This is a genomic window from Marinitoga sp. 1154, assembly GCF_013363285.1.
Lineage (GTDB): Bacteria > Thermotogota > Thermotogae > Petrotogales > Petrotogaceae > Marinitoga.
Window position 1 is genome coordinate 1 of sequence record NZ_LBFB01000005.1, and the last position, 57,671, is coordinate 57,671.

57 protein-coding genes, 5 tRNA genes, 1 other RNA gene and 1 pseudogene (1 of these 64 running past the window's edge) are annotated in these 57,671 nt (G+C 28.1%); 34 read left to right on the forward strand and 30 right to left on the reverse strand.

The window, feature by feature from the left end:
• The 22 genes and pseudogenes from XO12_RS03410 to metG form a co-directional block, all read right to left on the reverse strand.
• Positions 1–580, reverse strand: a pseudogene (locus tag XO12_RS03410) (hypothetical protein); the annotation flags it as partial.
• A 10-nt stretch (positions 581–590) separates the two neighbouring features.
• The gene (locus XO12_RS03415) at positions 591–1,256 is read right to left on the reverse strand and encodes a hypothetical protein (protein WP_047266940.1); all 666 of its coding nucleotides are present in this window, start codon (positions 1,254–1,256) and stop codon (positions 591–593) included.
• A gap of 143 nt (positions 1,257–1,399) precedes the next feature.
• The gene (locus tag XO12_RS03420; RefSeq protein WP_047266939.1) at positions 1,400–3,679 is read right to left on the reverse strand and encodes an outer membrane protein assembly factor; all 2,280 of its coding nucleotides are present in this window, start codon (positions 3,677–3,679) and stop codon (positions 1,400–1,402) included.
• Positions 3,676–4,227, reverse strand: a complete 552-nt coding sequence (locus XO12_RS03425; RefSeq protein WP_052913319.1) for an ATP-binding protein — start codon at positions 4,225–4,227, stop codon at positions 3,676–3,678. Before XO12_RS03425 ends, XO12_RS03420 begins: the two co-directional genes overlap by 4 nt.
• Positions 4,215–4,934, reverse strand: a complete 720-nt coding sequence (locus tag XO12_RS03430) for a PHP domain-containing protein (protein WP_047266938.1) — start codon at positions 4,932–4,934, stop codon at positions 4,215–4,217. The genes XO12_RS03425 and XO12_RS03430 overlap by 13 nt, the downstream gene beginning before the upstream one ends.
• Before the next feature lies 1 nt (position 4,935).
• Positions 4,936–5,271 (reverse strand): iron-sulfur binding hydrogenase, encoded by a 336-nt coding sequence (locus XO12_RS03435; protein ID WP_047266937.1) that lies wholly within the window; start codon positions 5,269–5,271, stop codon positions 4,936–4,938.
• Positions 5,272–5,288: 17 nt separating this feature from the next.
• Complete coding sequence (locus tag XO12_RS03440) at positions 5,289–6,230, reverse strand: CBS domain-containing protein (RefSeq protein WP_047266936.1); 942 nt, start codon at positions 6,228–6,230, stop codon at positions 5,289–5,291.
• Positions 6,220–6,597 (reverse strand): DRTGG domain-containing protein, encoded by a 378-nt coding sequence (locus XO12_RS03445; RefSeq protein ID WP_047266935.1) that lies wholly within the window; start codon positions 6,595–6,597, stop codon positions 6,220–6,222. The genes XO12_RS03440 and XO12_RS03445 overlap by 11 nt, the downstream gene beginning before the upstream one ends.
• Positions 6,594–7,277, reverse strand: a complete 684-nt coding sequence (thyX, locus tag XO12_RS03450) for an FAD-dependent thymidylate synthase (RefSeq protein ID WP_047266934.1) — start codon at positions 7,275–7,277, stop codon at positions 6,594–6,596. The genes XO12_RS03445 and thyX overlap by 4 nt, the downstream gene beginning before the upstream one ends.
• Positions 7,270–8,466 (reverse strand): hypothetical protein, encoded by a 1,197-nt coding sequence (locus tag XO12_RS03455; protein ID WP_047266933.1) that lies wholly within the window; start codon positions 8,464–8,466, stop codon positions 7,270–7,272. The genes thyX and XO12_RS03455 overlap by 8 nt, the downstream gene beginning before the upstream one ends.
• 7 nt (positions 8,467–8,473) lie before the next feature.
• Positions 8,474–9,856 (reverse strand): DUF342 domain-containing protein, encoded by a 1,383-nt coding sequence (locus tag XO12_RS03460; RefSeq protein ID WP_175419674.1) that lies wholly within the window; start codon positions 9,854–9,856, stop codon positions 8,474–8,476.
• A 3-nt stretch (positions 9,857–9,859) separates the two neighbouring features.
• A complete protein-coding gene (locus XO12_RS03465; protein ID WP_047266932.1) occupies positions 9,860–10,279 on the reverse strand; it encodes an ATP-binding protein in 420 nt (139 codons plus the stop codon).
• A 9-nt stretch (positions 10,280–10,288) separates the two neighbouring features.
• A complete protein-coding gene (locus tag XO12_RS03470; RefSeq protein WP_175419675.1) occupies positions 10,289–11,086 on the reverse strand; it encodes an epoxyqueuosine reductase QueH in 798 nt (265 codons plus the stop codon).
• Positions 11,083–11,595, reverse strand: coding sequence for a ComEA family DNA-binding protein (locus XO12_RS03475; protein WP_175419676.1), 513 nt, complete (start codon positions 11,593–11,595; stop codon positions 11,083–11,085). The genes XO12_RS03470 and XO12_RS03475 overlap by 4 nt, the downstream gene beginning before the upstream one ends.
• Positions 11,576–12,346 carry a hypothetical protein gene (locus tag XO12_RS03480; protein ID WP_175419677.1) on the reverse strand — a complete coding sequence of 257 codons (771 nt, stop codon included), beginning with the start codon at positions 12,344–12,346 and terminating at the stop codon, positions 11,576–11,578. Before XO12_RS03480 ends, XO12_RS03475 begins: the two co-directional genes overlap by 20 nt.
• Entirely contained in the window at positions 12,346–13,341 is a 996-nt protein-coding gene (locus XO12_RS03485; RefSeq protein ID WP_047266930.1) for a hypothetical protein, read from the reverse strand. The genes XO12_RS03480 and XO12_RS03485 overlap by 1 nt, the downstream gene beginning before the upstream one ends.
• A gap of 10 nt (positions 13,342–13,351) precedes the next feature.
• A complete protein-coding gene (locus tag XO12_RS03490; RefSeq protein ID WP_047266929.1) occupies positions 13,352–14,320 on the reverse strand; it encodes a histone deacetylase family protein in 969 nt (322 codons plus the stop codon).
• A complete protein-coding gene (gene rpiB, locus XO12_RS03495) occupies positions 14,317–14,760 on the reverse strand; it encodes a ribose 5-phosphate isomerase B (protein ID WP_047266928.1) in 444 nt (147 codons plus the stop codon). The genes XO12_RS03490 and rpiB overlap by 4 nt, the downstream gene beginning before the upstream one ends.
• Positions 14,738–15,193, reverse strand: coding sequence for an HTH domain-containing protein (locus XO12_RS03500; protein ID WP_052913315.1), 456 nt, complete (start codon positions 15,191–15,193; stop codon positions 14,738–14,740). The genes rpiB and XO12_RS03500 overlap by 23 nt, the downstream gene beginning before the upstream one ends.
• A gap of 17 nt (positions 15,194–15,210) precedes the next feature.
• A complete protein-coding gene (locus XO12_RS03505; protein WP_175419678.1) occupies positions 15,211–15,579 on the reverse strand; it encodes a hypothetical protein in 369 nt (122 codons plus the stop codon).
• Positions 15,572–18,001, reverse strand: coding sequence for a DNA gyrase subunit A (gene gyrA / locus XO12_RS03510; protein WP_047266926.1), 2,430 nt, complete (start codon positions 17,999–18,001; stop codon positions 15,572–15,574). The genes XO12_RS03505 and gyrA overlap by 8 nt, the downstream gene beginning before the upstream one ends.
• Before the next feature lie 19 nt (positions 18,002–18,020).
• Positions 18,021–19,964, reverse strand: a complete 1,944-nt coding sequence (gene metG / locus XO12_RS03515) for a methionine--tRNA ligase (RefSeq protein ID WP_047266925.1) — start codon at positions 19,962–19,964, stop codon at positions 18,021–18,023.
• 404 nt (positions 19,965–20,368) lie between these two features.
• Here metG and XO12_RS03520 point away from each other — a divergent pair, with 404 nt between their 5' ends.
• The 3 genes from XO12_RS03520 to XO12_RS03530 all read left to right on the forward strand — a co-directional run bounded on the left by XO12_RS03520 (position 20,369) and on the right by XO12_RS03530 (position 22,327).
• A complete protein-coding gene (locus XO12_RS03520) occupies positions 20,369–22,114 on the forward strand; it encodes a proline--tRNA ligase (protein WP_047266924.1) in 1,746 nt (581 codons plus the stop codon).
• A gap of 26 nt (positions 22,115–22,140) precedes the next feature.
• Positions 22,141–22,230 (forward strand) — tRNA-Ser (locus XO12_RS03525).
• A gap of 20 nt (positions 22,231–22,250) precedes the next feature.
• Positions 22,251–22,327, forward strand: a tRNA-Arg gene (locus tag XO12_RS03530).
• A 31-nt stretch (positions 22,328–22,358) separates the two neighbouring features.
• On the opposite strand, the gene XO12_RS03535 is transcribed toward XO12_RS03530, so the two are convergent.
• A complete protein-coding gene (locus tag XO12_RS03535; protein ID WP_047266923.1) occupies positions 22,359–23,852 on the reverse strand; it encodes a hypothetical protein in 1,494 nt (497 codons plus the stop codon).
• Positions 23,853–24,099: 247 nt separating this feature from the next.
• Between XO12_RS03535 and XO12_RS11595 the strand changes: the two genes are divergently transcribed.
• The 13 genes from XO12_RS11595 to rplT all read left to right on the forward strand — a co-directional run bounded on the left by XO12_RS11595 (position 24,100) and on the right by rplT (position 32,866).
• Entirely contained in the window at positions 24,100–26,412 is a 2,313-nt protein-coding gene (locus XO12_RS11595; protein WP_047266922.1) for a methyl-accepting chemotaxis protein, read from the forward strand.
• Between the two features lie 89 nt (positions 26,413–26,501).
• Positions 26,502–27,827 carry a type I glutamate--ammonia ligase gene (gene glnA, locus XO12_RS03545; RefSeq protein ID WP_047266921.1) on the forward strand — a complete coding sequence of 442 codons (1,326 nt, stop codon included), beginning with the start codon at positions 26,502–26,504 and terminating at the stop codon, positions 27,825–27,827.
• A gap of 44 nt (positions 27,828–27,871) precedes the next feature.
• An RNA gene (gene ffs / locus XO12_RS03550) (signal recognition particle sRNA small type) lies at positions 27,872–27,971 on the forward strand.
• Positions 27,972–27,992: 21 nt separating this feature from the next.
• Positions 27,993–28,652 (forward strand): hypothetical protein, encoded by a 660-nt coding sequence (locus tag XO12_RS03555; protein WP_047266920.1) that lies wholly within the window; start codon positions 27,993–27,995, stop codon positions 28,650–28,652.
• A gap of 10 nt (positions 28,653–28,662) precedes the next feature.
• Positions 28,663–29,385, forward strand: a complete 723-nt coding sequence (locus tag XO12_RS03560) for a class I SAM-dependent methyltransferase (RefSeq protein WP_084822744.1) — start codon at positions 28,663–28,665, stop codon at positions 29,383–29,385.
• A complete protein-coding gene (locus XO12_RS03565; RefSeq protein WP_047266919.1) occupies positions 29,382–30,161 on the forward strand; it encodes an energy-coupling factor ABC transporter ATP-binding protein in 780 nt (259 codons plus the stop codon). Before XO12_RS03560 ends, XO12_RS03565 begins: the two co-directional genes overlap by 4 nt.
• Positions 30,152–30,946 carry an energy-coupling factor ABC transporter ATP-binding protein gene (locus tag XO12_RS03570; RefSeq protein WP_175419679.1) on the forward strand — a complete coding sequence of 265 codons (795 nt, stop codon included), beginning with the start codon at positions 30,152–30,154 and terminating at the stop codon, positions 30,944–30,946. The genes XO12_RS03565 and XO12_RS03570 overlap by 10 nt, the downstream gene beginning before the upstream one ends.
• 52 nt (positions 30,947–30,998) lie before the next feature.
• Positions 30,999–31,072, forward strand: a tRNA-Gln gene (locus tag XO12_RS03575).
• Positions 31,073–31,092: 20 nt separating this feature from the next.
• Positions 31,093–31,168 (forward strand) — tRNA-Trp (locus tag XO12_RS03580).
• Between the two features lie 13 nt (positions 31,169–31,181).
• Positions 31,182–31,257, forward strand: a tRNA-Lys gene (locus tag XO12_RS03585).
• 460 nt (positions 31,258–31,717) lie between these two features.
• Positions 31,718–32,269: a translation initiation factor IF-3 gene (gene infC, locus XO12_RS03590; RefSeq protein WP_052913320.1), complete on the forward strand. Its 552-nt coding sequence runs from the start codon at positions 31,718–31,720 to the stop codon at positions 32,267–32,269.
• A gap of 18 nt (positions 32,270–32,287) precedes the next feature.
• On the forward strand, positions 32,288–32,482 hold the full coding sequence (locus tag XO12_RS03595) for a 50S ribosomal protein L35 (protein WP_047266916.1): 195 nt from the start codon (positions 32,288–32,290) through the stop codon (positions 32,480–32,482).
• Between the two features lie 27 nt (positions 32,483–32,509).
• Positions 32,510–32,866 (forward strand): 50S ribosomal protein L20, encoded by a 357-nt coding sequence (gene rplT, locus XO12_RS03600; protein ID WP_047266915.1) that lies wholly within the window; start codon positions 32,510–32,512, stop codon positions 32,864–32,866.
• 42 nt (positions 32,867–32,908) lie between these two features.
• Here the strand turns inward: rplT and XO12_RS03605 are convergent, their stop codons facing one another.
• Positions 32,909–33,718: a DUF4895 domain-containing protein gene (locus tag XO12_RS03605; protein ID WP_047266914.1), complete on the reverse strand. Its 810-nt coding sequence runs from the start codon at positions 33,716–33,718 to the stop codon at positions 32,909–32,911.
• Between the two features lie 9 nt (positions 33,719–33,727).
• A complete protein-coding gene (locus tag XO12_RS03610) occupies positions 33,728–34,165 on the reverse strand; it encodes a hypothetical protein (protein WP_047266913.1) in 438 nt (145 codons plus the stop codon).
• A 196-nt stretch (positions 34,166–34,361) separates the two neighbouring features.
• On the opposite strand from XO12_RS03610, the gene XO12_RS03615 reads away from it, so the two are divergent.
• The 8 genes from XO12_RS03615 (at position 34,362) to XO12_RS03650 (ending at position 42,899) form a co-directional block, all read left to right on the forward strand.
• Positions 34,362–36,980: a valine--tRNA ligase gene (locus XO12_RS03615; protein WP_175419680.1), complete on the forward strand. Its 2,619-nt coding sequence runs from the start codon at positions 34,362–34,364 to the stop codon at positions 36,978–36,980.
• A 1-nt stretch (position 36,981) separates the two neighbouring features.
• On the forward strand, positions 36,982–38,298 hold the full coding sequence (locus XO12_RS03620) for a folylpolyglutamate synthase/dihydrofolate synthase family protein (protein WP_175419681.1): 1,317 nt from the start codon (positions 36,982–36,984) through the stop codon (positions 38,296–38,298).
• The gene (gene ruvA / locus XO12_RS03625; protein ID WP_047266911.1) at positions 38,298–38,852 is read left to right on the forward strand and encodes a Holliday junction branch migration protein RuvA; all 555 of its coding nucleotides are present in this window, start codon (positions 38,298–38,300) and stop codon (positions 38,850–38,852) included. Before XO12_RS03620 ends, ruvA begins: the two co-directional genes overlap by 1 nt.
• 68 nt (positions 38,853–38,920) lie before the next feature.
• Complete coding sequence (glmU, locus tag XO12_RS03630) at positions 38,921–40,270, forward strand: bifunctional UDP-N-acetylglucosamine diphosphorylase/glucosamine-1-phosphate N-acetyltransferase GlmU (protein WP_047266910.1); 1,350 nt, start codon at positions 38,921–38,923, stop codon at positions 40,268–40,270.
• 4 nt (positions 40,271–40,274) lie between these two features.
• Positions 40,275–41,231 (forward strand): ribose-phosphate pyrophosphokinase, encoded by a 957-nt coding sequence (locus XO12_RS03635; protein WP_047266909.1) that lies wholly within the window; start codon positions 40,275–40,277, stop codon positions 41,229–41,231.
• A 37-nt stretch (positions 41,232–41,268) separates the two neighbouring features.
• Complete coding sequence (locus XO12_RS03640) at positions 41,269–41,892, forward strand: 50S ribosomal protein L25 (RefSeq protein WP_047266908.1); 624 nt, start codon at positions 41,269–41,271, stop codon at positions 41,890–41,892.
• Between the two features lie 3 nt (positions 41,893–41,895).
• Positions 41,896–42,468: an aminoacyl-tRNA hydrolase gene (gene pth, locus XO12_RS03645; RefSeq protein ID WP_047266907.1), complete on the forward strand. Its 573-nt coding sequence runs from the start codon at positions 41,896–41,898 to the stop codon at positions 42,466–42,468.
• The gene (locus XO12_RS03650) at positions 42,468–42,899 is read left to right on the forward strand and encodes a hypothetical protein (protein ID WP_175419682.1); all 432 of its coding nucleotides are present in this window, start codon (positions 42,468–42,470) and stop codon (positions 42,897–42,899) included. The genes pth and XO12_RS03650 overlap by 1 nt, the downstream gene beginning before the upstream one ends.
• Positions 42,900–42,944: 45 nt before the next feature.
• Here the strand turns inward: XO12_RS03650 and XO12_RS03655 are convergent, their stop codons facing one another.
• Positions 42,945–43,283 carry an STAS domain-containing protein gene (locus tag XO12_RS03655; RefSeq protein ID WP_047266905.1) on the reverse strand — a complete coding sequence of 113 codons (339 nt, stop codon included), beginning with the start codon at positions 43,281–43,283 and terminating at the stop codon, positions 42,945–42,947.
• A gap of 124 nt (positions 43,284–43,407) precedes the next feature.
• Between XO12_RS03655 and XO12_RS03660 the strand changes: the two genes are divergently transcribed.
• The 7 genes from XO12_RS03660 (at position 43,408) to XO12_RS03690 (ending at position 51,343) form a co-directional block, all read left to right on the forward strand.
• On the forward strand, positions 43,408–45,387 hold the full coding sequence (locus tag XO12_RS03660; protein WP_047266904.1) for a sodium-translocating pyrophosphatase: 1,980 nt from the start codon (positions 43,408–43,410) through the stop codon (positions 45,385–45,387).
• A gap of 12 nt (positions 45,388–45,399) precedes the next feature.
• Positions 45,400–46,407, forward strand: a complete 1,008-nt coding sequence (locus tag XO12_RS03665) for a 6-phosphofructokinase (protein WP_047266903.1) — start codon at positions 45,400–45,402, stop codon at positions 46,405–46,407.
• Positions 46,408–46,622: 215 nt separating this feature from the next.
• Positions 46,623–47,729 (forward strand): ABC transporter substrate-binding protein, encoded by a 1,107-nt coding sequence (locus tag XO12_RS03670; protein ID WP_047266902.1) that lies wholly within the window; start codon positions 46,623–46,625, stop codon positions 47,727–47,729.
• Between the two features lie 61 nt (positions 47,730–47,790).
• Positions 47,791–48,699 (forward strand): branched-chain amino acid ABC transporter permease, encoded by a 909-nt coding sequence (locus tag XO12_RS03675; RefSeq protein WP_084822743.1) that lies wholly within the window; start codon positions 47,791–47,793, stop codon positions 48,697–48,699.
• A gap of 4 nt (positions 48,700–48,703) precedes the next feature.
• Positions 48,704–49,792, forward strand: a complete 1,089-nt coding sequence (locus tag XO12_RS03680; RefSeq protein WP_175419683.1) for a branched-chain amino acid ABC transporter permease — start codon at positions 48,704–48,706, stop codon at positions 49,790–49,792.
• On the forward strand, positions 49,789–50,631 hold the full coding sequence (locus XO12_RS03685) for an ABC transporter ATP-binding protein (RefSeq protein ID WP_047268560.1): 843 nt from the start codon (positions 49,789–49,791) through the stop codon (positions 50,629–50,631). The genes XO12_RS03680 and XO12_RS03685 overlap by 4 nt, the downstream gene beginning before the upstream one ends.
• Positions 50,615–51,343 (forward strand): ABC transporter ATP-binding protein, encoded by a 729-nt coding sequence (locus XO12_RS03690; protein WP_175419684.1) that lies wholly within the window; start codon positions 50,615–50,617, stop codon positions 51,341–51,343. The genes XO12_RS03685 and XO12_RS03690 overlap by 17 nt, the downstream gene beginning before the upstream one ends.
• Positions 51,344–51,397: 54 nt before the next feature.
• Here the strand turns inward: XO12_RS03690 and XO12_RS03695 are convergent, their stop codons facing one another.
• Positions 51,398–51,859: a QueT transporter family protein gene (locus XO12_RS03695; protein ID WP_175419685.1), complete on the reverse strand. Its 462-nt coding sequence runs from the start codon at positions 51,857–51,859 to the stop codon at positions 51,398–51,400.
• A gap of 91 nt (positions 51,860–51,950) precedes the next feature.
• On the reverse strand, positions 51,951–52,142 hold the full coding sequence (locus tag XO12_RS03700; protein ID WP_047266897.1) for a hypothetical protein: 192 nt from the start codon (positions 52,140–52,142) through the stop codon (positions 51,951–51,953).
• A gap of 81 nt (positions 52,143–52,223) precedes the next feature.
• Between XO12_RS03700 and dnaB the strand changes: the two genes are divergently transcribed.
• Positions 52,224–53,618, forward strand: coding sequence for a replicative DNA helicase (gene dnaB, locus XO12_RS03705; protein WP_047268556.1), 1,395 nt, complete (start codon positions 52,224–52,226; stop codon positions 53,616–53,618).
• 196 nt (positions 53,619–53,814) lie between these two features.
• On the forward strand, positions 53,815–56,013 hold the full coding sequence (gene rnr, locus XO12_RS03710) for a ribonuclease R (protein ID WP_175419686.1): 2,199 nt from the start codon (positions 53,815–53,817) through the stop codon (positions 56,011–56,013).
• Between the two features lie 203 nt (positions 56,014–56,216).
• On the opposite strand, the gene XO12_RS03715 is transcribed toward rnr, so the two are convergent.
• Positions 56,217–56,648 carry a Fur family transcriptional regulator gene (locus tag XO12_RS03715; protein WP_047265206.1) on the reverse strand — a complete coding sequence of 144 codons (432 nt, stop codon included), beginning with the start codon at positions 56,646–56,648 and terminating at the stop codon, positions 56,217–56,219.
• Positions 56,649–56,789: 141 nt separating this feature from the next.
• Here XO12_RS03715 and XO12_RS03720 point away from each other — a divergent pair, with 141 nt between their 5' ends.
• The gene (locus XO12_RS03720) at positions 56,790–57,500 is read left to right on the forward strand and encodes a tetratricopeptide repeat protein (RefSeq protein ID WP_175419687.1); all 711 of its coding nucleotides are present in this window, start codon (positions 56,790–56,792) and stop codon (positions 57,498–57,500) included.
• Between the two features lie 10 nt (positions 57,501–57,510).
• On the opposite strand, the gene murB is transcribed toward XO12_RS03720, so the two are convergent.
• Positions 57,511–57,671: the final stretch of a UDP-N-acetylmuramate dehydrogenase gene (gene murB / locus XO12_RS03725; protein ID WP_175419688.1), read on the reverse strand. Its footprint extends 736 nt past the window's final position; the window shows 161 of its 897 coding nt (coding positions 737–897); its start codon lies beyond the right edge, outside the window — the gene reads right to left on this strand; it ends in the stop codon at positions 57,511–57,513.

Sequence of the window (57,671 nt, forward strand, 5' to 3'; positions counted from 1 at the left end):
TATTTTCTATTTTATTTTCCACTTTTATTTCTTCTATTAATTTAAAATCTGTTTTTTCGCTTTTTTCATTTTTTCCCGCTTCTATCATTTCTTTTAATTCTTTTACTTCTTTTTTTATCCCTTCTGGTAATTCCTTTTCTTTTCCTATTAATTCTTTTATTATTTTATTTACTTTATTTATTTCTTTGGTATTTTTTGAAAAAACAACACTTTCCAGAAAAATTTTTCTGGAAATTTTTAATTTATCATTATTAAAATTTTTAACATTATTATTTTTTTTCATAAGATTCACACTGAAGGATTTAAATTTGAAGTTTTTTCGTACAGGTTTTAAGTTTTTCCCTAATGGGATTTTTTTTATTTTATTAGAAGATTTTTTTGGTAAGTATATTTTTTTTATACTAATTGAAAGTTTCTTTATAAGTATATTATTATTTTTTTCTAATGTATTGTTTTTATTATTAACTATATATTCATTAATATTAAATTTTTTTGAATTCGTGATTTTTTCTATCTTTTTATTTTGTTTGACACTAACTTTGTTATTTAAAACATTTGATATTAATAAATTCGTTGTCATTTTTTCCCTCCTATTTGTTTTTCACCTCCCCTATTTTTGAAATAACATTTGCAGCTTTTGTTGGATTAATTTGGGCTAAAGCCTGTATTATTTCCGCTGCTGTATCAGAAGGTAATATAAGTAAAGCATTTACAATTAAATCAATACTCACTTCATCCCTTGATAAAGCTACTGCTATATTTGCAGGAGTCGAGGAGGCAAACCATTCTGCAAGTTTATTAATTCTATATTTATAATCTTCAAAAACCTTTTTTTCTTCTTCAAATAATTTTTTTTCATTTTCAAATACTTTTTTTGCTTCTTCCAATTTATTTGAATCATTTTGAATTTGAATTGAAAGTTTTTTCAATTCTTCCAATTGATTTTTTATTTGTTCACTTTTCAAATCCAACTCTTTTAATCTTTCATCAATTAATTTTTCTTGTATAATGTATGCATTTCCTACATCTAAATACTCATATTTTACTTTATCTTTGAGAACAGGAACTTTTTGTAGCATATATGCCACAAAACTTTTCCAATCTTTATCTATACTAAGATTTAGTATTTTTAATCTATTAAATTCAAAATTAATGTAAACGAGAGAAATTATTATTAAAGTTATAAATATTGACCAAAAAAATAAGGAAATCAGTCTTTTTAATCTTCCAGATTTTTTTTCTTTATCTTTAGCCACGTTTTTCACTCCTTTTGATTTTTATTCAATGTATAGTATATCAAATTTTTTCAAAATTTTTAAGTTTTTTCATCAATATATACTATATTAATAAATACTATAATCTATTATTGTATAAAAAAAAGGGCATAATTGCCCTTTTATCAGAATACAGGACCAAAACCAAATGTCCATTTAAATTTATTATTTGTATCAAATGCCCCTTCAAATCGAATTGGACCAATCATTGGTAATGTTAATTTCACACCTATTCCATATGACCATAAATATTCTTTTGTTAAATCCACATTATTTGCATTTCCTATATCAAAAAATAAATATAAATCAACGGGGACGTTCTCTCTGTTTAATTGATACTGAATTTCTGTATTATTTAATGCCATCATATTTCCTGTTCTGGTTGAAAAATCATATCCCCTAATAGTATACATTCCACCCAAATAATAATCATATAAATCAAAATCATCTTTCACATAACCTAATTTAAACCTATTTGCAAAAGTAAATTTATAATATGTTTTGAAAATTTTATTTTCCATATATCCACCATAATAATATTCATTAGTATTTAATGTGTTCAATCCGCCAAATATCTGAACATTGTTATATAGCCCATTATAAGGTCTGAACGGATAATCAAGTCGCGAATATGTATATCCGATTCCGCCACTTATTTGCTTTTTTTGTAAAATAGTTTTCGAATTAAATTTTGTTTCGGAATAACTAAAATTCATATTTATATTATTAAAATCATCTATATTGTAATTAGGAGATACAGAAAAAGATATTTTATTTGAAACTGTTGCTTCTCCACTTATATTTTCCTGAGGTATCCCCACATTTTCATCGTACATTCCATATTTTAAATCTGTTTTAAATGAAAATTTAGAACCATATAAATTCTTTATTCCATATCCTCCATTAAAAATATACGTATTGGATAACGGATTAATATTGGTCGAAATGTTAAATGTCTGTCCAAATCCAAACGGATTAGCCCACTGAAGCTCTATCTGGCCAAGAAATCCCATATACCATGGTGCGTTTTCTGGCATTGTATATGTTACTCCTCCAACAAATTTCCCTGGCTTGTTTTTCTCGGTAATGTCTATTTTAAAATCCACTTTATCTCCAATTTGATTATAAGGATATATATTAACTTTTCCAAAAAAGCCTGTTCCTGATAATGCATAATATGTATCCTGTATATCCTTTGTTTTTATAACTTTACCTGAAGTTAATTTTATCGCCGGTTTTATCAAATAATCTTTTGTTTTCTTCTCTGGATTAACGTTTATAGTTATTTCTCCAACTTTATATTCTATTATTTTATATACTAATTTATTAGTTTCATATTCTACATTTATATCAACAAATGGATATCCTAATGTATTATAATAATCTTTTAAACTTTTTAAGCTATGTAATATCTCGATGTTTGTAATTGTTGAATTTTCAGAAATTTTAGATTGCTTTAATTTATTTAAAATTTCAAACTTTTGAATACTCTCATTTCCATCAATATCTATTTTATTTATCAAAGATGGTTTTTCAAGTATTTTTCTTAAATTTCCTGATAAAACTATTGTTAAATCTCCACCTGGTGTTTTCTCAATATTTATAGGTTTTATAGATATTTTTGTATCTTTAGAAAAATACGGAAGCTGTTGTAATGACTGAAATATTCTTTGAATATCTTCAATTTTAGGATATGTTGCTTTTACATCTGATCTGAATAAGAAAAATTTATCTTCCCAATCTTTTCTAAAATTAAATCCAAATACCTTTTTTAATTCTTTTTTATCTATTTGTTTTATTTCTCCATCTAATTCTATATCCCATAAATCATATTCTTTTATGACATAAACCAGAGTATTTTTATCTGATTCCATTTTAGAATTTATTTTTGTTGCCTCTAATGTTATTCCATCTGCATTTAATTTTATATTGCTGAATACTTCTATATACATATAACCATTTTCATTATAATATTTCTTTATTTCTTCTAATCCTTTTTTATATTCATTTATATTTAAAGGTTTGTTTTTTTCTGTATATACTTTTGTAGCTATTTTAGATAAATCAAGCAATTTATCTCCTAATACTTTAAATTTAACGTTTACAACTTCAGGATTCAATTTAAATATAAATTTTAGCTCTTTTTCATCTTCTAAATAATTGTATGAAATAGATGAAAAATACGGATATTTCTTTTGAATATTATCTATAGCCAGCTTTATATCTATATCACCAACTAATGAATTATCTGTTATATCATATTCTGATAATACTTTTTTTAATTCATTTTCAATAAATGATATTTTTCCATTTGTACTTTCAAAGACAACTTTTTCTACTGTCATTAATGAAAAAATATTGATAAAAAGGCTTAAAACTACAAACAATAGCAACTTTTTTTTCATTTAACTACCTCCTTAATTTGTTTTTCTAACTCCATTATATATTTTTTTATTACCAATAATTCTCTTGGATTTGTTATATCAAAGGTTTCATTCAAATACTTTGTTTCTATTTTATATCCGTTTTTTAAGAAAAACCTTGTTATTTCCCATGAAAATCCATTACTTCTATTTAAAAGATTTAATAACATTTCTGTTATATTTCCAATTGGTTGACAATCTATGTGCTTTAGATTAAATTCTGCTATAACTGTAGTTCCTTTATTTTTTTTAGAATATATTTTAAAATATCCTCTTGTTATCTCAGCTGAATATTTTAAAAAAGACAACCCAAGACCAAACTTTTTCTTTCTTTGTTTTTTAGTTGTATAAAATGGATCAAGTGCTTTTTTTATCTCTTCTTCACTCATCCCTTTTCCATTGTCCGCTATACAAAATCTAAATATATCTTTTGTTTCAATTATTACTAAATATCCGTTATCTCCTCCAGATTTAATCGCGTTCTCACATATATCCAGTATATGATCACTAATAGTTCTCAATGTTGCCAAATCGGTATCACCTTACTTTCATATATAGCTTTTTTAAAATTATGGAAATTTCTTTTGTTTGCAATTATTTTACACGATGGCTTTAGTTGATCTGGTATATGCGCATCTGTATTAATAATAAATTTCCGAAATCCAACTTTTTTAGCTCTTTTCATTTCTTCTTCTGACTTTATTTCAACAGCATCCATATTTATGGTTTCCGGCGGAATGCCCAGATTTGTTATCAAACCATTATATCTGAAAATATGTGCCGGAATAAATAACGAGTTATATTTTTTAGATAATTTGTATATTTTTTCTATAGGTAGATTTGTAGCACTTCCAAAATATGGAGTTTCAATTATTTTTTTAAATTCACCTTTTTCATCACACAAAATTTGGTATCCTAATTTTTCCTGATCATAATCTTTTATTATTAAATGTTTTTCTATAATTTCACCAAATTCTTCTGCATCTTCTATATTTTCAAAATAAACTAAAATATGCACTTCTTCTCTGGTTGTAACTTCTATTCCGGGTATAACTTTTATATCTGTTCTTTTTAAAGTTTCTGAATATAGTCTTATATGCCGTGCTGTGTTATGATCTGTTATTGAAATCCAATTAATCCCATTTAAATACTCCAGAAAAATATCGGGTGTCATTGTTATATTTGCGCATGGAGAAATTACAGTATGTATATGAAAATTTCCATAAAATTCTGCCATTTTATTCCTCTCTTAATTCATTATATATTATTCCTGCAGTTTTAAATATATCATATTTGCTTTTTAATAGATTTATTTGATTCTCTTTTGCTTTTTCTATAGTTTCTTCTTCGTATTCAAATCTTTCTGGTATTATTATTGTGTTTGTTTCAACAATAGAAGCTACTGCTACAATATTTGGATGTGTTTGATGGGTTAACCATATTGAACAAGAAGGGGCGTTACGCATTATTTCACTGAGTAAATCACCTATATATCCATTTTTTATTTCAACATTTTCATTAAATATATATACTTTTTCAACATATCCATTTTTTAATATTTTTGACAATTTCATTTTTTCACCCCGTTGTTTTAATCTTTATAAAATAACATTTCTATTATTACTCCTTTTCCTTTTTCTGAAATTATTGTCATTTTATCCGAAAACCTTTTCATATTTGGAAGGCCCATTCCCGCACCAAAACCCTGAGATCTGACGTCCTCAGAAGCTGTAGAAAATCCTTCTTGCATTGCTAATTCAACATTCTCAATTCCTTTTCCGTAATCTTTAACCAATAATCTTATATTATCTTCAAAAATCCAACAATATATTTCACCATATGAATTTGAATGTATCACTACATTCGCTTCCGCTTCATATGTTGATATGGAAATCTTTCTAATTAGTTTTTCATCTATACTTTTATTTTTTAAAAAACTTTTTAATTTTGTTGCACCTATACCGATTTTTTGTATATCATTATAGCTTATTTCAAATTTAAACGATATTTTTTTGTCATCTAATATTTCATCTGTTAATTTAGAGATATATTCCTGGTCTAATATTTTTTCTCTTCTGTTATCATGAATGTATATTGTACCGAGTTTTTCAAACAACCACGATATAATATCGTATTTTGTAACTATACCTATAACCTTTTTTTCATCATTTATTACCGGATATCTTCCAAAATTGTATTTTCTTGATATTTGTATAAAATCGGCCAGAGTATCTTTTTCATTTAACACTTTAACCTCTTCTGTCATCCATTTTATCACAGGATCTTTTAAATTGCCTTTTTCCAATACATTAATTATATCTTCTATACTTATAATACCTTCTATTTTCAACCCTTTTTTGACAACTGGCAATCCTGAAATTTTTTTTATTTTCATTATATCTTTTACCTGTTTAATAGAAGTTTCTGGAGTAACAACAATAACTGGTGAAGTCATTATTTCTCCGATTTTCGTATCTGAAAACATTTCTAAAATTGTTTCCAATAATTTACTTTCTTTATTTTTATTTTTCATTTTCATCAACCTTGTCTGTTTCCATTGCATCTTTTATCCCATATTTGTATAATTTTGCACATGTATAATACATAGAATAATCTGTTGTTAAAATAGGAATTTCACATTCTTCAATTATTTTTAAAAATTTTTGCGGTATTACTTTGCCTCTAACAAATAAAACAGCACTCGCATCAACCACTGAAGCTGTTGTTAATGTTTGAGGAGTTGCTAAACCTGTTATTATCAACATATTTGGTTTCGAAAAAGCTAAAAAATCACTCATTAAATCTGATGCTCCGGCATATTCTATTTCTATATACTTTGCGCCTTCTGGAGAATGTATAAATCTTGCATTTATTTTATTCATTAACTCTATTAAAGTCATCTTAACAAATCTCCCCTATATTCAAATTTTAAAAATGCTTCATATGTCCATGGCAATTTCTCTTTAAATATTTTAGCCAATACTATTGCATATTGTTGTATCTCCCATTGAGCATGAGAATCTGCTCTGAGATTTAAAAAATTCATTAAACTTCGTGTGTTTACCGTCCAATAAAATTGTGTATATTGTCCAACAGGCAAAACCATTCTTGCCATTTCACGGGAGACACCCATATTCAATAATTTTTTATAATTTTCATATGCTTTATTATAAAAACCTTCTATTATATTTATTGCTTCATCAAATAATTTAGCATCATTTGTTTTTATTGATCCTTGTTTGTTTCTAGTATCCTGTATTCTTATGTGATCCGGAATATAAAATTCTTCTGAATATTTAGTTGTGTACCTACGTGAAATTTCATTATAACTTCCTATTCTATGTCTCATCCACTGCCTTGCAATGAAAATAGGTGTTTTTACATGAAATGTAAAAACCTGATGCTCAAATGGGCTATGATGCTTATGCTCCATTAAATAGAAAATTAATTTCTTATCTCTATTATTATCAGATAATTCTTTTCCATATGAAACTCTTGCAGCTCTTACCGCTGCTTTATCATCACCAAGTATATCTATTAATTTTATAAATCCTTTATCCAGAACCTTTTTTTCATTCATTATCCTCACCTTCTTTACTAACTTTTAAAAGAAAATCTTTTTCTTTTCTTTCTTTTCTTTTTTCATAATAAATTAAAATGCTTATTGAAATTATAATAAATAATATTATTGGTAAAACATAGTTTAAAAACACTTCTATTTTTACTTCTGTTCGTAAATCAGAAAGTGCTTTCTTAGCTTCTTCTGAAATATTAGCATCTAATGTCACGGCCTTGTTTAAGGCAATTCTTGCCAATGTTTTATATTTTTCTCGATCAACTTTTAACATTGATAACGCCCATTTTGACATTACCCTTGAACTTTCGGATTTATATTTTAATGCTTTTTGATAATAGTTCATTTTCTGAATATTTGTATCTGCATAATCCCCTAATAATTCATATGTTAAAAATAATATTCCCGCATTTCTTGAATTACTAAGAATTCTTTCAGTTAATATTTCTTTTGCAAAATCTTTATTACCAATTTCAAAAAAATATTTTGCAATTAATAATAATATATTTTCTTTGTTTTCAGGTTCTTTTAAATAAATTCTAGCTATTTTTTCAAAAATTTCTTTATCCTCTTTTTCCTTTTTTAATTGACTTGATATTATCAAAAATGTTTCAACTATTTTTTTATTATCCGGGAACTCCAGAACACCTTTTTTTATAATATTATAAGCTTCTTTTTTATCTCCATATATATTGGACTTATATAAAAAATTCGCTTTATAATAAACGGTAAATGGGGCTTCCCCCATTATATTTTCAATATCTTTAATTTTGTTTAATATTATTTTAGCCAACTTGGGATCCCCTGTAATTAACCACTGGCTATATTCAAATTCTAAAAGTAAGCTTTTTATTAGCAATGATTCAGGATATCTTATTTTTAATTCCTCAAACCTTTTTATTGGCTCAATTGTAGTTTGATGATTTATAGAAGACATCGTATCAAAAACTTTTTTTTCCACTATAGCTAACTCAGTATTATAAGTAACCCTTAATTCATTGGCAGATTTCAAATATCCGCTGTATCCTGTTTCTAAATATTTTTTTAAATACCCAAATATTTTTATATTTATTTTGTTATAATTAATCATTTTATCAGAATCAAAGGTTTTTATATAAAATTTTCCTATATCCTCGCTGAATATCGTTGTAATAGATATCATTATAACAATTATTAATATTTTAAATTTTTTCATAACGTTTTTATTCCCCCTGAACATATGCATGAATTTTTATTTCATCATTTATATTCATAACACGAACACTACTTAATCCTTTTTCAGGACTTAATAATTTATTATTAACTCTTATAGAAACTCCAGAATATAGCATCTTTCTTGCAATAACTACTCCCGAACTTTTTGACTCTTCAATTAATTTTTTTAATTTAACTATTTTTTTTCTATTTTCTTCAACTCTACTTTTTATAGTTGTCGCTCTATCTATTAATTTTTTTAAGTATAATACAGTTTCATTTTTTATTTTCATCTGCTTTATTTTTTTTAATAACGAGTTGATTTGAGGGGTTATAGCTTTTAACTCTGTAGTATCTCGTTTTGTAATTTCAATTAGATTTGTATATTCTTCAAATAATTTTGGATCTACACCTACATCTATTTCTGTAGAAACACCCATTGGACTTCCAAGATAATATGCTTCTACCTTTTTTAATGCTTTTATATGCCCTCCCACAATTCTGCTATTATATCCATCCAATATTACCTCTTTTGCAGAAAGAACTTTACAATTAATCATTGCCTTATCTATTTGAATCTTTTCTTCTGCTTCTAAAATAGCATTTTCTGCAAATTTTGCAATTATATTTTTAGCCTTTATATATCCTTTATTTCCACCTTTTATACCATTAACTTTTACCATTTCTTTAGAAAATACTTTAGCTAGTTCCACTTCTCCATATATTTCAATATCACCATCTGCTTCAACAATAAAATCAGGTCTTACAGAACCTGTTATTATCACTTTACCTGGAAATTGTATATTTCCTGTATTAAAATCAACATCTCCTCTAATTTCATATACTTCTTCTATTTCAATACGTACAGTACCATCTATATCCTTATTTATTTTCAATTCTCCTGACGATGTAGCTATAATATTGCCTTCTTCATCCTTTTCAACATTTTTTCCTAACACAACCTTTGCAGGATTTCCCGGAAGACCTGGAATTTTTTGTCCATAGACATCTTTCCCAGGCTTTCCTAATTTTGGCGGATGTATAAATCCTATCTTTTCGCCTATTCGTACCGTTACAATATTTTTAGCAAATTCTCTGAAATCTATCTTTTCATTATTTTTTATTTCCTTCTTTTCTTTTTCTAATTTATACAATTCAACATAACCTGATTCTCCTCTTTCTGGCATTGTTGCTTCCGCTACGACTATAGATTCATTATACGTGGGATTTAAAGCCAAACTTCTTAAAATATCATATTTAATACCGTGTTTTACTCCTGCTGAATGAAGAATCTTTAATAACTCACCATCAGTAGGAATTCTTCCATCATATATTAAAGTCATGTATGCTCTAAGTTTATCTTCAGACACCTTTATTTTGGTTATAGCCATTCTTTAGTCCCCCAAATTCTTTTTTAGTATCAATAAATTACCTTCTTCATTTATATCTTTCCACATCATTTCATCAAAAACCTGAGTTATTATATGAACTCCCAGACCGTGATCCTTTATATCTTCAAGATCTCTGGATTTTACGCTGGATTTGTCGATTTTCTCACCAAAATCGCGGATATAAACACTAAAAATATCATTTACAATTTCAAATTTTATAAAAATTTTCCTATTCTCGTCAAACTTGTAAGTATGTTCTATTACATTTGCCACAGCTTCATTTAAAGCAAGTTCCATAAAGAATATTTGCTCTTCTTCGTTATAATCATTTAACTTTAAAAAGTATTTCATTGCTTCTCTAAGAATTTTTATATATTTTGTTCTGCTCATTATTTTTAATTCAATACTTTCTAAATTTTTCATAATATCCCCCTAAACAATTATAATTTTTGATTTCCAGTTTCCTATTTTGTTTCTTCCGTTTTTTATATTAAAATCTTTCGCTATTTCTCTTCGCATTATTATAATCTTTGGTTTTAAATATTTTAATACTTCTATTCCATATTCATAAAGATATCCAGGATATAAATCTTCTGGAATTTTCAGCAAATCTTTATTCATTAATTCTGTAAAATCAAAATCAAGCATTTTGAATAATAGTTTTTTTCTTTTTTCTAAGGATTTTTTTCTGATATTTTCTGCTTCTATTAAGGAATATTCACATCCACAATATTGTTGCCTATATATATTATTTATTTTACAAAATTTTGCTCCTTCTGAAATTGCATTATTTGATCTAAAATTGTTATAATAAAACTTTATGTTGTATCTTTTTTCTAACTCTTTAGCAATATTTTTTATATCTTCATGATTTTTTCTTGGACTGGATAATAAGGTAGTTGAGAATATTTCATATCCATTTTTTTTAGCTTCAATAACTGTTTTCTCCATTCTCATATACATACACTTATAACATCTTTTTTGTTCGTTTTTCACATCAACATTTTCCATAGAATCTAAAAATTCTTTATGGTTATAATCTATTGACTTTTCGTCGAAATTCCACATTCCTTTCAATTTTAAAAAGGCCTCATATCTTCTTTCATATTCTTCAAATGGGTATATATTTGGATTATAAAAAAAAGTTGTATATTCTATATTGTTTTTCTTTAATTTTTTATGAGCTAATACTAAATCTGGAGCACAACAAACATGTAAAAATATTTTCAAAATTCAACAACTCCCTTTATTTGTTTTATTTGAGAACTGTTAATTCCTATTTTTCTTAATTCTTCCAGATTTTCAATTCTTTTTATTTTTCTATAATTTATTATTTTTTTAGCACTCTTTTCTCCAATTCCAGGTAATTTTATTAATTCTTCATATGAAGCTGTATTTAAATTTATTTTCTCAACTGTTCTTAATATATATATACTTTGAGATATATAAAAATATTTCTTTATTTTTTGATATGTTTTCTCCCCAATTCCAGGAACTTTTTTCAAATCTTCAATAGAATTAAAGCCATATTCCTCTTCATATTTTTTTATTTCAGTTGCTTTTTTTATCCCAATTCCAGGAATTTTAACAATTTCATCTATTGTGAAATTCGATAAATCAATTTTTTCATATTTACTATACTGTATATCTCTACTTTCCTCATTATTAAACAAATATATTAATAATGCTATTAAAAAAATAATTATAACTATAATTACTTTATTCATTCTCATTCTCATTTTCATTTTCCCCAACTAATTCAAAACTTTTTAAAAATCTATCTTTAACACTTAGTCCTGTAAGTTGTAATATTTTCTTTTCATCTATTCTTTTCAAATATTTCTTTGCATTTTCAATTTCTGAAAACAATCCAGAACAAATAGCAAAATAATTTTTACCACTATTTTTAAATCTTCCTCTATATACAAACACCGGCAACCCTGCATTACGTAAAGTCAAAGCCGTAAAAAACGCATCCTCTTCTGTTAAGTACAGTCTCAGTTGAACTGTATAGACCTTTTGTATTCCAAAATTAAATGATTCTGAATAAAAAGAATATAAATTTGTTGCTACTTTTGTTAAAAAATATTTTTTTTCATGTTCTAAAGAATCAATACTTTGAAAAAATGCTTCTTTTTCATTTAATAATTTAATTCCTCCATTTTCCGAATTTTGAAAACTACTTTTTGCTTTTTTTATTAAATAATACATATCTACTTTTTCTTTTTCTATTATACCTTTTGGTTTTATATTAAGAAATTTTTCTATTTCAACAATATTTAAATCTTCATTTAAATTACTTTTTAATTTATTATTTTCAGTTTTTTTAGTATCCGGTACTTTTTTTAATTCATTAATCTTGATTTCAAGATTTCTTATTTTATATTTTAAATATAACGTATATGAGGTAGTTATGGCCAATATTGTTGGAATTATTATTAATAATATGGTAATCACAATCAAAGTCCAATTTTTTTGTTGTCTTCTCATCACAAATATCCACCTCTAAAATATTCCCTTACTTCTTTTAAAATATTTTTTAATTCATCATATGGAATCATATATTCTATAATCTTTCCAGATGATGTAAAAAGAGCAAAATTGTTATTACAATAAAATTCCTTAAAATCTATGTGCTCAATCAATTTATATGGAACATTAAAATTATTTATAATTTCTTTTTCAATTTTTTCAAACGTTTCAAAATCTAAAAAGCCATAATACCATGATATATATAGTTCGATTATAAAACTTATTGCGAAAATTTGAGTATAATTTTTGTTAAACCCGGATTTTTTATTATAAAATAACTTTATTATTGTTTCGCCCGGAAAAAATTTATGTTCATTTTTTATGTAATATATCCATTGTTTTAAAGAATAAAAAATAAAATCTTGTAAATCTATATCTGAAAAATTCATTTTCGAATAATTCAATGCGAGTTTTGAAATTTTTGAATTTAGTATTTTTCCTATTATGTATGGTATAACAAACATATTTTTTACTTCCTGATTGGAGAGTGTTTCAAATAATATAGTATCTATAATTATTTTATTCGGATATCCCTTTTGAATTAAATAATCTTTTTTCCAATTGAAATTTAAAAAAAATTCTCCCTTAATTGGAAGCATTATAGCAGAACTTATTGTAGTCGGAAAAAAATTATACTTTTTAATACCTAAATTTTCAAGAATATATCCAGAAAATTCTAAAACACTATACCCACCAAAAATATTCACAGAATTTATTTCATATTCTGAAAGCTTTAATATTAAGGTCAAATATTTATCTAAACTTTTTAAACTTTCATTTCCAATCAATGATATTGCATTATTAATATTTAATTTATTTATTAACTCTATTTTCTTGTCAAAAATTATATAATTATTATATTTTTTGTCATTGATATATTTTTTAAAATGATTATAATCAATTATAATTTCAACATTTCGTACATCATCTATTTCAAAAAAAGTTTTTTTCAATTTGGTCACCTCAAATATTCAATCCATCAAACAAATTACTTATAACTTTTTCATTTATTTGAGAATTAAAACCTCCTTCTTGAATGATTAGCTTTGGTATATTTAAATATGATAACATTTCTCCTATTTCTTTGTAATCTTCATCCTTTAATTTAAATGATGTTGAAATATCTTTTTCATGCGTATTGCTACCAAAAGGGATTATAATAAAGTCCGGATCAAAATCTTCTATTTCTAAAAGTGCTTTTTCTAAAACACGTAAATATACTCTTCCATTTATATTATCTTTTAAAGGGAAATTAATGTTATAACCCTTTCCATCTTTTTCACCAATTTCCCATTCAAAACCTGAAACATAAGGATAATGTGTTGATGGATTTCCATGAATACTAATAGTCAAAACAGTATTATCCTCATAAAAAATTTCCTGCGTACCATTACCTGCATAAAAATCCAGATCAAGGATTGCTATATATATATCGCCGTTTTTTTGGAGATATCGCGTTGCAAGAGCTGCATTGTTAAAGTATGATCCCCCTCCACAATATGATAGCCCGGCATTATGCCCCGGGGGTCTGGAACAAGAATATACCAATTCTTCCCCCTCAAGCATTAAGGTTGCACCTGTTAAACTACATTTTGCACTTATCCATGCCATTTCAAATGTGTTTTTGCTAACAGGTGTTTTTGTATCTATACAAAAGTCATATCCAAACATTCTGGGAAAATATTCCTGATTGTTTTCTAAAGTATATTGTTTTTCTTTCAACCAATTTATATAATCAGATGAATGAACAAAATATAAATACGATCGCGGAAAATCTTTTGCCCCTATAACAATATCACCATATTTTAATTGTAATACTTCTTTTATTGATTCTATTCTCCCGGGCTTATCCATGTTTTCAATTAATTTAAATCCATCAAATTCACTTTTAGGAGAATAAAAAACATGTCTTGGATCATAAACTATTTTCATAAATTTTCCTCCATTTCGGAAATGAGATTAATTCTCTTTTCGTGTCTCCCTCCCTCAAAAGACGTTTCTAAAAATGTATCTACAGTCCATTCTGCAAGTTCAAACCCCATTGTTCTACCGCCCAATACCAACACATTAGCATTATTATGTTGTCTTGCAAGTTCTGCCATTTTTGGATAATAAGCCAAAGTAGCCCTTATTCCTTTAACTTTATTTGCTGCAATAGACATACCAAGCCCTGTTCCACACATTAAAATTCCATAATCTGCTTCTTTGCTAACAACTTTTTCACACACTTTTTTTGCATATATTGGATAATCCACTCTATCTTCTGAATATGGACCTTCATCTATAACTTCAATTCCTTTATTCTTTAAATATTCTTTTATATGTTCTTTCATTTTATAAGCTGCATGATCAGAACCTATTACTATTTTCATCTTCAATCACCTCTTTTATCAATATTTTTCCTATAATTTTTAATTTTTCATTAAATATTAAAATGATGTCTTCTCCTGAATCGTCCTTTGAAATAAGGTTTAATATTTTTGCTGAACTAACCAATTTAATTTCAGAAATACATTCTATATATCTAGGTTTACTATATAACTCAATTTTTCCTTTTTTGTATTCACCATTAATTTCTATAATACCAGAATTCCCTTTACGTGTAATTTTTATACCTCGAGATTTTCCGGATAATTCTATAACTCCTTTTTTTTCAAGAGATTTTAAATGAGAATAAACCGTTGAAACGCTTTTCAACTCAAAATATTCTTTTATTTCTCTCATAGATGGAGGATATCCCCTTAATTTGATATAAAATTCTATATATTCTAAGATTTTTTTTTGTTTTTCTGTAATTTCCTTCATAAAATTTTTATTTCTCCTTATACATCAAATATTACTCTTAATTTCTCCTTATTCAAAACTTTGGGGTATACTACCCCTTTTATTTCTACATTATTTCTTAATTCAATTATTTTAGAATAATATACCTTTATCTGATCTTTTTCTACGTCTACTTTTGAAGGAAATTGATTTTCTTTTATTTTATTTAAAGAATAATTCCCTATATCAAATATTATATCATCTATATCTTTTTGATTAATGTAACAATTATACTCACTTTCCAAACCACCAACTAACGGTTTAAAAATCTTATTCAATGAATCAAAAAAATCCTCTAAAATTTCTTTTGTGTTTTTTCCTGATATTTCAAACATCATATCTGCTATATGATTTAATTCTTCACTCATCCTCTATCACCACAGCAGCATCTGCAACCATATCTTCTTTATCCAATCTAATTGCTCTAACTCCTATTGCGTACCTACTCAATGTTGATATTGTAGAAACTTCTTCTCTTATTGCTTTCCCTAATCTGGTAAATACTATTATATGACTTTCTCCTGTGACAGTTAAAGCTTTTACTATATTTCCTATACGCGACGTACTTTTAACGCATTTTAACCCTATTCCACCTCTATTTTGCAATCTAAAATCTTCAAAATTCACACGTTTGGCAAATCCATATTCTGTAATCAGTAACATGCTTTTGTTTTCATCTACTTTTACAGCATTTACTACATTATCATTTTCTCTGAGTTTTATTGATTTTACTCCTGAGGCGGCTCTTCCCATAGGTCTAACATCTGATACTTTAAATCTTAAACTCATTCCTTTTTTACTTATCACCAATACTTCATCCTTATCTTCCACGATAAGAGCATCTATTACCATATCATCTTCTCTAATTGTTATCGCTTTTAATCCATTTTTCCTGATATTAGAAAATTCTTTTAATGATGTTCTTTTTACTACCCCATTTTTGGTAAATAACATAATATATTTATTCTCAATATCTTTTTCATTTTCAATTGGGATTATTGTTTTTATTTTTTCATCATTATCTAAATATAAATATGAACTTATGTGTTTTCCCTTAGTTTCTTTTTTACTCTTTTCTATATTATACGCATGAAGCTCAAAAGCTTTTCCCTTTGAAGTTATAAATAAGAGTCTTGATAAACTATTTGTTTGTAAAACCTGGATAATAAAATCATTATCAGATTTTTTTATAGCTTTTGATCCTTTTCCACCTCTATTTTGAACCTTATATTCATCACTTTTCATTGCTTTTATATATCCCCATTGAGTCAATACTATTACAAGATCTTCTTCTTCAACATTATCCATTTCTTCTACTTTAGATCCTTGATTTGTTATTTTAGTTCTTCTTTCATCACCAAATTTCATTTTTACTTCTTCTAATTCTTTTTTTATTACTTCTAACATTCTTTCTTTATTGTTTAAAATTTCCATAGCTTCTTTTATTTTTTTTGTTAATTCTGAATATTCTTTTTCCAGTTTCTTCCCTTCCAATTTAGAAAGGCTTATTAATCTCATATCAACAATCGCATTCGCCTGCTCTTTTGTAACATTTATTATTTCCATCAAACTATTTATAGCATCTTCTCTACCGTCAGACTGTCTAATGATTTCTATAACCGATTCTATACCTTCAGAAGCTTTCATTAATCCTTCTACAATATGAGATCTTTTTCTTGCCTTATCAAGCTCAAATTGTGTTCTTTTTGTCACAACATCTATTCTGTGTTCTATAAAAGCTTCTAAAATTTCTTTTAAATTCATTACTTTCGGTTTTCTTTTATCAATTACAGTCATCTGAACCGCAAAAGAAATCTGTAATGATGTATGCTTTAATAACTGATTTATTATTTTTTGAGGATTTACATTTTTTTTCAGCTCAATTACAACACGGATTCCCTCTTTGTCTGATTCATCACGGATATTTTTTATTCCTACATCTTTTTTATTTTCTTTCTGTTTTGTAACATAATTTGCTATCTGAGTAATTAAATCCGATTTTGGAACACCATAAGGTATTTCTTTGATAACTATACTCATACCATTTTTATTTTCTTCCAATTCATATTTTGCTCTTATGTGAAAAGAACCTCTACCGGTTTCGTAAATTCCTTTTATTTTATTTCCATCAACAATAATTCCTCCAGTTGGTAAATCCGGTCCTTTGATATATTTCATCAAATCATCTATGGTTGATTCAGGATTATCTATCAATTGATTTATTCCATCAATTAGTTCATTTAAATTATGAGATGGAATATTAGTAGCCATACCAACAGCAATACCATTTACTCCATTCATTAACAAATTCGGTAGCCTTGTTGGTAAAACTAAAGGCTCTTTTAATGAACCATCAAAGTTATCCATCATATCTACCGTATTTTTATCAATATCCATTAACATATACTCTGCTAATTCATGCATTTTTGCTTCAGTATATCTCATAGCAGCAGGCGGATCCCTATCAATAGATCCAAAATTCCCCTGTCCTATTACCAGTGGATATCTTAAACTAAATGGTTGTGCCATTCTTACAAGTGCATCATATATTGCAGCATCTCCATGAGGATGATATTTACCCATTACTTCCCCTACAATACGCGCACATTTTTTATATGATGCTGTATGTCGTAAATTCAATTCATCCATTGAATATAGAATTCTTCTTTGCACTGGTTTTAATCCATCTCTAACATCTGGTATTGCTCTGCTTGTTATAACGCTTAATGAATATAAAAGATATGACTCTTTCAATTCCTGTTCAAAAGATTTATTTAAAATATCACTCATTAAAATTTAACCTCCTAAATTACGAAATTTTAGCTCCTGGTTCAATCTCACCATCTGTTGTTAATAATACTAATTTGTCATTTATTTTTGCTGCAAGTAGCATTCCATTTGATTCTATTCCCATTAATTTTGCAGGTTTTAAATTTGCTACTATTATAATTTTTTTACCAATTAAATTCTCTGGTTCATAATAATTAGCAATCCCTGCAACTATCTGTCTTTTTCCCAATTCGCCTAAATTTAATTGTAATTTTATCAACTTTCTGGATTTTTTTACTTTTTCTGCCTCAATTATTTCAGCAACTCTTAAATCTACATTCTTAAAATATTCTATATCAATCAAAACATTTTCGAATTTTTCTTCAATCTTTTTCTCTTCCATGTCTTTTTCCTCCTTTTTCATAACTATTACCTTTTTCCAGTTCTTAACATCTATTCTTTTGAAAATAGGATTACCTATTTCTATTTTTCTATCTGGTACTAATAAACCAATTTTGATATTTTCACTTTTTAAATATTCTTCTGGATTTTCAATAGCTAATTTTTTTAATATTTTTATAGATGTATCCGGCATAATTGGCGATATTAGTAATGCTATAATTCTAATTGAATCCATTAAATTATACATAACAGTTGATAATCTATCTTTTTTTGATTCATCTTTTCCCAATAACCATGGTTCTGTTAAATCTATATATTTATTTGTAAATCTTACTAATTCCCACAAATTATCCAACGCATGTGTGAATAAATATTTATCCATATTTTCTTCGTACTTTTTCACTGTTTCGTTTATTAATTTAAATAATTGATTATCTACATCTTTTTTTTCTTTTAGCTGTGGTATAATTCCATCAAAATATTTATTAACCATGGATAAAGTTCTATGAACTAAATTACTTAAATCATTCACTAAATCTGAATTATATCTTGTTATTAAATTATCTTCTGAAAAATCGCCATCTTTCCCAAAAACTATGTCTCTCATTAAATAATATCTTATAACATCATTTCCATACGACTTAACTAAAACTCTTGGATCAATTGCATTACCAAGGGATTTTGATATTTTTTCTCCATTTACAGTTAACCATCCATGAGCAAAAATCTTTTTAGGCAATGGTAAACCTGCTGACATCAGCATTGCTGGCCATATTAACGAATGAAATCTATTTATTTCTTTCCCTATTAAATGCAAGTCTGCTGGCCAATATTTCTCAAACATTTCCTTATTTTCCGGATATCCAAGAGCACTGACATAATTTATCAAAGCATCAACCCAAACATAAATTACATGTTTTGGATCATCAGGCATTTGAACTCCCCAATTAAAAGTTGTCCTGGTTATACTTAAATCTTTTAATCCACTTTCCAATATTTTCAACATTTCATTTTTTCTGAATTCTGGTTCCACAAAATCAGGATTTTCTTCAAAATGTTTTTTTAAAGGTTCATTATATTTTGAAAGTTTGAAAAAATAATTTTCTTCTTCTACCCAATTCACCTCTCTGCCACAAGAGGGACATATTTTCTTTCCATTCTTTTCTTCAATTTCATCCTTTGTCCAATAAGTTTCACATGGCACACAATACCAACCTTCATACTTGCCTTTGTATATATCTCCATTTTCCATCATCTTTTTTACTATATATTGAACTGTTTTCATATGCTGCTCATCTGTAGTTCTTACAAAATAATCATTTGTAATATCCAATTTTTCCCACAGTGTTTTAAATTTCCCTGCTAATTCATCACATAATTCCTGTGGCTCTATATTTTTAGCTTTAGCAGCTTGCATTATTTTCTGACCATGTTCATCTGTACCTGTTAAATAAAATACATCAAATCCTCTCATTCTTTTATACCTTGCTATTATATCTCCAACTATTGTTGTATAACTTGATCCTATATGCGGTTCTGCATTAACATAATATATGGGAGTAGTTACATAAAATTTTTTCACTTTCTCAACCTCCTATAATTTTTTATTTTTTTATATTATACCATATACTCACTTTAGTATAATTAAGAAGTTTTTAAAATTTCAGTCATATTTTTATATCTAGGGTGTTCAATTAGTAAAGCAAGCGAAAACTCGCAGATTGTCCGAAAAAATAGCGAATGAAGTCGGTCAATTTTGCACGGATGCAAAATTGAGTGAAGCCGAACATGGATGTGAGTCTGATACGACCGGCGAGAATGAGCTATTTTTGAGGATTAACAATCAAGGTTTGAGCGACTTTACTTTTTGGACAGCATATTATATCTTTTGACCTTCATATTTTTTTTACTTTCTAAAGTTGTTTTATTTAAAATGATATGTTAAAATAAATAAAACAAAAAAATATAAATACAGGAGGAATTGTTATGAAAATGTCTAAATTTTATGCACCAACTTTAAAAGAAGTTCCTAATGATGTTGAAATTAAAAGTCACGAATTATTAATAAGAGGCGGTTTTATAAGAAAAAGCGCATCCGGTGTTTATACTTACTTACCTTTAGGTACAAAGGTTCTTAAGAAAATTGAAAATATCGTACGAGAAGAAATGGAAAAAATTGGTTCACAGGAAATATTAATGCCAATTATTCAACCCGCTGAAATCTGGAAAGAAAGTGGCAGATGGGATGATTATGGACCTGAAATGATGAAACTAAAGGATAGGCATAATAGAGACTTCACATTAGGCCCTACACATGAAGAGATGATTACCACTATTATAAAAAATGAATTAAGATCATATAAACAATTGCCAGTCTCTTTATTTCAAATCGCAAATAAATACAGGGATGAAATAAGACCAAGGTTTGGTGTTTTAAGAGCAAGAGAATTTATAATGAAAGACGCTTATTCATTTCACGATTCAGAAAAATCACTTGACGAGGCATACAACGATTTTTATAAAGCCTATGAAAAAATATTAGAGAGATTGGGCGTAGATTATTTAGTAGTAGAAGCTGATACTGGTGCCATCGGCGGAAGTAATTCTCATGAGTTTCAAATAAAAGCTGAATATGGTGAAAGTACTATATATTATTGCGATTGCGGTTATGCTGCAACTGATGAAAAAGCAGAGTCAAATATTCTTTTCGATGAAATAAATGAAAATATTAAAGAAATTAAAAAAATGGATACACCAGATGTCAAATCAATAGATGATGTTTCATCTTTTTTGAATGTTGAGAAAAATAAAATTGTAAAATCACTGCTTTTTAAAGGAAGAGACGGTTGGATTTTAGCATTAATAAGAGGGGATTTTGAATTAAATGTTTCAAAACTTAAAGCATATTTCGGGGACCAAACTTTAACTTTAGGAGAACCTGCTGAAATAAAAAGCACATTTGGTGTAGAAACTGGTTTTATAGGACCTATTGGAATTAAAGATGTTAAAATAATAGCTGATTTAAGCGTTAAAAATTTAAAAAATTTTGTTGTCGGTGGAATGGAAAAAGATACTCATTATATGAATGTAAATTTGAATAGAGATTTTAAAGTTGACGATTTCGTTGATATTAGAGTGGTTTCAAAAGGCGAACCATGTCCAAAATGTAATTCTCCGTTAAAAGAAATAAAAGGTATAGAAGTGGGGCAGGTTTTTAAATTGGGTACAAAATATTCTGAAAAGCTAAATGCATATTATACAGCAGAAAACGGAAAACAAAAACCTTTTATTATGGGATGTTATGGCTGGGGAGTTTCAAGAACTTTAGGTGCAATTGTCGAACAGTTACATGATGATTACGGAATGATGTGGCCAAGAAGTATTGCTCCATTTGAAATTGTAATTATACCAGTATCTATAAAACAAAAAGAATTGGTTAAAAAATCAGAAGAAATTTATAATTTATTAAAAGATAAATATGATGTTTTGTACGATGATAGGGATGCTTCTCCAGGTTTTAAATTTAAAGATGCTGATTTAATAGGCATTCCGTTGAAAATCATAATCGGTAAAAAAATGAAAGATGGTAAAGTCGAATTAAAATTAAGATATGAAAAAAATGCTTTAGAAGTTGATATATCGGAATCCTTCAATAAATTATTAGAAATTGTTGAAAAAAAATTAAACGAATACGACCCAAAAATTTACCTTAATTCTATTGACAAAGATTGATCTTCATGTTATAATTGTTTTGCGTCGGAGAGGTGGCCGAGCGGCCGAAGGCGCTTGCCTGCTAAGCAAGTGAGGGTTATTACCCTCCGTGGGTTCAAATCCCACCCTCTCCGCCATTTTTTTTATCAATTTTTATGTGCCCGTAGCTCAATTGGATAGAGCATTGGACTGCGGATCCAAAGGTTGCTGGTTCAAATCCAGTCGGGCACGCCAAAAAATAAAGGGCATATGCCCTTTATTTTTTTTACCATATATATCTATCTTTTAATATCTCTTTTGTTTTATCAATAATATTGTAATATCTTTCTTTTACATTTTCCTCTAAAAGATTTTCATTTATTGGTAATATTTTTTTCTTAAAATACTTTATTATTTCTTCTTGAGAAACCATTTTCTTTTTAAATAGATCTAAATACTCATTCATCTCATATGTTGCTTTATTGTTATATTCTATTTTTTTCTGATTTTCTAACTCCTTTAATTTTTTTAAATAATTTTCAATTGTATTATATTCCTCTTTAAATTCAGTATTTTCCGGAAATCTTTCAAATACATACAATAAATATTTGACATCTTTTTTTATATTTTCACTATACATCGATCTTTCCATATATGAAATTTCATCTGTTATTATTGTTAAATACTTGCTATATACCATTTTTGAAATTTTCAAAAAACTCTTTTTCACATCATTATCATTAGAAAAATCACTATATCCCAAAACTATATTATTATATATATTAATCATCTCTATCAATTTAAATTCTTTACCATTTATATAATTATCTAATTTATCAATTAATGATAAAATATCTTTTTTATTCATTAGGTATTCGAGTTTTTTGTAATATTCTTTCTGCTTTTTGGAAATACCATTTTCTAAGTCTGATATTTTTTTATCAATCATTATCACCATATTTTTAATCTCTTCTATTTCTTTTGTAACAACCTCATTTCCCTCAATCTCTTTTATTTTTTCATCTATTTCTTGAACCTTATCGTAAATATTTTTATTTCCTGAATTTATTTTTTTAATGTTTGAATTAATTTCATTTATAAGATCTTCTAACCCTTTTGTATTTAGAGAAATTGTATTGATTCTATCCAGAATTTTTATATTTTTATCTTCAATTACTTTTTCAATATTATCAAAATTTATTGAAAACCTGTCTATTTTTTCGGTTGTTTCACTTAATTTATCATTTATATTTTTTTCAATTTTATTAATTTCATTTAATATTCTATTTGTTTTTTCATTTAAAACTTTGTTTATATCTGATTTTATATATTGTTTTAAATTATTCATTTCATTTTTCAAATCAATGCTAATATTATTTTTTTGTCCCCGAGATGTTTCATTTATATTTAATGTTTCTAAAATTTTATTATTTTCTTCTAATCCCATTAGTATTTCTGGAATTTGGCGTGTATTGGAATTAATAATATCCAGGATTTGAAAATTATTATTCAATTTCTCGAGATTTTTGTTTAAATCACTTAGTCCATTTACTTTTTCTTTTATATTTTCTATATCATTTTCTAACAGCTGTTTAAAATTATATTGTTCAATTATTGTATACAATATTCCACTTAAAAGAATTACATTAATCAGCAAAATTATTATAAAAATTCTAGAAGAAGTTTTATTCAATTGAAGATTTTTTCCAACTTCAGCATTTTTCGAATGTTCAATATTTAATTCAATTTTCTCTTCTCTTTTAAATTCATTATCATTCATATTATTCCTCCCCTTTATCTGGAACAATTCCGATTTTCATTACCATTATACCATAAAATTTAAATTACTCTTATATTTTTATTTTTATTTTTTTGACATGTTATTTATTATCTATAATCATATTTATTTAATTATAATTAATAGTAATTATATATAATTAATTAAGAAAATTGTTTTGTCATACTTGTATTTAGTGAAGATTTTTTGATATAATTGTTTTAAATATATCAAACTTAGGAGGGATACTGTGAAAAATTCTAATATTAAAATATTTAATTCTATAGGTTTTAAGATTGGTATTATAATCCTTTCTTTATCCATCATTCCTTTATTAATTGTTACTTTTTTCGTAAATTATTCTATAAAAAATCAGGAAAATATTATAAAACAAAATGTAAATTCACAAATATCTGTTATTCAAAATAATTACAAAAAACAATTTGATGAATATAATAAACTCCTGGAAAAACAGATAAAAGAATATAATATAGATATCTCAAGACAAATAGAGAAATTAAATGATTCTGTAAATAAAAAATTTGAAGACTTTTTTATAGAAAATTATGATAAAAATTTATCAACTTTATTTTCTATATTTGAAAACAAAATAAAAGAAAACATAAAGAATTTAGAAGATTTTTTAAATGCTATTAGTAGAAGTTCAGACTTAAAAACAAAATCAGCCTCAAAGTCCATTTCTATTATTGATAGATATAGTTTATTACAACCTTATGCAGACTTACAAAAATTTGATGGTATTCAATTGTGGTTGGTTAATCCAAAAATTGTTACAAGAAAAAATTCTTTTGAAATTTCAATAAAAGGTGAAACATATAAAATCCAGAAAAAAGCTGAAAGTTATATGGCTGGTAAAGATAATTTAAAAAATTTAAATATTATCAATTTGGTTAAAATGATTTCATCTCAAATAATTTCAAAAAATTTATCTTATGGTTTAAGCAAAGTGACTTTCATAGAAAACAAACCTTATTTTCTTATTTTAACACCTGTATATGATCCTGTTTCAACACAAAAAATAACAGGATTATTGGTTGGATTAAAAGAATTCGGATATAATGATATTGTTGAAATAGGAAATTTAATAAATGCATATATCGTTATATATTCATCATCCGGACAACCATTATTCGGCAATATTCCAACATCTAATTTGAAATTCAATATTTCCAATATAAATAAATTTATTACTGAAAAATTGCTAAAAAAAGATACAAGGAGTTTTTATACAACTTCACAAATTTTTCCTTTAATGTATGTCCAGATATCAAAACCATTAATAAAAACAAAAACTGATTTGAATATAAGTCTAAAAAGTAATTTTTCCTTGCCAGAATTCAAAACACAACGTATCTCTATAAATTTAAACATAGACATGAGAAAAATTCTAAATATTATTTTGTTAATCATTGCAATAATTATTATAATTTCAATAATAATATCTATTTATATGGGAAAGAGGTTTTCAAAGGATTTATATATCGTGGCCAAAAACCTTGATAATATATCTCAGGGTAATTTAAAAGATATTGAAAAATTGCAAAAAAGAAAGAATGACGAAATTGGTCATATGATGAAAAAAATTCATGATACTATTGGTTTCTTGATTTCTATGTTTAAGGACTTAAATGAAAATGTAAAGAGGCTAAATGCTGCTACAAAAGAAATTGACACTTCCTCAGAAAAATTAGAGAATACAAAAAATACTATAGAAAATATCGTTACAAGCGTTAAAAAACTGATGAATGACCTTGAAATTTTTCTGAGTTCTCTTGATAAAAACATGGAAATTCTTTTTGAAAATAGCAACAATATATTAAATGAATCAAATACTATAGAAAAAACCATAAACAAATTAAGTGAATTTAATACGATAACAAAAGATATGACTTTTAAAACTAAAAGCACCACACAATTAATAAATAATTTAACTATAAATCTCTCTAATAGCTTTAAAAGCTTTAATAAAAAGGTAGAACAAATATTTGACTTTGTTGAAAAAATTACTGACATCTCCAGACAAACAAATTTATTAGCATTAAATGCTGCAATAGAGGCTGCAAGAGCAGGTGAAGCTGGAAAAGGTTTCGCAGTTGTTGCTGATGAAATAAGAAGTTTATCTATTGAAACAAATAATATTGCTGAAGATATTTCAAATCAGATTAGTTTAATTGGCAATGATATGAAAATATTATTAAATGAAGTTCAATCCTCACAAAACAATATTACTTCTTTAGATAAAATAATGGATAAATTTGAAAAAGATATGAATGAAATAAATAATCTTACGGTAGAATTAGATAGAGTTTTTGATATTCTAAAAAATATTATTGAAGAACAAAATAATGTTTTGAAATCATTCGATAAAAGCAAAAGCGAAGTGAATTCTTTCTTAAAAGTATCCAAAAAAGAAATTTTGGATTTTACTAAAGTAATAAACAACGAAACAGAGGTCATAAATACATTAATAAAACAATCTGAAAAGCTACAAAAAAGTTCTGAAAAACTAACTGATATTATTTCTTTTTTTAAAGCCAATTAGGTTTAATTAAACTAATTTATTAGTACTTATTGAAAAGAATCTCAAAATATGATATAATTTTTTCATATTTTTATAGGGGGTGTTTATTGGTGGAGAGGGAAGATGTTTTAAAAATTGTAGAAAAAGAAAAGGTAAAATTTATCAGATTACAAATTACAGATATTAATGGTTTACTAAAAAATGTTGAAATCCCCTGGGATGAACTTAAACATTCTTTTAAAAAAGGAACTATGTTTGATGGCTCTTCAATAGAAGGATTTGTTAGAATAGAAGAATCTGATATGTATTTAAAACCTGATCCAGATACTTTTGCCATATATCCATGGACAGATAAAGGATATAAATCTGCACGACTAATATGTGATGTTTATAATTCAAACGGCACACCTTTTGAAGGAGATCCAAGATATAGATTAAAACTTATCCTGAATAAATTGAAAGAAAAAGGATTTTCTGCTTATGTTGGACCAGAACCAGAATTCTTTTTACTTCCAAAGGATGAAAAAACAAATAAACCTATATTGCGATTTTTAGATGAAGGTGGTTACTTCGATTTATTGCCTATAGACCAGGGTGAAGAAACAAGAAAAGATATTGTTCTGGCTTTAGAAGAGATGGGAATCAACGTTGAAGCTTCTCATCATGAAGTTGCTCCATCACAACATGAAATAGATTTCACTTATGATGAAGCTCTCAGAACAGCTGATAATATCCAGACATTTAAACTTGTTGTAAAAACTATAGCTTTATTAAAAGGATTACACGCAACATTTATGCCAAAGCCTTTTTTTGGTATAAATGGTTCTGGAATGCATACTCACTTGAGTTTATTTAAAAACGGCATGAATGCTTTTTATGACCAAAATAAAGAATTCGGACTTAGTGATACTTTAAAATATTTTGTTGGTGGAATTTTAAAACATATAAAAGCAATTACAGCTATCGCTAATCCAACTATAAACAGTTATAAAAGACTGGTCCCTGGATATGAGGCTCCGGTAAATATAGCTTGGTCTCCAAGTAACAGAAGCGCTCTGATAAGAGTTCCTGCATCGCGTGAGATGGGTACAAGAATTGAAGTAAGAAGTCCAGATCCTACTGCAAATCCATATTTATTATTAGCTTCTTTATTAGCAGCAGGTTTTGAAGGTATAGAGAAAAAAATAGAACCTCCTGCAGCAATAGTTTCAAATATTTACCATATGACAGCTGAAGAAAGAGATAAAGTTGGCATTGACCATCTACCTTCAAATTTAAAAGAAGCTATAGAGGAACTAAAACAGGATGAATTAATAAAAGATGTGCTTGGAATGCATATTTTTGAAAAATACGTTGAATTAAAAGAAAAAGAATGGAAAGAATACTCTATTAATGTAACTGATTGGGAAATTAATAAATACTTATGGATTATGTAACATTTTTCTATTATAATATCATATGGTTCTAGGGACCTACTATAGGCTGGGTCCCGCGCAACGGGAACCCGCGAACCTGGTCAGGCCCGGAAGGGAGCAGCCATAAGCGGTACTTCCTGTGTGCCGCGGGGGTGCCCGGCCATCTTTATTTTTAGGGGGGCTTTTATGAAAAAATTTTATTTTTTATCTTTTTTTATAATTATTTCAATTTTAACTTTTTCCCTGAATATCGGAATCTATTCAAATGGAATATTCATAGAATTTCCAATTGAAAAAATAAAAATAAAAGCAGGGTTCCCAACATTTGGTTTATCTTATTCAAATAATAACGATTATATCAAGTACAATTTGGTTGCTGATTTTAACCTGAATAATCCACAATTAAACAATTATATTTCCTCTGATATAGGTATAACTTTTGGTAATATTACTATCTATTCTGGATTCTGGAATGTTTTTAATGATTTAAATTCAATAAAAGAAGCTACATCTACTGTTAATATTGGTGATGCAGGATTTTCTACAGGATTTTCTACAGAAATAGAAAATTTAAAATTAAATATTTTTTTGAATCTTAAAGCCTTAAACTGGATAAAAACAGGAACCGTTGTAACAAATCTTCCTGCTTTTTCAGGAACATTTGAAGATTCTGTATTGTTTACAATAGGCATAGATTATTCGTATTTAATTGACAATAACAAAATTAATATCTTTTTTAACTTCGGTACAAACTATATAAGTTTTCCGAATGGTTTAACTTTGTATCAATTTAAAAATAATTATAATTTTGGGATATTATTAACCATAAATGATTTGCTTAAATAGGAGGACTAAAATGAGAGAAAAAAATGAAAAAATTTTCGGGCCTGAAGACTTAAAAGATTTATCTCCGGAACAAGTTATAAGTTTATACAAAGAACAATATAAAACTGAAAAAAAAGAAAAAAAAACTATTTCAAAATTTCAACATTATTATGTTGAAAATCCAGAATCTGAATTGACAATAAAAGAATTAACCCTTACTTTAAAAAATGGGCATACTTATATTTTTAAAGCACCTTCAGGTGTATATGGAAAAAAGGAAATAGATAAAGCTACTAAAATATTATTGGAAAATGTTGATATTACAGGAAAAAAAATTTTAGATATTGGATGCGGATACGGGGTAATAGGTATAACATTAAAAAAAGAACACCCTGATATTGAAATTTATATGAGTGACATTAATAAAAGAGCCGTGGAATTTTCAAAAATAAATGCAAAAAATAATAATATTTTTGCTGATATTAGACAGGGATATTTATTCGACCCATGGAAAGGTTTTTTATTTGAACAAATAATATCTAATCCACCTATTGTTGCAGGTAAAAAAGTCTGGATGAAATTAATAGAAGATTCGTATAAACATTTAGTTATTTTTGGAACACTCCAATTAGTTGCCTTTCATAATAAAGGCGGAAGTAGGATTAAAGATTATATGAAAAAAATATTCGGAAACGTTATTGAAATTGTAAAAAAGGGCGGTATTAGAGTATACAAGTCGGTGAAAACACAATGATTGAATTAAAAAATATTACTTTTAATTATAAAGATAAAAATATTTTTAATAATTTAAATCTCATATTAGAAAGTAAAATACCAATTGGATTAGTTGGAGACAATGGAAGTGGAAAATCCACATTGTTAAGAATTTTATGTGGTATTTTAACTCCTGATAAAGGCAAAATTCTTTTATATAATAAAAAAATAAATTTTCATGATGAAAGTTCATTATTATTTTTGAAAAAGAATGTTGGCTATATATTTCAAAACCCTGAAAATCAAATTGTTGGTGTAACGGTTGAAGAAGATATTGCTTTTGGACTTGAAAACCTGGGATTAGAAAGAAATGAAATAAAAAAAAGAATTAATTGGGCTTTAAGTGTAACAGACCTATTGGGATTAGAAAGAAAAGACCCCAATACACTTTCTGGCGGTCAAAAACAGCGCCTTGCAATAGCTTCTATGATTGCTATGCAACCAAATTTTATTTTAATGGATGAACCAACTACTATGTTAGACCCTGAAGGACGTGATGAAATATATAAAGTAATAAAAAATCTTATAAATATAGGCAAAACTATTATTATAGCTTCACATCATGCAAAAGATCTCCAATTTGTAGAAAAAATTATAGCATTAGACAAAGGAAAAGTTGTATTTTATGATAGTAGAGACAAATTTTATCAGTGGTCAGAAAGTAAAAAATTCAATGTTGAAATACCTTTTGAAAATATTGTAAAAAAATATACAGGAAAATCTATAAAAGATTTGGAGCGAAATATATGTCTATAGAAGTAAATGATATTTCATACACATATGCTGAAGGAACTCCTTTTGAATCTATTGCTTTAAAAAATATTAATTGGAAAATTAAAGAAAATTCAATGTGGGTAATTTTAGGTAAAACAGGTTCTGGAAAAACCACATTAATACAAACACTAAATGGTTTATTAATTCCCAAAAACGGAGAAGTAAAGATCGATGGTTTATCAACAAGAGATTCAGATATTAAAAAAATTAGAGAAAAAGTTGGTATGGTCTTTCAATATCCAGAAAATCAATTTTTTCTCCCCACAGTTATAGAGGAATTATTATATGCTCCAAAAAATTTTAACAAAAATATCTCTAAAAATGATCTATATAATATATTGAACTTAATCGGTTTAAACAGTTCATTTTTAAACAGAAATCCATTTAATCTATCTGGAGGAGAAATGAGGAAAGTTGCTATTGCATCTATATTATCTTATGATCCAAAATACATTATATTTGACGAACCTACAGTAGGATTGGATTATAGCGGAAGAAAAAAAATCTGGGAAATAATAAAAAAACTTCAAAAACTTGGAAAAACAATTATAATAGTAACACACTGGATAGATGAATTAATACCTTTTAAGCCAAATATTTTACATATACATAATCACGAAATAAATTATACTGGTAGTTTTGATGATTTCATACTTCTCGGGGAAGATGAACTGAGAAAAAAAAATATTTCCTTCTCGGAAAAGCTCAAATTATATTACTGTTCATTAAAAAATAATATAAAATTAGAGAAATTATTTCAATATTGAAAAAAAAAGACGTTGACTAATTAAAAAAATAATGTTATAATACTATCTGTCTTGGGAGGTCGTCTAATGGCAGGACAGCGGACTCTGGATCCGCCGATGGAGGTTCGAGTCCTCCCCTCCCAGCCATTTTAAACAGTTTTAGGCACACGCCTGTAGCTCAATTGGTAGAGCGGCGGTCTCCAAAATCGCAGGCTGGGGGTTCAAGTCCCTCCGGGCGTGCCATTTTTAAGAATGTGGGCCATTAGCTCAGCTGGTAGAGCGACTGACTCTTAATCAGTAGGCCGTGGGTTCGAATCCCGCATGGCCCACCATTTGTTGTTTTTATTTTTAAAGAGGAAGCCACCCAGTAGCTTCCCACCTCGGACAAATAAGTCGGCAGGGGTTTAAAATTCACGGGAAATACATGGGTGGAGATTACTCCACCCATTTTTTATATATTTGATTTCTCATGTAAGCAAACTGTTTGGTTTTCTTTTTTCATCGGTTATTTGATAAATACTTTGTTTTATTATATAATCAAAATTTTTATTTTTATTTCTTTTCGCGTATGCGAACTGTTTGCTTTAGCAAACTGTTTGGTTTTCTTTTTTCATCAGTTATTTGATAAATATTTTGTTTTATTATATAATCAAAATTTTTATTTTTATTTCTTTTCGCGTATGCGAACTGTTTGCTTTAGCAAACTGTTTGGTTTTCTTTTTTCATCAGTTATTTGATAAATATTTTGTTTTATTATATAATCAAAATTTTTATTTTTATTTCTTTTCGCGTATGCGAAAAAGAACAGGAGGGATAAGTATTAAAAAATCAAAAGATACAACTTTGAGAAACGAGGAAATTAAAGTAAGGGAAGTTATGGTAATTAGTAATTCGGGAGAACAATTAGGAGTAATGGAAACAAAAAAAGCTTTACAATTAGCTTATCAAGAAGGACTCGATTTAGTTTTAGTTTCACCAAATTCAAATCCACCAGTTGCTAAAATCATGGATTTTGGCAAGTATAAATATGAAAAAGAAAAAAGGGCAAAAGAAGCGAAGAAAAAACAGAAAAAACAAATATTAAAAGAAATGAAATTTAGATTGAGAATTGATGAGCATGATTTTAATACGAAAGTGAGAAGAATTAGAAACTTTCTCGAAGATGGTAATAAAGTCAGGGTTGTCGTAATGTTTTTAGGAAGAGATATTATGTTTACAGATAGAGGAAAAGAAATATTGGAAAAAGTTATAAAAAAGGTTGAAGACATTGCAGATGTCTCTCGAGCACCAAAAATGGCTGGAAGAGATATGGATATGGTTTTATCACCAAAAACAAAAAAATAATTCAAAGGAGGATTATTTATGAAAATTAAAAGACATTCTTCATCAGCAAAAAGATTTAAGGTAACAGGTTCAGGAAAAATCAGAATGAGAAGATCAAATGTTGGACATAATACAAGAATAAGAGGAAAAAAGAGAATGAAAAGATTACATCAGTATAAAGACATCCCAACAGGTTTAAACGATAAAGTTGAAAGATTACTTGGATTGAAATAATAAAAATAGCCGAAAGGAGAGACTTAAATGAGAGTAAAGAGAGCTATTCATGCTAAGAAAAAAAGAAAAAAATATTTAAAAGCTGCTAAAGGTTATAGAGGCGCTTTAAGCAGAAGATATGTATTGGCTAAACAACAATTCTTCAGGTCAGGAAAATATGCATACGCTGGTAGAAAACAAAAGAAAAGAGATTTCAGAAGATTATGGATTACAAGAATAAATGCAGCAGCAAGAAACGAAGGATTAAAATATAATGATTTAATCCATGGTTTAAAATTAGCTGGCGTAACTATTAATAGAAAGATGCTATCTGAATTAGCTGTAAATGATTACGAAGCTTTTAAAGAATATATTAATATCGCAAAAGAAGCTTTATCTAAATAATATAATATTTGAGGCACCTGTTGGTGCCTCAAATATTATATTTTATTTAGTCTTGAATATTTTTATAATATAGTCATAAGATTTATCTATTTTGCTTATAATTTCATTTCTCACATCAATTAAATTAATTTTTTTCAAATTCCAGATTTTTGTTTTTAACACCATTAAAACAGGTTCCTTTATATTCATATCTGGAATTTTATATGATTCCAAAAATAATGGATTTTTATTTTTTATATATACTTTCGCTAATTTTCCAAACTCTATTACTAAAGATTTATTTTTAAATTTATCTGGAATACCAAATACAAAATGAACCTCATTTAAAGTATAATAATAATATATATCTTTTTGCCATACATTATAGGTTTTTAAAATATTCTCCAGTGTTTTATCATCGATGTATTTATACAATGATAAATATTTTAAGCCTTTTAATTTTTCCGACAATATATATTTCTTTATTAATATTTCATCGCCCTGTACAAAAAAACTTGGAATTATAATTGGCGATTGGTAAATTGACATATTTGCAGATATTTTTATTTTTTTGTTATATTTTTTTGCTAAATTATTATATATTTCTTTTAAATCTATGATTTCATCATCTATTAGTTTCGGATACAATGAACTCATGTATTTAGAAGGTTTTTCCGGCATTAATGATAAAAAATATTTTCCTTCATTATCAAAAAATATATTCAAACTTGGAAATTTGTTGTTTATATCAAAAATAGAAAATGCCACTAAATGTGTATATTCGTCAGCTAATTTATCTTTTTTTTCATTAAAATATTTTATTGCCATTTTCTTTAAATTTGTTAAGCCTCTTAAATCGCATTTGAGTAGCATTTTGTCACCTCACCTAAAAATCATATTTATTAAATTAAGAAAATCAGTATATAGGATTTTTTTATCATCTGCTGTATAAAATATGGGTTGTATGGTTTTAGTTTTTATTGTTTCCTTTACATCAAAAATTATCTTAAATTTTACATATTTCCCAAAATAATATGCATCACCTTCAAATACCACATTAATCTTATTTAAATTTTTTATACAATACCATTTTGTATTTGAAAAAAAATTATCAAAATATGGTCCTATTTTTTTATCTGGATATCCATAAAAAGAACTATTTTTTATTATATTTATGTATTCTTCGTCAGTAAGACGAATTTCAAACATGTCTTTTATATAAAAGAAATAGATAAAAGACAACATTAGAAATAATACTATTATTGAAACTGATATTATAAGTATAATATATTTAGCAGGTATGTCTTTAATATATTTCACCCCCTATTTATTTTTTCTATAATTGTATAAATAAATCCCTTGAATTATTAACATCATTAAAGTATAATTGTATTAAAACATAGATTTTAGATTTTGATTTTTTATTTATAATAGACTACCTGAAAATTCTAAAGAAAATATGATTTATAATAAACATTTGATAAAATAATGACAAATGTTATTAGGAGGTAAAAATATGGATATTGGAAAAAGGTATACACCAGATAAAATAGAAACAAAATGGTATAAATTCTGGCTTGATAACGATTTATTCAAAGCAAAGGGAGAAGGAAATGGAAAATTTTCAATGGTTATACCTCCTCCAAATATAACTGGAAAAATACATATGGGACATGCTCTTAATATAACCTTGCAAGATATAATAACCCGTTTCAACAGAATGCAGGGAAAAGATACCTTATGGCTTCCTGGAGAAGATCATGCAGGTATTGCGACTCAACATGTTGTTGAAAAGTTCTTAATAAAAAGCGAGGGAAAAAGAAAAGAAGAATATGGAAGAGAAGAATTTATAGAAAAAGTATGGAAATGGGCTAATGAATATAAGGAATATATAAAAAAACAAATTATGGCCATAGGTGCGTCCGTTGATTGGTCAAGAGAAAGGTTTACATTAGATGAAGGGCTTAATAAAGCTGTAAGAAAAGTTTTTGTTGAATTATATAATGAAGGATTAATATATAAAGGGAAATATATTGTTAACTGGTGTCCAAGCTGTGGCACTGTATTATCTGATGAAGAAGTTGAACACAAAGATGAAAAAGGCGCATTATATCATATAAAATATCCTTTAAAAGGTGAGAATAACTATATAATTATCGCAACAACTAGACCAGAAACAATGTTAGGGGATACCGCTATTGCTGTTCACCCATCAGATGAAAGATACAAAGATTACGTTGGTAAAACCGCTATATTACCATTAGTTGGAAGAGAAATACCTATTATAGCGGATAAATACGTTGATCCATCATTCGGCACAGGTGCTTTAAAAGTAACCCCTGCACATGACCCAAATGATTATCTTCTTGGACAAAGGCATAATTTAGAATCTGTTCAAATAATGGATGAATATGCAAAAATAAATGAAAATGGAGGAAAATATTCCGGATTAAACAGAGAAGAAGCGAGAAAAGCTGTTATTGAAGACTTGGAAAAAGAAGGTTATTTAATAAAAATAGAGGAATTAGAACATTCAGTTGGTCATTGTTATAGATGTAATACTGCGGTAGAGCCTTTTTTACTTGATCAGTGGTTTGTTAAAATGAAACCTTTAACAGAAAAAGCTATTGAAGCTGTTGAAAAATCTGATATTAAATTCTATCCTTCAAGATGGAAAAAGGTATATTTGAATTGGATGAATGAAATCAGGGATTGGTGTATTTCAAGACAGTTATGGTGGGGACATAGAATTCCAGTATGGTATTGTGAAGACTGTGGTCATATAAATGTCTCAGAAGAAAATATACAACAGTGCCAAAAATGCGGTTCTACAAATATAAAACAAGATGAAGATGTTTTAGATACATGGTTTAGTTCAGCATTATGGCCATTCTCTACACTTGGCTGGCCAGAAAATACAGATGACCTAAAAAAATACTATCCTACAGATTTACTTGTAACAGGATTTGATATTATCTTTTTCTGGGTAGCAAGAATGATAGTTATGGGCGAAAAATTTATGAAAAACAAACCATTTTCTGATGTATATATACATCAATTAGTCAGAGACAAACATGGAAAAAAGATGTCAAAATCCCTTGGAAATGGCATTGATCCATTAGAAATTATAGAAAATTTTGGTGCTGATCCTATGAGATTTACATTAGCTATTTTAGCAGCTCAAGGGAGAGACATTAAACTTGATCCTAAATCCTTTGAGTCATATTCAAAATTCGCAAATAAAATCTGGAATGCTACAAGATTCGTTTTATTAAATATGGATGATTTTGAAAAAATTGAACTTACTCCAGATATGCTGGAATTAGAGGACAAATGGATGCTATCCAAATTAAACAAAACAATAAAAATAGTCTCAAGTTCTCTAAAAAAATATGAATTTAATATCGCTGCGAGAGCTTTATATGACTTTTTCTGGAATGAGTATTGTGATTGGTACATAGAAGCTGTAAAAAATAGATTGAAATCAGAAAATAAACAAATTGCTCAAAATGTTTTAATTAGAGTATTAGATACGTCTTTAAGACTTTTGCATCCATTCATGCCTTTCTTAACAGAGGAATTATGGCAGAATTTACCAAAAATTAATGAAGAAAAATATTTAATAACGGCAAAGTGGCCTGAATTTAATCCTGAACATGATTTTGAAAAAGAAGAAAATGAGTTTGAAAAAATAAAAAGTTTTATTAGAGGCATAAGAAATGTTAAAGCTGATATAAATATACCTCAAATCACAAAAATAGAAATTGCATATAAAACTTTAGGTGATAATAGCTGGATAAAAAATAACGAATCAATAATAAAGGAATTAGCCTTTGTGACGAAAATAAATATTGTTGATGAAAAACCAGAAAAATCTGCTACATCATATGTTGATGAAACTATAGAAGCATATGTTAAATTGGGAGAATTGATTGATATAGATGCAGAAAAAATTAGATTAAATAAGAAAAAAGAAAAATTAGAAAAAGAATTTATAAAATATGATAAAAAATTAAAAAATAATAAATTTATTTCCAATGCTCCAGAGGATGTAATAGAAGATGTAAAAGAAAAGTATTCAACAGTAAAAACACAAATAGAAAAATTAGAAAAATTAATAGAGGAGCTAAAATAGCATGATTTCAACATTAAAAGAAGCTGTTGAATATATATATGATAGACGTGGTGGAACAAGAATCAAATATGGATTGGATAGAATCAACAAATTATGTGATTTATTGGGAAATCCTCAAAGGGATTTCCCGGTTATTCATGTCACAGGAACAAATGGTAAAGGTAGTACATCTAAAGCTATACACAATATTTTAAAAGAACATGGTTTAAAAGTTGGTTTGTTTACATCACCGCATTTAACTCATATTTCTGAGAGAATAAAGATAAATGGAAAATCAATGAAAGATAGTGAATTTATTACAATATTAAATGAAATGATTTTCTCTATTGAAAAAATGGATAATATGAAAGATGAAATGTCTCCTTCTTTTTTTGAAATAATCACAGCGCTTGCTTTAAAATATTTTTCAAACCAAAATGTAGATGTTGCCGTATTAGAAGTTGGTTTAGGAGGCCGATTAGACGCTACAAATGTTGTAGTTTCTGATGTTTCTGTTATAACTACCGTTCAATATGACCATATGAATTTATTGGGAAATACCTTGGAAAAAATTGCTTTTGAAAAGGCGGGAATAATAAAAAATAACAATAACGTAGTTTTAGGTAATATAACGGATTCTGCAAAAAAAATAATCCTTCAAAGAGCTAATGAAGTTGGAATTAATAATGTTTTTGAATTTGAAAAGGATTTTACTTTTAAAAATCCTGCTTTTTCTTTGAACTGGAATTCCATAGATTATAAGAGTAAATATAATAAAATTGATAATTTGATTTATAAAGCCAACGGAACATATCAGCCTTATAATATTTCAACTGCTATAATGGCTGTTGAAAGTTTTTTTGAGAAAAAAGATAAAAAACTGGATATTAATAAAACTAAAAAAGCTCTAAAAGGTTTTTTATGGGAAGGTAGATTCGAACTATTAGAATATAAAAATAAAAATGTTATTTTAGAAGGTGCACATAATATTTCCGGTGCTTTAGCTTTAAAAAATTCTATAAAAACATACATAAAAAATTTCAAAAGAGCAGCTTTAGTAGGGATATTGGACGATAAAGACATTGAAGGTATGGTTAATATTATTGCAAACGAATTCGATTATATTATCATTACTCAAGTTCCAAATAAGCGTTCAAATAATCCAGAATATGTATATGCATTATTTAAAAAATTTAATAAAAATGTTGTTTTTATTAAAGATCCTGTTGAGGCCTTTAACAATTTACTTTCTTCACCATATGATTATTATTTTGTCACTGGGTCTTTGTATTTAGTTGGAAAAATACGCGGATATATATTCAATCTGGAGGAAATTTGATGATTAGAAAAATTACCGGGTTAATACAAACATTAAACACATCTGAAATAATTATACAATCGGGGAATTTTTACTTTGAAAGCATTCCAACATATAGAATATTAAAAAATTGCGAAAAAAATAAGGAATATTTATTCGAAACATATTTAGATATAAACGAATGGAATATATCTCTTTATTTATTTTATGATGAATTTGAAAGAAATATGTTTTTATCTTTAAAAAAAGTTTCTAAATTAGGTGCAAAAAGTGCTATAAAAATAATTCAAAACGCTGATGCGGAAAATATAGCTAATATGATTTCCACAAATGATATAAATGGACTATCAAAATTACCCGGAATTGGCAAAAAAACTGCTGAAAGAATCGCCAATGAATTAAAAAATAAATTTGAATCTTTTATTTCAACAGATAATAATAAATTTAATGATGCTTTAGACGCCTTAGAAGCCTTAGGATTTGATAGAAATAAGATTTATACTATCTTAAAAGATTTGGATCTTAATAATCTTTCTTTAGAAAATATTATTACACAAGCCTTGAAGAAATTGTGATAATATCTTAATTTTAATTAATGAAAATAATGTTAAAATATATATTGATGTATAATTGGGGGTGTACTATGAGGATTTTAATTTTAGCTGCTGGTTTGGGAAAAAGGATGAAATCAAAATATCCAAAAGTTATGCATAAAATAATGGGAAAAGAATTGGTAAACTGGGTTATCGATACAGCAGGAAAACTCAATCCAACAAAAATAGGAGTGGTTTTAGGTCATAAAAGTGAGATGATACAAAATATACTTCCAGAAGATGTTGAAATTTACTATCAAAAAGAGCAATTGGGTACCGGACATGCTGTAATGTCTGCTAAGGATTTTATAAACGATGAAAACATATTAATATTATACGGAGATACACCTTTAATAACTGCTAACACATTAAATAAGCTCATTGAAAAACATAATTCAACTGATGCTGATGCAACTATATTAACGGCTATTTTAGATAATCCAACAGGATATGGAAGAATATTAAAAGATATTAAAGGAAATTTTATAGATATTATCGAAGAAGCAGATACTGATGAAACACAAAAGAAAATAAAAGAAATAAATTCTGGATTTGTTATATATAAAGGCAAGAAACTAATAGATGGTTTAGCAAAAATTAAACCAAATAATAATCAAGGCGAATATTATTTAACTGATGTAGCAAAACACTTAAATTATGTTGAGACATATATTTTAGAAGATTTTTCAGAAGCACTTGGAATAAATAACAGAATACAACTTGCTGAAGCTGAAAAAATAATGAAAAAAAGAACTTTAACTAATTTAATGTTAGATGGAGTTACTATTATTGACCCTGACACAACATATATATCTCCTGACGTAAAAATCGGACAGGACACTGTAATTTATCCTATGACATTTATTTACGGAAAAACCGAAATAGGTGAAGAGTGCGAAATAGGGCCAATGACTCGAATTGAAAATTGTAAAATTGGAAATTTTGTAAAAATTTTCAGATCTGAATGTGAGGAAGCCATAATTGAAAATAATGTTTCTGTTGGGCCATATTCAAGGTTGAGAACAGGTACAGTCTTAAAAGAGAATGTAAAGATTGGAAATTTTGTAGAAACTAAAAAAACCACCGTAAGTAAAAATACTAAAGCACAACATTTAACATACTTAGGTGACGCATTTATTGGCGAAGATACAAATATTGGAGCAGGAACAATAACATGCAATTACGATGGGAAAAATAAACATAAAACATATATTGGAAACAACGTTTTTGTTGGTAGCAACACGGCTTTAGTTGCGCCAATAAAAATTGAGAATAATGCTCTAATAGGAGCTGGCTCTACAATAACTGAAAACATCCCAGAAGGTGCGTTGGCTCTTGGTAGAGCACGACAGATAAATAAAGAAAACTGGGTATTTAAAAAGAGGGAGAAAGGAGAGTAAAAAAATGCCTTTTTCAATGGCCCACGAAATTAAGATTTTTACCGGGAATTCTAATACTACATTAGCTGAAAAAATTGTTCAATATTTAGGTATAAGATTAAGTGAAATTGAATTAAAAAGATTTGCTGATGGTGAAGTTAATTTGAGGATTGGTGAAACTGTTAGAGGATTGGATACATTTGTTATTCAATCAACATCTGCTCCAGTAAATGAAAATTTAATGGAATTATTAATTATGATTGATGCTCTAAAAAGGGCTTCTGCAAATTCAATCGCTGTTGTTATTCCATATTTCGGATATGCAAGACAGGATAGAAAGGCGAGAGGAAGGGATCCTATTTCAGCTAAATTAGTTGCAAATCTTTTAACTGTTGCTGGCGCAACAAGAATAGTCACGATTGATTTACACGCTGAACAAATTCAGGGGTTTTTTGATATACCTGTGGATAATTTAATGGGCTTTCCTGTATTCGTAAATTACTTTAAAAATGAATGTGAAGATTTCGAACCCGATTCATCAGTTGTTGTATCGCCTGATGTTGGTGGTGTAAAAAGGGCGAGAAAGTTTGCAGAAAAAATGAATTTACCTCTTGCTATCCTTGATAAAAGAAGACCAAAAGATAATGTTGCAGAAATTGTAAATATAATTGGTGACGTTAAAGATAAAACTGCTATCATTTTTGATGATATAATAGATACGGGAGGTTCTCTTGTTGGAGCTGCCGAAATGTTGAAAGAAAAGGGTGCTAAAAAAGTTATTGCTTGCGCAACACATGGTGTTCTTTCCAAAAATGCAAAAGAAAAGTTACAAAATTCAGTAATTGAAAAAGTATATGTTACAGATACAATATATCATAATGATTTGCCTGGTAAATTTCATGTATTATCGGTAGCGTCACTTCTCGGCGAAACCGTAGCCAGAATTAAAAATAATCTATCTGTAAGTATATTATTTAAGTAATTAAACAAAATAATTTATTCATATAGGAGGGATTCAAATGGCAAAAGTATACCAACTAAAAGCTATTGAAAGAAAAGAAGGAGAAAAATCAAATCATGTAAAAAAAGAGGGTTTTATCCCTGCAGTAGTGTATGGACCTGGTTTAGAAGGAAACATTCATTTAAAAATTTCTTCAGTTGAAACAATATTAATGCTCGATAAAATTGAAGAAACTACACCTATTCAATTGAATATTGAAAAGGAAAATGGCGAAACATACAAAGTTACAACATTTTTAAAAACTGTTCAAAGACATAAAGTAACGGATAAACCTATTCATGCAGATTTCTATGTGCCTTCAGAAGGACACAAAATGCATCTTAATATCCCAATAGAATTTGTTGGAGAAGCAAAAGGATTATCCAGAGGCGGTATGTTAGATATTCACCATCACGAATTACCTGTTGAAATTTTACCAAAGGATATTGTCGAAAAATTTGTTGTTGATATAACCGATTTAGATGTTAACGATCATTTAACAGTAAAAGATTTAAATATTGCTGAATCTATAGATGTTTTATTGGATGAAGATGAAATTATTGTATCAATTCCAGTAGCTGGAAGAGTTTCTGAAACTACTGAAGAAACAGAAGAAACAGAAGAAGATGGAGAAGAAGCTTAATATATGAAAATAATAATTGGATTAGGTAATCCAGGCCCACGTTATGTATTTACAAAACATAACGTGGGGTTTTTGGTTGTAGATAGATATTATGAAATAAATAAAGATAAATTAAAAAAAACAGAAAAAAGATCTTTTGAAGGATATTATAACAATGAAATAATCCTGGTAAAACCACTTACATATATGAACTTAAGTGGGAAAGTTTTATATGAATTAAAAGAATATTATGATAATCCAGAGGATATAATAGTAATATATGACGATGTTGCTTTAGAACTGGGAAAAATAAGAATTAGACCTAACGGCTCATCTGGAGGACATAACGGATTAAAATCTATAATATCTACCTTACAAAATACAGATTTTCCAAGAATTCGTGTAGGAATTGGTCCAAAACCAAAATATATGGATCTTGCTGATTATGTTTTAAGTGAATTTTCAAATGATGAATATTATAAAATAAATAAAGTAATAGATAAGATAATCCCCACAATAGATCTAATATTAGAAAATAAAATCGTTGAAGCTATGAATAAATATAATAATAAAATGCTTACTGGAGATGACATTTAATGAAATGCCATTTATGTCAAAAAAATAATGCTGAAATAATACAGAAATTCGATTATGATGGTATTGAAACAAAAATCGGATACTGTCAAAGCTGTTTAAATGAAATGGCTAAATTTCATACTATTCCAGTAAATAAAAATAAATTAAGTTTATTTTCTACTAACGTTTTTTTTAAAAATAAATTTCCAGTAAAAAAAGATCTAATAGAAATAAAAAATGTTAAAAGCCGGGTAATAATAGAACTTCCAATATCCATAAAAAATTTATTATTTTCAGATGATGATAATTCAAAACTCAGAAACACTCAAACATTAATAAAACGCGGATTCGAATTTTGGAAAAATGAATACGAAATTGCAAAAAAAGAAATGAATGAAGAAAGAATGAAATTAATAGAAGATATATTGAACAAAATAAAAAAATTGTTATAATCAAAATTCTGTAATAAACAGGCAAAATGTGCCTGTTTATTACATTTATAACATAATCTTTGCCTCTTCATACGTATCGAGAATATTCATCAATCTATTAACTTTGGTAATATCTAAAATATCTTTTATTAAAGCATTAATATTTATAAAAATCAATTTATTGTTATATGTCCTTGCCTTTTGTATTAAAGAAATTATTATTCCAAGACCGTTACTATCTATAAAATAAACATTTGAAAAATCTACAATTATTTTAGCATTTTTAAGCATTAGCATTTTATTTAATGCTTCTTTTATTTTCTGGCTATTTTCAACTGTAATATTATTTAAAAACCTCACTTTAAAAAAATTCTTCTTTTTTTCCAGTACAAAATATTCATTCATATTTTTCCCTCCTGATATATAATCGTCTTTTAAAAGTTCTTGCTTTAATATTAGAAATTTATGATATAATAACCATATAAAAAAATAGCGAATTGTTTAGATTCGCAAAGAAGGGAGGATTTTAATGGACATTATAAACTTAAGTGGCATTATCTTTGGCCTGATTGGAATTATTTTTACTGTCTTTCTAACTTTTAAAGTATTGGAAAACTCTCCAGGAAATGAAAAAATGCAAAAAATATCAGGAGCTATTCAAACTGGAGCGAAGGCATTTTTAATTTCAGAATATAAAATTCTTTATATTATTGTATTGCTTATTTTCCTATTGCTTGGATTTGCAAATAATTGGATAATGGCTTTATCGTTCTTTTTGGGAGCAACATTATCCGTTGCTGCAGGTTTTTTTGGCATGAGTATTGCAACAAAAACCAATACTAGAACCGCTCAAGGTGCTATTGAATCTTTGAGTAAAGGCTTAAAAATAGCTTTTAATGGTGGAGCAGTAATGGGAATGACTGTAGCTTCGCTCGGATTATTTGGTCTGGGGTTAATCTATTATTTGACAGATGGCGATACAATTGCTATGAGTGGATATGCTATGGGGGCATCATTAGTTGCATTATTTGCAAGAGTTGGAGGAGGAATTTTTACCAAAGCTGCTGATGTCGGTGCAGATTTAGTTGGAAAAACTGAAGCTGGAATCCCGGAAGATGATCCGAGAAATCCTGCTGTAATTGCTGATAATGTTGGAGATAATGTTGGAGACGTCGCAGGTATGGGCGCAGATTTATATGAATCATTTGTTGGATCCATATTTTCTGCTTCTGCACTTGGTATCATTTTATTTAATGAAAAAGGATCTGTTTTCCCTTTTTTAGTTGTATCTATTGGTATATTATCAGCTATTATCGGTATAATAATTTTTAATTTAAGTTTGAAAAACAAAGAAAATGTTAATCCTTCAAAAGCGTTACATTTCGGTACATATATTGCAAATGGATTAACGCTTATAGGAGTATTATTTTTATCATTAATTTATCTTAAAACTATAAATCCATTTTTTGTTATTTTTTTAGGAATGATTGTTGGAATGATTATTGGTAACGTTACTGAATATTATACTGCAAAAAAACCTGTTAAACAGCTTGCTAAAAGTGCGGTTAGTGGCGCTGCACCTTTATTGATAAGCGGTATGGCTATTGGCATGGAATCTACAGCTATTCCTGTTATATTAATATCTTTTGCAACTATAATTTCATATAATTTACTTGGACTATTCGGAATAGCCTTAGCTGGTGTTGGAATGCTGGCTACTCTCGGTATTACTCTGGCAATTGATGCCTATGGGCCCATTGCAGATAATGCTGGCGGTATTGCTCAAATGGCCGAACTTGATTCATATGTTAGAGATAGAACAGACCAATTAGATGCTGTCGGTAATACTACTGCAGCTATAGGAAAAGGTTTTGCTATAGGCTCTGCTGCTTTAACTGCACTGGCTTTGTTTGCTTCATATACAAAAGTTACTAACTTAAACATCATCGATTTATCAAAATCACAAGTATTCATAGGGGCTTTAATTGGTGGTATGCTACCATTTTTATTTTCTTCAATGGCTATGAAAGCGGTTGGAGATGCTGCAGAAATAATGGTTCAGGAAGTAAGACGCCAATTTAAAGAAATTGTCGGTCTAATGGAAGGAAAAGCTGATCCTGATTATTCTGCCTGTGTTTCAATTGCTACTAAAGGTGCTTTGAGAAAAATGGTTTTACCTTCATTACTTGCCGTTTTTATGCCCATTTTAATATTTTTTATCCTGGGTAAAGAAGCTGTTGCAGGCATGCTTGTGGGAACAACAGTTTCAGGTGTGATGCTTGCAATATTTATGGCAAATTCTGGTGGTGCATGGGACAATGCAAAAAAATATATAGAAGAAGGCAACTATGGCGGAAAAGGTACATTTGCTCATAAAGCTGCTGTTATAGGAGATACTGTCGGTGATCCTTTTAAAGACACTGCCGGACCAGCAATAAACATATTAATAAAACTTATGTCTATAATATCAATTGTTGTTATTCCAATATTAATAAAAATCTTCGGGTAAAGGAGGATTAATATGAAAAGAATTGCCGTTTTAAATGTTGGTGGAGATTGTCCTGGTTTGAATAGTGCAATTAGAGCTTTAGTTAGAAAATCCGCTATGGAAGATATTGAAGTTTTAGGAGTATATGACGGTTTTAAGGGTTTTTTAGAAGATAGAGTATTTGTAATGACAAAAGAACATGTATCAGGAATACTGGAACGTGGTGGAACTATTTTAGGCTCTTCTAAATTTGATCCTACAAAAAATCCTGACGATCTATTGAAATTAAAAGAAAATTTTGAAAAATATCAGATTACTGCTTTTATAATAATGAGCGGACATACTGGTACAGAAATAGCCATAAAATTATCGGATGAAGGTATGCCTTCAATTATAATTCCTGCAACAATAGATAATGATCTACCATGGACCGATTTCAGTATAGGCTTTTTTACAGCTTTAGAAACAGTAACAAAAACTCTTGATTCTCTTCATTCTACAGCCAGCGCCGGTCATAGAGTTATTGTTGTTGAAGTTGGTGGTGATGAAGCTGGTTGGCTGGCTACATTAGGAGGTTTAACCGGCGGAGCTGATTATATATTAATTCCTGAAATTAAATTTAATCCTGATAAATTAATTGAAAATATAAGAAAAAGATATGAAGAAGGCAAAAAATTCTCCATTGTTGTAGTTCAGGAAAAATGTCCTCTATCTGAAAGATTAAAACTTATTAAAGAAAAATTACCTGAAAGTACTCCTTCTGAAATAGTTTCAAGATATATTAAAGACACTATTGAGGGAGTTGAATGTCGAAATGTTAATCTGGGTTATATGCAAAGAGGTGGAACACCTGTATCTTTTGATAGGTTGATCGCAACAATGTTTTCAACAAAGGCCATTGAATACATCAAAAAAGGAAAAGTCAATATTGCACTATCTCTAAAAGGTTTTGAAATATCGAGTGTACCTTTTTCACAGGATTTATTAAACAATAAAGAAATTGACTCCAGAATTTATGAAATGGCAAAAATTTTCTTTTAAAAAAGCCCGTACGGGCTTTTTTATTTTTATGCATCAAATTCTTTATTCTTCATATATATAAGTTTAATATATATATAATAGTTCGTAAAGTTAATAATTTATTTCTTATGTTAATATAAGAAATGAAATTTCTTTCATACTTGACAAGTATATTAAAATATAGTAAAATATAAACAAGTTTTTACGTTTAATACATTTGAATAGGGAGGGATTCTATGAAGAAATTTTTAGTGGCAATGGTTTTAGTTCTTTCAATGGTATTGTATGCAAATATCAAAATTGGTGTGGTATTACCAATGACCGGAGGAATTGCAGCTTTTGGTGAAATGAGCTGGCAGGGTATTAAATTAGCTCATGAAATGTATCCAGAAGTATTAGGAGAAAAAATTGATCTTGTATTGGTAGATAATAGATCAGAAAAGACAGAAGCTGCAAATGCTGTAAGTAGGGTTATCGATAAAGAAAAGGTTGTTGCTATTATCGGTGAAGTTGCAAGCGCTCATTCTTTGGCTGGTGGTGCTGTTGCAGAAAGAAAGAAAATTCCTATGTTAACTTCTTCTTCAACAAACCCATTGGTTACTAACAGAAAAAAATATGTTTCACGTGTATGTTTTATTGATCCTTATCAGGGTGCAGCTGCTGCAATTTTTGCATTTAAAAATTTAAACGCAAAAAAAGCCGCTGTATTTATCGATGTTGAACAGGATTATAGTGTGGGATTGGCAAATTTCTTTAAAAAGAAATTCCAAGAATTGGGCGGAAATTACTTTATCGAATTTTTCAAAACTGGTGATCAAGAGTTCAGTGCTCAATTGACAGATGCTATTAACAAGAATCCTGATGTTTTATACATCACAGGTTATTATCCAGAAATCTCTTTATTTTCAAGACAGGCAAGAATGTTGGGTTTCAAAGGTCCTATTTTAGCTGGAGATGGTGCAGAAGCTCCTGAATTAATAAAAATTGGTGGGGAAGCTGTAGAAGGTTTATATTATACAACCCATTTCCATCCAAAAGGTGCAGCAACTGAAATGACAAAGGTTTTTGTTGAAAAATTCAGAGAAAAATTTGGTTCTGAACCTGGCGCAATGCACGCATTAGGGTTTGATGCATATTTAGTATTAAGAAAAGCTATAGAAATGGCTGGAAAACCTGATCCAAAAGCTATAGCAAAAGCTATCAGGCAGGTTAAAAATTTTGAAGGTGCCACTGGTATGATAACAATAAACAAAAACGGGGATGCAGAAAAATCTGTTGTTATTGATATGGTTAAAAATGGAGAATTTACATATGTTACAACTGTAAATCCTGCGGCTGAATAATATATAAATAAAATAAATCCCCGGAATTTCCGGGGATTTTTTAAAAACGGAGGTGTCGGCATTGAGTGGTTCTATTTTTCTTCAAAATTTGTTTAATGGAATAATGTTTGGTGGATTATATGCTCTTTTAGCAGTTGGATATACCATGGTTTATGGTATATTACGATTGATAAATTTCGCTCATGGAGATATTATGATGATGGGGGTTTATTTTGCTCTTTATGCTTCACTTGCTGGAGCACCATTATGGCTTGCTGTTATAATTGGGGTCATTGGCGCTTCAATTTTAGGATTTTTAATTGATAGAATTGCATATAAGCCTTTAAGAAATGCCCCAAGAATTTCTGCTTTAATAACAGCCATTGGTATGAGTTTCTTTTTAGAAAGTTTTGCCGTTGTTGTTTTTGGGGCAGTTCCAAAATCATTTACATCTGTTTTTAATGAAAAAAACAGATGGATTTTGGATAAAACCTGGAATATTGGTGGTGCAAGAATTCCCGTATTAACTTTTATGGTATTTTTTATAACTGCTTTATTATTCTTGCTTTTATTCTGGATAGTTTATAGAACAAAGATTGGTATGGCTATGAGGGCTATTTCTTCAGATATTCCTACAACCTCTTTAATGGGAATTAATGTAGATATGGTTATAGGATTTACTTTCGCACTCGGTTCAGCTATGGCAGCAGCTGGAGGAATCATGTGGGCAATGAGATATCCTAATGTTCAGCCGTATATGGGATTCATGCCAGGATTAAAAGCCTTTATCGCTGCCGTTTTAGGAGGTATAGGATCTATTCCTGGCGCTGTTGTGGGAGGATTTCTATTAGGATTATTAGAAATCTTTCTTGTTGCTTTAATGCCGAGTGCAGCTGGATATAGAGATGCTTTTGCTTTTATTATTCTTATTGTTATTTTATTAATAAAACCAGATGGACTATTGGGGAAAAAGTCCGTAGTAAAGGTGTGATAGCATGAAAAAATTAAATTACACTTTAACCCTTATATTCGTTATATTATTTAGTCTTTTCTTATATTATGCACAAGGAAATTTTAGCGATTATACTCTAAGAATTCTCACACTTATACCTATATATGCTATTATGGCAGTAAGTTTAAATTTAATAAATGGTATTACGGGTATTTTTTCTTTAGGACATGCCGGTTTTGTATTATTGGGCGCATATACATCTGCATTACTTACTTTAGAACCTTTTCAAAAAGAAATTTCGTATATTATAGTACCCATTCAGCCATGGCTATTAAATTTACATGCTAATTTTCTTATAGCTACACTGGCCGGTGGTGTTGTTGCTGCAATTTTTGCATTTTTAATTGGATGGCCAACATTAAAATTATCCGGAGATTATTTAGCAATTGCAAGTTTAGGATTTGCAGAAATAGCAAGAGTTTTAGCCAATAATTTAATAAGCGTAACAAATGGTCCTTTAGGATTAAAAGGACTTCCAAATTACACTAATCTTTATTGGTCATGGGGTTGGTTATTAATTACCTTAATAGCTATAATAAGTTTAATTAAAAGTTCTTATGGAAGGGCTTTAATAGCTATAAGAGAAGATTCAATTGCAGCAGAATCAATGGGAATTAATGTATTTAGCCATGAACTTATGTCTTTTGTTTTTGGTGCATTTTTTGCTGGAATTTCTGGAGCATTATATGCTCACTGGTTGACAACTATCGATCCAAGAATTACAACTTTTGGACCATTGTTAACATTTTATGTTTTGATTATGGTAGTGCTTGGAGGATTAGGAAGTATAACAGGGTCTATCATAGGAGCTGGAGTTTTTGCTTTAATGTTTGAATATTTACGTTCTTTAGAAGAACCTTTTGATATATTTGGCGTTCATGTTCCAGGTATTCCTGGAATGAGAATGTTAGTCATATCTGCTATATTTATATTTATTATGATTTTTTGGCAAAAAGGTATTATGGGAAGAGCAGAATTTTCATGGGAAAAATTTTTAAAATTATTTGGAATAAAGGTTAAAAAAACTTCTATAGTTGAGTTATATATGAAAAAAGAAGGTGATGTTGAATGAAAAAAATTCTTGAAATGAACCATATTACCATGCAATTTGGGGGACTTATTGCTGTTAATGACTTTCATAATCAATTATATGAAGGTGAATTGCTTGGTTTAATAGGCCCTAACGGAGCTGGGAAAACAACTGCATTTAATGTTATTACTGGCATATATATACCAACAAAAGGAAAAGTAATATTTGATGGAATAGATATCACACCATTTAAACCTCATGAAATTACTCATCTTGGAATTGCACGAACGTTTCAAAACATCAGACTTTTTCAAGACATGACTGTTTTAGAAAATGTTATAGTTGCTCAACATCATATGTTATCAAATACTGATGTGGATAAAATTCTCAAAAAACACGGAAAAAAAATGAAAGGAAGTTCTTTTTTATGGTTTATTAAGGCTTTAACTAAAGTTGGATATATACATAAAGAAAAAGATATGATTAAAGAAGGATTATTGCTTTTAGAAAAAGTTGGATTATTAGACTTAGCAGAAGAAAAAGCTTCTTCTTTACCATATGGATTACAAAGAAAATTAGAAATCGCAAGGGCTTTAGCAACACATCCAAAAGTATTGTTATTAGACGAACCTGCTGCAGGGATGAATCCTCAGGAATCTGAAGAATTAATGCATTTTATACGTCAAATCAGAGATGATTTCAACCTTTCAATATTATTGATAGAACATGATATGAAAGTTGTAATGGGAATATGTGAAAGAATTTTGGTTCTGGATTATGGAGCTATTATAGCTGAAGGAGAGCCAAAAGATATACAAAACAATCCAAAAGTTATCGAGGCTTATCTTGGAGAGGAGTGGAAGAATGCAAAAGCAGAATGAAATTGTTCTTGAAATAAAAAATCTTAATATTTATTATGGAGCCATTCATGCTGTAAAAGGAATAAATATAAAAGTTCCAAAAGGAAAAATTGTAACTTTAATTGGAGCAAACGGAGCAGGCAAAACTTCCACCCTTTCTTCAATTGCTGGAATGGTTAAACCTAAGGAAGGTGAAATATTATATAAAAATAATAATATAGCTGGAAAATCTCCTCATGAAATTAATAGAATGGGTATCGCTTTGGTTCCAGAAGGTAGGCGTATTTTTCCAAACCTTACTGTATATGAAAATTTAATGATGGGTGCTTTCAATAGAACTGATAAGGAGGAAATTGAAAGGGATTTACATTGGGTTTATAACCTTTTTCCAAGACTAAAAGAAAGATTAAAACAACTCGGCGGAACATTATCTGGTGGGGAACAACAAATGCTCGCTATTAGCAGGGCATTAATGAGCAGACCAGATTTAATAATGATGGATGAACCATCTTTAGGACTTGCACCAGTGTTGGTATCGGAAGTTTTTGATATTATCAGGATAATCAATGAAAATAGCGGCACTATTTTACTTGTTGAACAAAATGCTGCACAAGCATTAAAAATATCTCATTATGGCTATGTATTAGAAACGGGTAAAATAATTCTTGAAAATGATTCTGATTTATTATTAAAAGATGAAAATGTGCAAAAAGCTTACTTAGGAATGGCATAATACGCCGTCATACTCCGTTTGAATAAAGCAGTAGCTCCCATTAGGGAGCTACTGTCATTTTTTTATTAATATATTTCTTTTTTCTAATAATATTAGAAGCGGCAATCCTAAAAGATAGCAGGCAATAAATTCGCCAATACCAATCCAAAATACCGTGGGCCAATATGGAACATTGGCAAGAGGAGCAACATATGCTGAAACTCCAAAAGCATTAACTATAACAGGAGGTAAAGGAGCTAAATATTTATTTGGCATTTTATAAGTTAAATATGCTGCAAATAATGTTAACGCACTACCTAAAAAGATATCAATAGCACCAAATCCTCCAAACACATTAGCCAGCATAGCGCCGATATATAATGCTGGAATAAATACTGGATTCAAAAACGGCAAAACCGTTAATGCTTCTGAAACCCTAACCTGCATCGGTCCATAGCTAATGGGCTGTAATAAAACCGTTAATGCTACATATAATGCTGCTACAACACCTGCTAATACCATGTTTTTAGTTTTCATTATTATAACACCTCCTTGTTTTGTTAAGGCGGGTGCCGCGACCGCCGGATGAATTATATCTAAATTTTATTATTATAGAAATAAAAATATGTTAAAATAGTGAAGTGATAATAAAAAAAATAATTCCAACACCAAGAGAGATTAATGCGTGTTTATCGTTTTTTCTTATTTTATCTTCGTTTTTCATGTATCCCTTTCTTGTTTCTTTTACAGAAGAATTAAACAAATATATTCCATTTAGCGTAAAGATTACTCCTAAAAAGAAAAAAATATTTGCCCACATCTTTTTACCTCCACACATCCTTTGAATTTTTACATTAAAGTATTATAATTATATCATGCATAGTAAAAGGAGGTATTAACATTGAATAAAGAATTAACTCCACCACATAATACAGAAGCAGAAGAAGCTCTATTGGGAAGTATATTTTTAGACCCTCAAGTTTTACCTGATGTATTGGAAGAAATTAGATCTAATGATTTTTATAATCAACAATATCAAATTATTTTTAAAATAATAGAAGATTTATTTGATAGAGGACTTCCTGTTGATGCTATTTCAGTTATGGAGAATTTACGAAATGCTAATCTTCTTGAAAAAGCTGGTGGGGAAGATAAACTTATATATTTAGCAGAAGTGGTTCCCACTCCTGCGAATGTATTGTATTATGCTAAAATTGTAAAAGATAAATCACTTCTTAGAAGTCTTGTGAGTGTTAGTTCTGAAATTGTTGAAGCTACAAGAACTATTGGTGAAGCTGAGGAAATTTTAGATTTTGCAGAAAAAAAAATATTTGAAATAGCCGAATCTCGTGCAACAAGAACATATGATTCAGTTCCTAATATTGTTCATGATGTTTTTGAGAAATTAGATGAGTTGAAAAAAAGGGCATCTATTGAACCAAATGCTCTTGTTACTGGACTACCTACCGGTTTTATTTCTCTGGATAGATTAACATCTGGTTTTCATAGATCTGATTTAATAATTATTGCTGCAAGACCTTCCATGGGTAAAACAGCATTTGCTTTGAATGTTGCCAGTAACCTTGCTATAAAGTATAAAATACCCATAGCAATGTTCAATCTGGAAATGTCAAAAGAACAATTAGTTCAAAGAATTTTATGCGCAGAAGCGGAAGTCGATTTACAAAAGGTTAGAACTGGCATGCTAAACAATGATGATTGGGACAAATTGGTAAATGCCGCACATAAACTTTCACAATCAAAAATTGTTGTTGACGATGAACCCGGATTGGATCCTAGAACATTACGTGCAAAAGCTCGTAGAATGAAAAGAGAATATGGAATTGAAGCTATTTTCATTGACTACTTGCAGTTAATGTCATCTAAAAATAGAGGTTCTGAAAGCAGACAACAGGAAATTTCAGAAATATCACGTTCATTAAAACTATTAGCGAGAGAATTAAATGTTGTTATTGTTGCTCTATCACAATTATCTCGTGCTGTTGAACAAAGAGAAGATAAAAGACCGCGATTAAGTGATTTAAGAGAATCTGGCGCTATAGAACAGGATGCTGATATGGTTATGTTTTTATATAGAGATGCTTACTACAAACGAAAAAAAGAAAGTGACAAAAAAGATAAAAATAACGAAAATCTAATACTAAATCATCCCCATGAATCGGAATTAATTATAGGCAAACAAAGAAACGGACCAGTTGGTACTATTAAATTAATGTTTGATCCAAAAGTAACCTTATTTTACGAAAAAGATAGCATTCATAGTGATTCTTACTAATTATTACTATGTCTAAAAAGTTAAATTCATTCAGATAGAAAACAAGAATTTTAAACCAATAGCCCACCGCAAGTTAAATAATTACGGCGTACTATTTAAGAGTTTTTTATTTTTGAAAAATACAATTTTTAATCCAAAAAACCGTTGTAAGCGTGTAACACCGCAGGTGTGCTATTGATAATACGGAGGAGAAAGCATGAAAGAAAATTTAAAAAACAAAATTTTAAAACTAATAAAAAACAAACCACTCTTACAAAAAGAATTATATGATAAATTAAAAGCCAAAAATAAAAATGAAAAAAAAGAAATACGAAATATATTGAAAGATTTGCAGGAAGAAGGAGAAGTCTATAAAAATTCAAAAAATAGGTTTTGCATTGTTGGAAATAATATGAAAATCGGTATTATAGAATTTACCCGACGTGGAAGTATGGCATTTGTAACTACAAAAAAAGGAGAAGAGATTGCCATCACTTTAGAAAATACAAAAGATGCTATGCATAAAGATCTGGTATTAATAGAAATAGTAGGGTCATGGCGTGATTTGCCAAAAGGAAAAGTTTTAAGAGTATTAAAAAGGAATATTACAAAAATTGTTGGTATCTTTGAACAAAAAAAATTATTTGGCTTTGTCTTGCCAATTGATCAAAAAATAAATACAGATTTTTATGTTTCACCTGAAAATTTCAATAAAGCCAAGCCAGGGCAAATAGTTGAAGCTAAAATAATAAAATACACAAGAAAAAACCCTGAAGTAAAGATAACTAAAATTATAGGAAATGTTAATGACCCAGAGGTTGATCTTCCTATTGTAATAATAAAACACGATCTGCCAGAACCTGGTGTATTTCCTGAAAATGTTATGAAAGAAGCTTTATCTATACCCAAGACAATTCAGAAAAAAGATTTAAAAGGAAGAAAAGATTTCAGGGACGAATTAATCGTAACTATTGACGGTGATAATGCAAAAGATTTCGATGATGCTGTTCAGGTGAAAAAATTAGATAACGGAAATTATCTATTAGGTGTTCACATTGCTGATGTTTCAAATTATGTAAAAGAAGGATCTAATTTAGACAAAGAGGCATTTAAAAGAGGTACAAGTATTTATTTAATAGATACAGTTATACCTATGCTACCCCATGAACTATCTGATTGGATCTGTTCTCTGGTTGAAGGTGAAGATAGATTGACTATGTCTTTGTTAATGGAGATAGATAAAGATGGAGAGGTTGTTAATTTTGATGTATATAATGGCATTATTAATAGTAAAAAAAGATTAACATATAATAAGGTGAATAAAATATTAAATAATGATGCTGACTCTGAACTTGAAAAAGAAATTGGATGGTTAAGACCAAACCTGGAATTAATGAAAGAATTAATGGAAATTATAAGAGAAAACAGAAGAAGAAGAGGGGCTATTTTAGACATAGAAGGTGGAGAGGTTAAATTTATTTTTGATGAAAAAGGCAATGTCGAAGATATTATTCCTGTTGAAAGAGGCATATCAGAAGTTATAATAGAAGAATTTATGATAAAAGCTAATGAAACAATTGCTTCTATATTTGATTCTCAGGGATTACCTTTTATTTATAGGATTCACGAAGAACCTGACCCTGATATGTTATTACAACTTAAAAATTACTTAGAAATAGTGGGATTGAGATATAAATTTCCTAAAAACATACATCCTAAATTATTGCAGGATATGTTGGAACACTTAAAGGATCATCCATTAAGAAAAAGCATTCAAAAACTGCTTGTAAGATCTTTAAAAAGAGCAGTATATTCTGATTTAAATGTTGGACATTTTGGATTAGCCTCACAAAATTATACACACTTCACATCCCCAATAAGAAGATATCCAGATTTAATTGTACATAGGCTATTAAAAAAATATTTAAAAAATAAAGGCACTCTAAAAAATAAAGAAATTGAAAAATATTCTAAATTACTTCCAGAAATAGCTTCTCATAGCTCTAAAAGAGAAAGGGTTGCTAATGAAGCAGAATGGGATTTGACTGATATGAAAAAAGTTGAATATATAACAAATCATTTAGGTAAAATCTTTGAGGTTTATATAACAAATATAATGAAATTTGGTATGTTTGTTGAAATACCAGAAAAATTCATACAGGGACTTATACATGTTTCTTCAATGGATGATTATTATGTATATAATGAAAAACAAAATGTTTTGATTGGAGAAAAAACTAAAAAGATATATAGACTTGGAGATAAATTAAATGCTAAAGTTATAAACGCAAATAAATTAACAGCTGAAATAGATTTTGAAATCGTTGAAAAAGATGAAGACAATATCGAAAAGAAATTGAAACAAACATTTCCTAATGCAAAAGTTAAAATAAAAAGAAAGAAAAAAAGAAAATAAAATAAAAAAGAGCCGCACGGCATGGATTACCAATGCGGCGGCCCCTATACCCCCCTTAGGTATTTTTTATTTTCATTATTTATTATACCATAAAAACACAAAAAAGTAACACTTAACTTTTTAAATTCAAAAATTTGTAACATAGTCAGTTTAATCACAAAATACAAAAATAGAATAAAAAAATCCTGCAAAGCAGGATTTTTTTATTCTTCCATTTTTTTGAGACATTCTTTACAATACCCTCTAATATATAATTGTTGATCAATAATCTTATTTTCTCCTTCAAGATTTGAATCAATTGAAATTTCTTTAATATCAAAATCAAAAATTTTTCCACAACTTATACATTTAAAATGCCCGTGTAAATGTGTATTGATATCAAATCTCGCTTCATTTTCCTCAATAGTTATAACACTTACCAACCCTTTAGATTGAAATAGCTTTAATGTGTTATATACTGTTGTTTTAGACAATGTTGGAATTGTTTTTACCAATGCCTTATAAATCATATCAACATTTGGATGAACCTGATTATCCATAAGATATTTATAAATTTGTATACGTTGCAAAGATGGAGATATGCTTTTTTCCCTCAATATTTCGCTAATATATTCAATCTTTTCTTCAGTACTCATATAACCACACCCTCTCAAATTTGTATTAATTTCATTTCTAATTTAATTCTATACCATTTTAAAAAAAAAATCAAGTCTTGATACATTTTCTTAATTTTTGTGATATAATTGTATTAATAATTTCAAAATAGGAGGGATAAGATGAGAAAAACTATTATTATTTTACTATTTTTATTCCTTTTCACAAATATCTTCGCTCAAAGTTTTACAAAACTTTATTCTGAATTTAAAGTTATTAATAGTTATCATAAAATTCCTGAAATGAAAATTTTATTAGAAAAATTAAGTTCATATACAAATGATGCTTCAATGCTTGCTTTATACTGTAACGCATTAACAGAATACGCCAATTGGGGTGTCGAAAAAAATAAAAAAGAAGAAATTTATCAGAAGGCAGTTGAAATTGGCAAAAAAGCTGTAGAATTAAATCCAAACATCGGCTACTCTCATTATGCTTTAGGAGCAGCAATTGGTCGTCTTGCCCAATATAAGGGAATTGTTTCTAGCTTGTTTATGCTTGGGGATTTTGATACTCATATAAAACAAGCTATAAAACTTGACCCAACATTGTATACTGCATATATTGCTCTTGGAATGAGATATAGAGATGTCCCATGGCCATTAAATGATTACAAAAAATCCGAAAAATATTTATTAAAAGCTGCTGAAATAGAACCAGGATATGTTAACACATACTATGAATTGGGGATTTTATATAAAATATGGAAAAAATATGATAAAGCTAAACAAATGTTTGAAAAAGTTATTGCAATGCCTTTACATCCTGATTGGATAGAACAGGGAAAAGAATCAAAAAAATTATCTAAGGAAGAATTAAAAAAATTACAATAAGTATCATTCCTTATTCCCATATTTCTGGTTCTATTTCTAATTCTACATTATATTCATTTTTTACTGTTTTCTTTACATAATTTATAAGGTTTAATACGTCCGAAAATTTCGCATTTCCTTTATTTATGATAAAACCCGCATGTTTTTTTGAAATTTGCGCTCCCCCAATTG

What these genes read in the sequence shown, in the direction of transcription:
- XO12_RS03420 (WP_047266939.1), bottom strand. Translation starts at nt 3,679, where the DNA reads ATGAAAAAAAAGTTGCTATTGTTTGTAGTTTTAAGCCTTTTTATCAAT.
- XO12_RS03430 (WP_047266938.1), bottom strand. Translation starts at nt 4,934, where the DNA reads ATGGCAGAATTTTATGGAAATTTTCATATACATACTGTAATTTCTCCA.
- XO12_RS03435 (WP_047266937.1), bottom strand. Translation starts at nt 5,271, where the DNA reads ATGAAATTGTCAAAAATATTAAAAAATGGATATGTTGAAAAAGTATAT.
- XO12_RS03440 (WP_047266936.1), bottom strand. Translation starts at nt 6,230, where the DNA reads ATGAAAAATAAAAATAAAGAAAGTAAATTATTGGAAACAATTTTAGAA.
- XO12_RS03445 (WP_047266935.1), bottom strand. Translation starts at nt 6,597, where the DNA reads ATGACTTTAATAGAGTTAATGAATAAAATAAATGCAAGATTTATACAT.
- thyX (WP_047266934.1), bottom strand. Translation starts at nt 7,277, where the DNA reads ATGAATGAAAAAAAGGTTCTGGATAAAGGATTTATAAAATTAATAGAT.
- XO12_RS03455 (WP_047266933.1), bottom strand. Translation starts at nt 8,466, where the DNA reads ATGAAAAAATTTAAAATATTAATAATTGTTATAATGATATCTATTACA.
- XO12_RS03460 (WP_175419674.1), bottom strand. Translation starts at nt 9,856, where the DNA reads ATGGCTATAACCAAAATAAAGGTGTCTGAAGATAAACTTAGAGCATAC.
- XO12_RS03465 (WP_047266932.1), bottom strand. Translation starts at nt 10,279, where the DNA reads ATGAAAAATTTAGAAAGTATTGAATTAAAAATAATGAGCAGAACAAAA.
- XO12_RS03475 (WP_175419676.1), bottom strand. Translation starts at nt 11,595, where the DNA reads ATGAGAATGAGAATGAATAAAGTAATTATAGTTATAATTATTTTTTTA.
- XO12_RS03480 (WP_175419677.1), bottom strand. Translation starts at nt 12,346, where the DNA reads ATGAGAAGACAACAAAAAAATTGGACTTTGATTGTGATTACCATATTA.
- XO12_RS03490 (WP_047266929.1), bottom strand. Translation starts at nt 14,320, where the DNA reads ATGAAAATAGTTTATGATCCAAGACATGTTTTTTATTCTCCTAAAAGT.
- rpiB (WP_047266928.1), bottom strand. Translation starts at nt 14,760, where the DNA reads ATGAAAATAGTAATAGGTTCTGATCATGCAGCTTATAAAATGAAAGAA.
- XO12_RS03500 (WP_052913315.1), bottom strand. Translation starts at nt 15,193, where the DNA reads ATGAAGGAAATTACAGAAAAACAAAAAAAAATCTTAGAATATATAGAA.
- XO12_RS03505 (WP_175419678.1), bottom strand. Translation starts at nt 15,579, where the DNA reads ATGAGTGAAGAATTAAATCATATAGCAGATATGATGTTTGAAATATCA.
- gyrA (WP_047266926.1), bottom strand. Translation starts at nt 18,001, where the DNA reads ATGAGTGATATTTTAAATAAATCTTTTGAACAGGAATTGAAAGAGTCA.
- XO12_RS03520 (WP_047266924.1), top strand. Translation starts at nt 20,369, where the DNA reads ATGAAAATGTCTAAATTTTATGCACCAACTTTAAAAGAAGTTCCTAAT.
- XO12_RS03535 (WP_047266923.1), bottom strand. Translation starts at nt 23,852, where the DNA reads ATGAATGATAATGAATTTAAAAGAGAAGAGAAAATTGAATTAAATATT.
- XO12_RS03555 (WP_047266920.1), top strand. Translation starts at nt 27,993, where the DNA reads ATGAAAAAATTTTATTTTTTATCTTTTTTTATAATTATTTCAATTTTA.
- XO12_RS03560 (WP_084822744.1), top strand. Translation starts at nt 28,663, where the DNA reads ATGAGAGAAAAAAATGAAAAAATTTTCGGGCCTGAAGACTTAAAAGAT.
- XO12_RS03565 (WP_047266919.1), top strand. Translation starts at nt 29,382, where the DNA reads ATGATTGAATTAAAAAATATTACTTTTAATTATAAAGATAAAAATATT.
- XO12_RS03570 (WP_175419679.1), top strand. Translation starts at nt 30,152, where the DNA reads ATGTCTATAGAAGTAAATGATATTTCATACACATATGCTGAAGGAACT.
- infC (WP_052913320.1), top strand. Translation starts at nt 31,718, where the DNA reads ATGCGAAAAAGAACAGGAGGGATAAGTATTAAAAAATCAAAAGATACA.
- XO12_RS03595 (WP_047266916.1), top strand. Translation starts at nt 32,288, where the DNA reads ATGAAAATTAAAAGACATTCTTCATCAGCAAAAAGATTTAAGGTAACA.
- rplT (WP_047266915.1), top strand. Translation starts at nt 32,510, where the DNA reads ATGAGAGTAAAGAGAGCTATTCATGCTAAGAAAAAAAGAAAAAAATAT.
- XO12_RS03605 (WP_047266914.1), bottom strand. Translation starts at nt 33,718, where the DNA reads ATGCTACTCAAATGCGATTTAAGAGGCTTAACAAATTTAAAGAAAATG.
- XO12_RS03615 (WP_175419680.1), top strand. Translation starts at nt 34,362, where the DNA reads ATGGATATTGGAAAAAGGTATACACCAGATAAAATAGAAACAAAATGG.
- XO12_RS03620 (WP_175419681.1), top strand. Translation starts at nt 36,982, where the DNA reads ATGATTTCAACATTAAAAGAAGCTGTTGAATATATATATGATAGACGT.
- ruvA (WP_047266911.1), top strand. Translation starts at nt 38,298, where the DNA reads ATGATTAGAAAAATTACCGGGTTAATACAAACATTAAACACATCTGAA.
- glmU (WP_047266910.1), top strand. Translation starts at nt 38,921, where the DNA reads ATGAGGATTTTAATTTTAGCTGCTGGTTTGGGAAAAAGGATGAAATCA.
- XO12_RS03635 (WP_047266909.1), top strand. Translation starts at nt 40,275, where the DNA reads ATGCCTTTTTCAATGGCCCACGAAATTAAGATTTTTACCGGGAATTCT.
- XO12_RS03640 (WP_047266908.1), top strand. Translation starts at nt 41,269, where the DNA reads ATGGCAAAAGTATACCAACTAAAAGCTATTGAAAGAAAAGAAGGAGAA.
- pth (WP_047266907.1), top strand. Translation starts at nt 41,896, where the DNA reads ATGAAAATAATAATTGGATTAGGTAATCCAGGCCCACGTTATGTATTT.
- XO12_RS03650 (WP_175419682.1), top strand. Translation starts at nt 42,468, where the DNA reads ATGAAATGCCATTTATGTCAAAAAAATAATGCTGAAATAATACAGAAA.
- XO12_RS03655 (WP_047266905.1), bottom strand. Translation starts at nt 43,283, where the DNA reads ATGAATGAATATTTTGTACTGGAAAAAAAGAAGAATTTTTTTAAAGTG.
- XO12_RS03660 (WP_047266904.1), top strand. Translation starts at nt 43,408, where the DNA reads ATGGACATTATAAACTTAAGTGGCATTATCTTTGGCCTGATTGGAATT.
- XO12_RS03665 (WP_047266903.1), top strand. Translation starts at nt 45,400, where the DNA reads ATGAAAAGAATTGCCGTTTTAAATGTTGGTGGAGATTGTCCTGGTTTG.
- XO12_RS03670 (WP_047266902.1), top strand. Translation starts at nt 46,623, where the DNA reads ATGAAGAAATTTTTAGTGGCAATGGTTTTAGTTCTTTCAATGGTATTG.
- XO12_RS03680 (WP_175419683.1), top strand. Translation starts at nt 48,704, where the DNA reads ATGAAAAAATTAAATTACACTTTAACCCTTATATTCGTTATATTATTT.
- XO12_RS03685 (WP_047268560.1), top strand. Translation starts at nt 49,789, where the DNA reads ATGAAAAAAATTCTTGAAATGAACCATATTACCATGCAATTTGGGGGA.
- XO12_RS03690 (WP_175419684.1), top strand. Translation starts at nt 50,615, where the DNA reads ATGCAAAAGCAGAATGAAATTGTTCTTGAAATAAAAAATCTTAATATT.
- XO12_RS03695 (WP_175419685.1), bottom strand. Translation starts at nt 51,859, where the DNA reads ATGAAAACTAAAAACATGGTATTAGCAGGTGTTGTAGCAGCATTATAT.
- XO12_RS03700 (WP_047266897.1), bottom strand. Translation starts at nt 52,142, where the DNA reads ATGTGGGCAAATATTTTTTTCTTTTTAGGAGTAATCTTTACGCTAAAT.
- rnr (WP_175419686.1), top strand. Translation starts at nt 53,815, where the DNA reads ATGAAAGAAAATTTAAAAAACAAAATTTTAAAACTAATAAAAAACAAA.
- XO12_RS03715 (WP_047265206.1), bottom strand. Translation starts at nt 56,648, where the DNA reads ATGAGTACTGAAGAAAAGATTGAATATATTAGCGAAATATTGAGGGAA.
- XO12_RS03720 (WP_175419687.1), top strand. Translation starts at nt 56,790, where the DNA reads ATGAGAAAAACTATTATTATTTTACTATTTTTATTCCTTTTCACAAAT.